Consider the following 56545-nt stretch of genomic DNA (forward strand, 5'->3'; position numbering starts at 1 on the left):
ACTTGCGCGTCAGGTACTCCACCGGCACGCTCCAGATGTGTACCAGACGGGAGAACGGGAACAGCACAAACAGGGTCATGCCCAGCACCAGGTGCATGCGGAAGATAAACGCCACGCCGTCCAGATGCTCGGAAGCCCCGCCGTGGAAGGTCACCACGGACTGCGCCCAGCCAACCAGCTTCATCATTTCGCTGCCGTCCATATGCTGCGCGGAGAACGGAATGGTCAGCAGACCCAGCGCACACTGGATAACCAGTACCGACATCACCAGAATATCTGCTGCGGTTGTGGTGGCGCGAATGCGAGGACTGAACAGGCGGCGTTTGAGCAGCAGCAGGCCGCCAACCAGACACATAAGGCCCGCAGCGCCGCCGCCAAACATTGCCATCTTCTGCTTCACCTCCAGCGGCAGCCACGCTTCATACATCCAATGCGGTGTTAACATCCCGAATGCATGGCCTGCAATCACGCCGACGATCCCGATGTGGAACAGGTTAGACGCCAGGTTCATCCCCTTGCGATCCAGCATCTGGCTGGAGGCAGCGCGCCAGGTGTACTGACCGTAGTCGTAGCGCAGCCAGCTTCCCACCAGGAATACGGTGCCTGCGATATAGGGGTAGATATCAAAGAAGAACATATTCAGGAAGTGCATTATTGCCGTCCTCCGTTAGAGATATTCAAATATTGCGGGGCAACGGCTCCGGCAAAACGACGCTGGTGAGCGGTGATTTCCGACTCGCCGCAGTTCTGGTCAGCAAAGAATTTCACCTGCTCCTCCTCCCAGACCGCATCCAGCGCCTGCGGGGTATCGTCGCGGGCTTCGTCAGCAATTTTCTCCGCCACTTTCTCCCTGTCGATAGCCGCTTCCGCCAGCTTCACCAGCAGGTCGAACAGCACCGCATACGGGCTTTCGCGCTGTTGTAGACGGGCGCCGAGCAGCGCCAGGATCGGGGCGATATCCTGCAGCCCGCCGAGCGCGTCCTCTTTAGGCAGCTGCGCCAGATACTCGAGGTACAGCGGCAGATGATCCGGCAGCTCGCGGCTGTCGAGCTGCAGGCCGTGCTGCTCGTACTGCGCCATCAGGTCGACCATCGCCTGCCCGCGGTCGCGGGATTCACCGTGAACGTGTTCGAACAGCAGCAGCGAGGTTGCGCGACCGCGGTCGAACAGCTGGCTGTAGTCGGCCTGCACGTCGAGAAGATCGCGCGCCAGCAGGTCGCGCAGGAAAACGCCCAGCTTATGGGCATCCTCTTTTTCCAGGTTTTCTGATGACGCGAGTGCATCGAAAAGTTCCTGTTGATGCTGCGCCAGGGCAGCATCCGGGTACTCGAGCAGACGCGAAACAATGACGAGTTCAATCATTGGTGCGGCTCCGTTTTGCTGGTCACATCGAGCGCGTCGATGCGGCGGCTGTTGAACAGGTTGAATTTGCCGTCTGAGCCGTGGCAGCCGTCGCCGAAGGTAAAGCCACAGCCGCTTTTTTCCGGGAAGGCTTCGCGCGCCAGCTCACGATGGCTGCTCGGCACCACGAAGCGATCTTCGTAATTGGCGATCGCCAGATAGCGGTACATCTCCTGCGCCTGGGCTTCGGTCAGGCCGACCTCTTCCAGAGCGCGGGTATCCATCACGCCGTCAACGGTTTCCGCGCGTTTGAAGTGACGCATCGCCAGCATACGCTTCAGCGCCAGCAGCACCGGCTGGGTGTCCCCTGCGGTCAGCAGGTTCGCCAGGTACTGAACCGGGATACGCAGGCTCTCAACGTCAGGCAGAATGCCGTTGCTGCCCAGTTCGCCCGCGTCCGCGGCCGACTGGATTGGTGACAGAGGCGGAACGTACCAGACCATCGGCAGCGTGCGGTATTCCGGGTGCAGCGGCAGGGCCAGCTTCCAGTCCATCGCCATTTTGTACACCGGAGACTGCTGCGCGGCGTCAATGACGCTCTGCGGAATGCCGTCCTTCAGCGCCTGCTCAATCACTTTCGGATCGTTCGGATCGAGGAACACGTCCAGCTGGCGCTGATACAGATCTTTCTCGTGCTCGGTGCTCGCCGCGTTTTCAATCGCGTCCGCGTCATACAGCAGGACGCCGAGATAGCGGATACGGCCTACGCAGCTTTCGGAGCAGACGGTTGGCATCCCGGCTTCGATGCGCGGGTAGCAGAAGATGCACTTCTCGGACTTGCCGCTCTTCCAGTTGAAGTAGATTTTCTTGTACGGGCAGCCGGTGATACACATGCGCCAGCCACGGCACTTGTCCTGGTCGATCAGCACGATGCCGTCTTCTTCACGCTTGTAGATGGCGCCGCTCGGGCAGGTCGCCACGCACGCCGGGTTCAGGCAGTGCTCGCACAGGCGCGGCAGATACATCATGAAGGTGTTTTCGAACTGGCCGTACATCGCCTTCTGCATGTTTTCGAAGTTTTTGTCTTTCGACAGCTTCTCAAACTCGCCGCCCAGATCGTCTTCCCAGTTCGGGCCTTTTTCGATCTTATTCATGCGCTGACCCGTGATCAGCGAACGAGGACGGGCAATCGGCTGGTGCTTACCTTCCGCAGCGTTATGCAGGTTCTGGTAGTCAAAATCAAACGGCTCGTAGTAATCATCGATGCCCGGCAGATGCGGGTTGGCGAAGATTTTACCCAGCAGCATGGCGCGGTTGCCCATGCGCGGCTGGATTTTGCCGTTGATCTTGCGGATCCAGCCGCCCTTGTACTTCTCCTGGTTTTCCCAGTCGGTCGGGAAGCCGGTGCCCGGCTTGGTTTCAACGTTGTTGAACCACGCGTACTCTGTCCCTTCGCGGCTGGTCCAGACGTTTTTACAGGTGACCGAGCAGGTATGACAGCCGATGCATTTATCCAGATTCAGCACCATGCCGACTTGTGAACGAATTTTCATTTTACGCTCTCCTGTACCTGGTCATTACCTTCGCCGTCTAACCAGTTAATGTTCTTCATCTTACGTACCACCACGAACTCATCGCGGTTCGATCCTACTGTGCCGTAGTAGTTAAAGCCGTAGGCCAGCTGCGCGTAGCCGCCGATCATGTGGGTTGGCTTCGGCGTAATACGGGTCACGGAGTTGTGAATACCGCCGCGCTGCTCGGTGATTTCCGATCCCGGAATGTTCACGATACGTTCCTGGGCGTGGTACATCATGGTCATCCCCGCCGGAACGCGCTGGCTCACCACCGCACGGGCGGTTAAGGAACCGTTGCTGTTGAACACTTCGATCCAGTCGTTATCCACAATGCCGAGCTCTTTGGCATCCGCTTCGCTCATCCACACGATCGGGCCGCCGCGACCTAAGGTCAGCATCAGCAGGTTGTCGCTGTAGGTTGAGTGGATACCCCATTTCTGGTGCGGCGTCAGGAAGTTCAGCGCCTTCTCAGGATTGCCGTTAGACTTCTCGCCCATCACCTCTTTCACCGAGCGGGTGTCGATTGGCGGACGGTAAACCAGCAGGCTTTCACCGAAGTCGCGCATCCACTGGTGGTCCTGATACAGGGACTGACGACCGGACAGGGTGCGCCACGGGATCAGCTCGTGAACGTTGGTGTAGCCCGCGTTGTAGGACACGTGCTCATCCTCAAGGCCGGACCAGGTCGGGCTGGAGATGATTTTGCGCGGCTGGGCCTGAATATCGCGGAAGCGGATTTTCTCGTCTTCTTTGTTCAGCGCCAGGTGCGTGTGATCGCGACCGGTAAACTCGCTCAGCGCGGCCCAGGCTTTAACCGCCACCTGACCGTTGGTTTCCGGCGCCAGGGTCAGGATCATCTCTGCCGCATCAATCGCCGTGTTCAGCATCGGCTGGCCTTTGGCCGGGCCTTCCGCTTTGGTGTAATTGAGCTTGCGCAGCAGATCCATTTCGCTCTGGGTATTCCAGGCAATCCCTTTACCGCCGTTGCCGATTTTCTCCATCAGCGGGCCGATAGAGGTAAAGCGTTCGTAGGTCGCCGGGTAGTCGCGTTCAACCGGAATAATGTGCGGCGCGGTCACGCCCGGGATCAGGTCGCATTCGCCCTTTTTCCAGTCCTTCACGTCCAGCGGCTGCGCCAGCTCGGCAGTGGAGTCGTGCTGGATTGGCAGGGTCACCACGTCGGTTTCTTTACCCAGGTGGCCAACGCACACTTCGGAGAATTTCTGCGCGATACCCTTGTAGATATCCCAGTCGCTTTTCGATTCCCACGCCGGATCGACGGCGGCAGACAGCGGATGAATAAACGGATGCATATCCGAGGTATTCATGTCGTCTTTTTCATACCAGGTCGCGGTAGGCAGCACGATGTCGGAGTACAGGCAGGTGCTGGACAGACGGAAGTCCAGGGTCACCACCAGATCCAGCTTGCCGTCCAGACCGTTGTCTTTCCATTCCACTTCTTCCGGCTTGACGCCGCCCTGCTTGCCGAGATCTTTACCCTGAATACCGTTTTCGGTACCGAGCAGGTATTTCAGCATGTACTCGTGGCCTTTACCGGAGGAACCGAGCAGGTTGGAGCGCCAGATAAACAGGTTGCGCGGGTGGTTTTTACCGTTTTCAGGCTGCTCTGCCGCAAAGCGGATAGAGCCGTCTTTCAGGGATTTCACGGTGTAATCCACCGGCGTCATGCCGGCTTTTTTCGCCTCGTCGGCAATGCGCAGCGGGTTAGTGCCGAGCTGCGGGGCAGACGGCAGCCAGCCCATGCGCTCCGCGCGCACGTTGAAGTCGATCAGGTGGCCGGTATAGCGGGATTTATCCGCCATCGGCGACAGAAGCTCCTGCGCGGTGACGGTTTCGTAGCGCCACTGGCTGGAGTGGTTATAGAAGTAGGAGGTGCTGTTCATGTGGCGCGCCGGACGCTGCCAGTCAAGGCCAAACGCCAGCGGCTGCCAGCCGGTCTGCGGACGCAGTTTTTCCTGGCCGACGTAGTGCGCCCAGCCGCCGCCGCTCTGACCGACGCAGCCGCAGAAGATGAGCATGTTGATCAGACCGCGATAGTTCATATCGAGGTGATACCAGTGGTTCAGACCGGCACCGACGATAATCATCGAACGACCGTGGGTTTTGTCGGCGTTCTCCGCGAATTCGCGGGCGATGCGGGCGATCTGCGCGCGCGGCACGCCCGTCACCTGCTCGGCCCAGGCCGGGGTGTAGGCTTTCACGTCGTCGTAGCTGGTTGCGCAGTTTTCATCGTTCAGACCGCGATCCAGGCCGTAGTTCGCCATGGTCAGGTCATAAACGGTGGTCACCAGCACGGTAGAGCCGTCCGCCAGCTGCAGGCGTTTCACCGGCAGCTTGTGCATCAGGACGTTTTCAAGCTCGACCTTCTTGAAGTGTTCGGAACCTTCACCGCCGAAGTACGGGAAGCCGACTTCCGCGATCTCGTCCTGGCTGCCCAGCATGCTCAGGCGCAGCTCGGTCTCTTCGCCCGTGGTGCCGTTGCGCTGCTCAAGGTTCCATTTGCCCTTCTCGCCCCAGCGGAAACCGATAGAGCCGTTAGGCGCCACCAGCTCGCCATCGCTGTTGCAGGCGACGGTTTTCCACTGCGGGTTATTTTCCTGGCCCAGGGCATCCACCAGATCGGCGGCGCGCAGCATACGGCCCGCGGCGTAGTAGCCGTCGCGCTCTTCCAGCATCACCAGCATCGGCATGTCGGTGTAGCGACGCACGTAGTCGGTGAAGTACTGGCTTGGGTTATCGAGGTGGAATTCGCGCAGCATGACGTGGCCCATCGCCAGCGCCATTGCCGCATCGGTACCCTGCTTCGGCGCCAGCCACAGGTCGCACAGCTTGGCGATTTCCGCATAGTCAGGGGTGACCGCAACGGTTTTGGTGCCTTTGTAGCGAACTTCAGTGAAGAAGTGGGCGTCCGGAGTACGGGTCTGCGGAACGTTAGAACCCCAGGCGATGATGTAGCTGGAGTTGTACCAGTCGGCCGATTCAGGCACGTCGGTCTGCTCGCCCCAGGTCTGCGGTGACGCAGGCGGCAGGTCGCAGTACCAGTCGTAGAAGCTCAGGCAGGTACCGCCGATGAGGGACAGATAGCGCGCCCCGGAGGCGTAGGAGACCATCGACATCGCCGGGATCGGCGAGAAGCCCGCCACGCGGTCAGGGCCGTAGGTTTTGACAGTATAAACGTTAGACGCCGCAATCAGCTCGTTGACTTCTTGCCAGGAGGAACGCACAAAGCCGCCGCGACCGCGAGCCTGCTTGAAGCTTTTGGCTTTGTCGGCGTCTTCAATAATGGAAGCCCAGGCATCAACCGGATCGCTGTGCTGCACTTTCGCTTCACGCCACATCTTCATCAGGCGTTTGCGCATCAGCGGATATTTCAGGCGGTTGGCGCTGTACAGATACCAGGAGTAGCTTGCCCCGCGAGGACAGCCGCGCGGTTCATGATTCGGCATATCCGGGCGCGTGCGCGGATAGTCGGTCTGCTGCATTTCCCAGGTCACCAGACCGTTTTTAACGAAAATCTTCCAGCTGCATGAACCGGTGCAGTTTACGCCGTGGGTGGAACGCACGACCTTGTCATGCTGCCAGCGCTGACGGTATCCATCCTCCCAGTCCCGGTTGGTATCCAGAACCTGGCCGTGCCCATCGGCAAAGGTTTCGCCCTTCTGCTTGAAGTAGCGAAACCGGTCCAAAAATTTGCTCATCGGGTATCTCCTGTGTGGAGCCTGTGGCTCTCTAAATCGACATTGCTGATTTGCAGCGAAGGTAACGCTCTGAAAGATGGCGGGAATTGATAACGATCAAGGCGACGAGGGACTTTACGGGATGGTTTTATGAGGAGTACCACCAAAGCGGTAGACTTTTAAATTCAATATGCCATTGAAATATAGAGCTATTTTTATTTTAACCTACAGAAGGCAAGGTAAAATTTAACATCTTAGGTATTAAGGGGTAGAGCACCCTGCAAAGCGATGGGGATCACGGTGTTTCCCGCGACCTCTCCTGGCAGCCCTTTGAGTATGTTGTAACTATTGCAGCCAAAAAAAACGCGGCCCGAAGGCCGCGTAAACGGATAATCAAACTTACTTATTTTTCTTAGTATTACGTCCGTATACCAGCCACGTAATCACGACGCAGGCGATATAGAATACGAGGAATACCTTCATCGCCCCTGCCGGAGAGCCGGTCAGGTCAAGCGAGATACCGAACGCTTTCGGAATGAAGAAGCCGCCAATCGCGCCGATGGCTGAGATAAAGCCCAGCGCTGCTGCGGTGTCCGTTGCCGCCTCACGCATGGCCTGCTCTTCGCTGCCGCCCTGCGCTTTCACGCGATCCATCGTCAGCTTGCGGAAAATAACGGAAATCATCTGGAAGGTAGAGGCGCTACCCAGCCCGGCGGTCAGGAACAGCACCATGAACACGCCGAAGAAGGCGATGAAGTTACCGCCCTCGCCGCCGGCAGGCAGCGTCAGGAACAGCAGCGCGCAGAAGACCGCCATCACCACGAAGTTCACCAGCGTGACGCGAGTCCCGCCCAGGCGGTCAGAGATCATGCCGCCAACGGAACGCGCCAGCGCGCCAATGAACGGGCCGAAGAAGGCGAAATGCAGGATCTGCACGTCCGGGAACTGGGTTTTCGACAGCATCGCAAAGCCCGCGGAGAAGCCGATAAACGAACCGAAGGTAGCCAGATACAGCAGCGCCATCACCCACAGGTGTCCGCGCTTCAGCACCGGCAGCTGCTCGCTCAGAGAAGCCTTAGACGCCGACAGATCGTTCATGAAGAACCAGGCCGCCAGGGTGAAGACTACCAGGAACGGACCCCAGATCCACGCGGCGTTTTGCAGGAACAGAGAAGAACCGTCCGCCTGCTCAACGCCCGTCCCGCCGCCAAACGCGGCAAAGATAGAGACAGAGATCGCCAGCGGCGCGATCAGCTGCATCACGCTCACGCCCATGTTGCCCAGGCCGCCGTTGATGCCCAGCGCACCGCCCTGCTTCGCTTTCGGGAAGAAGAAGCTGATGTTCGCCATGCTCGACGCAAAGTTTGCGCCCGCGAAGCCGCACAGCAGAGAGATGATCACGAATACGCTAAACGGCGTAGAGGTATCCTGCACCGCGAAGCCCAGCCAGACGCAGGGAACGATCATGATCCCGGTGCTGAACGCCGTCCAGCGACGGCCGCCAAAGACTGGCACCATAAACGCGTAAGGAACGCGCAGCAGCGCACCCGACAGCGAAGGCAGCGCGGTCAGCATAAACAGCTGATCGGTGGTAAAGGTAAAACCGACTTTCGGCAGATTCACCGCCACTGCGCTAAACAACATCCATACGCAAAACGCCAGCAGCAGACAAGGAACGGAAATCCACAGATTGCGGCTTGCTACACGGTGACCGCGCTGCTGCCAAAACGCCGGATCTTCCGGACGCCAGTCGGTAATAACGGCACCACTTTCCCTTTCGGGAGCGGATGAGTGACTCATAGACACCTCTGATTCTCGAATGATGGTGCAAACATTAGGGTTTTAGGGCGACGGTAAGTTGATATAAATCAAAGGAAAAGTGGGAGGTTTTGCGGCGAAAAAAAAGTCATTACTCTTAGTGAGTAGGCTTTTCCGGTAAAAAAGATGTGGTTTTTCACGGTGCTGACGATTCCCCGTACCACCATCCTCCCGGACATTACCCACTCGGCAATTTGGAGGTAATCCTTTATTGGTATGGGTATACTCCAGGGTATGCATGAAAATAGCGCCATTCCTGCAAGCAGGCCACGTCAGGAGCCCGGCAACCCTATGTTAAAAAGATGTTTATCTCCGCTGACACTCGTTAACCAGTTAGCATTGATTGTTTTGCTGTCCACCGCTATCGGCGTGACCGGCATGGCGATCTCCGGCTGGCTGGTACAGGGCGTGCAGGGTAATGCCCATGCCATTAACGAGGCAGGCTCGCTACGTATGCAGAGTTACCGCCTGCTGGCCTCGGTTCCCCTCTCCTCGCGCGATGAGCCGCTGATTGACGAGATGGAGCGCACCGCATTTAGCCCGGAGCTGGAAAGAGCCGCCCTGCGTGACGGTCAACAGGCCCAGCTCAAGGCGCTGCAAAACTACTGGCACGCGCAGCTTAAGCCGGGCCTGCTGCAGGCGCGAAGCGGCGATACCGTTTCCCGCGACGTCGCGGGCTTCGTCTCACGCATAGATAACCTGGTTTCCAGCTTCGATCAAACCACCGAGATGCGCATCGACCGCGTGGTGATGGTGCACCGGGCGATGGCGGCGTTTATGGCGCTGCTGCTGATCTTCACCATCGTCTGGCTGCGCGCGCGCCTGCTGAATCCGTGGAAACAGCTGCTGGCGATGGCGCGGGCGGTCACCGCGCGCGACTTTACCCAGCGCACCCACATCAGCGGCCGCAACGAAATGGCGATGCTCGGCCAGGCGCTCAACACCATGTCGGAAGAGCTGTCCGAAAGCTACGCGGTGCTGGAAAAACGCGTGCAGGAGAAAACCGCCGGGCTTGAGCAGAAGAACGAAATTCTGTCGTTCCTGTGGCAGGCCAACCGCCGTCTGCACATGCAGGTTCCGCTGTGCGAGCGCCTTTCCCCGGTGCTCAACGGCCTGCAAAACCTGACGCTGCTGCACGACCTGGAGCTGCGGGTTTACGACGTTGAAGACGAAGAGAATCATCAGGAGTTTACCTGTCAGTCGGACATGTCCTGCGACGACAAGGGCTGCCATCTCTGCCCGCGCGGCCTGCCGCCGCTGGTCGGGAGTGGGACAACCCTCAAATGGCGGCTGACGGATACCCACACGCAGTACGGCATTCTGCTCGCAACGCTGCCCGCCGGGCGGCATCTGAGCCACGACCAGCAGCAGCTGGTGGATACGCTGGTTGAGCAACTCACCGCGACGCTGGCGCTCGACCGCCATCAGGAAAAACAGCAGCAGCTGATCGTGATGGAAGAGCGCGCCACCATCGCCCGGGAGCTTCACGACTCCATCGCCCAGTCGCTCTCCTGTATGAAGATGCAGGTAAGCTGCCTGCAAATGCAGGACGAAGGATTGCCGGAGAGCAGCAAACAGCTGCTGGGTCAGATCCGCAACGAGCTGAACACCTCCTGGGTGCAGCTTCGCGAGCTGCTGACCACCTTCCGCTTGCAGCTGACCGAGCCGGGCCTGCGCCCTGCCCTGGAGTCCAGCTGTCAGGAATTTAGCGCCCGCCTGGGGTTCCCGGTGAAGCTCGACTACCAGCTTCCGCCGCGCTTTGTCCCCTCGCATCAGGCCATACATTTGCTGCAAATCGCCCGCGAAGCCCTGAGCAACGTGCTCAAGCACGCGGGCGCGACGGCAGTAACCGTGACCGTCAGCCACCATAATAATCAGGTGAAACTCACGGTCACGGACAACGGCTGCGGCGTGCCGGAAAATGCCGAGAGAAGTAACCACTATGGTTTAATTATCATGCGAGACCGCGCGCAAAGCCTGCGCGGAGATTGCCAGGTTCGCCGGGGAGAGTCTGGTGGCACTGAAGTAGTGGTCACCTTTATTCCCGAAAAGCCCCTTATAACTGCTCAAGGAGAAAACCATGACTAATCAGGAACCGGCATCCATCCTGTTGATTGACGACCATCCGATGCTGCGCACAGGCGTAAAACAGCTGGTCAGTATGGCACCGGATATCACCGTCGTTGGCGAAGCCAGCAACGGCGAACAGGGTATTGAACTTGCCGAAGCGCTCGATCCTGATTTGATCCTGCTCGATCTCAACATGCCCGGCATGAACGGCCTTGAAACCCTCGACAAGCTGCGCGAGAAGTCCCTTTCTGGCCGCGTGGTGGTCTTTAGCGTGTCCAATCACGAAGAGGACGTGGTAACCGCCCTCAAGCGCGGCGCTGACGGCTATCTGCTGAAGGATATGGAGCCGGAAGATCTGCTCAAGGCGCTGCAGCAGGCCGCAGCGGGCGAGATGGTGCTGAGCGAAGCCTTAACGCCGGTTCTCGCCGCCAGCCTGCGCGCAAACCGCGCCACCTCCGACCGCGATGTGAGCCAGCTGACCCCGCGCGAGCGCGATATCCTCAAGCTGATCGCCCAGGGCCTGCCGAACAAAATGATCGCCCGCCGTCTGGATATCACCGAGAGCACGGTGAAGGTGCACGTGAAGCACATGCTCAAAAAGATGAAATTAAAGTCCCGCGTCGAAGCGGCGGTATGGGTACACCAGGAGCGTATCTTTTAATTTTACTCATCCGGCAGCAGCTTCCACCGCGGATCGTCGTCAGGTAATGCGATAAGCGGTTGCGCCACCGAAAGCGTGATCTCATTGGAAGAGACACGCTGCCCGTCTTCATCTTCTACCACCACCGACAGTTTCCAGCTGTTTCGCGCCCCGTCGCCCTCGTTCCAGGCAGGCATGATCACGCTCCAGCCTTCGCTGCTGTTACTTTTCGCCGGTGACGTCAGGCTCAGCGCCTGGGTATCGCCCTGCCAGTGCAGCTGACGAATGCCGTGGGTGCTGCGGATTTGCAGCTTAAGCATCACGGTTTCGCCGCCCTTCAAATCCCACGGCGGCGTGGCCAGATACACCGACAGATTTTTGCGCTGGCGGAACTCCATCACCGGCAGGCTATCGCGCTCCGGCGAGTCGTAACGGCTGCCGCGCAGGGAACGGGTGGCGGCGACCTCTGCGGACGACAGCTGTTTCGCCAGCGGCACGCCAAACCGGTAGTTGACCTTCAGGCCGAGGTTGTTCTGGCTTTCGCCGCTCTCCCCCTGCTTGTGCGCGGCAGAAAGGGTCAGCAGCGGAACCGGGGTGTAGTTCAGCCCCAGGTTGACCGCCACCGGGTTGTGATACCCGGTGCCGCTGTTGAACAGATCGACGCTGTCACCGAAATACTGCTCAAAGCTGACGCTGGTGTTGAGATGGTGGAACCAGGGCAGCCAGGCCTTCGCCGTGACGTCGTAGCCGCGCGCCATGCGCTGCTCCTGCACGTCGCTGCGGCTGCGCCACCCGGCAAACGGCTGATAATAGTTGGCCGACAGCCGCAGGTTCTCGCCCCAGGCTTCCGCCCCCAGCCCGGCGCGCTGCAGGTTTTCGTCCAGCAGATTGTCATAAAACGTGTTGTAGCCGAGCAGCCAGCTTCCGGCGAGCCAGCGCTGGCCGATGCCCGCATTGCTCACCAGCCCGTCCGTTTGCTGCGTCAGCCCAAGCTGGCTCCAGCTGAGATAGCGGTTGTTGTCCTGCCACGGAATAAACCAGCGCCCGCTGCTGCCGGTGAATTGCCCGTCTTCGTCCACCAGCAGATCCACGCTGGCGTTGCCCCAGGGCGAGAGCCAGGATTCAATCTGCTGGTTCACTTCGCCGCTGACGGCATCCCGCACCTGCCCGAAGGCAAACTGCCGCGCCTGCTCCCCGGTGGTCAGGCCGTTATCCACCATGCTGGCCTCGCCGAAGGCTTTTGCCATCTCCGCGATGTGCTTTTCTCGCTCCGAGGTCGGTTTGGCAAGCCCCAGGTCGGGCAGGCCGTCGCCGTTGTTATCGAAGGGATTTTGCGCCTGATGGATATAGGAATTCTGCGCAGCCTGAACGGCTCCGCCACAGCAGAGAAGAACGTAAAACAACGAAGTAATACGTGAAAAAACAACCATCAACGTTGGGAAAGGTGCCTGCAATTAGTGGAATACGCGTAATACCTTAACGCTATTGGGAAATAATTGCAGCCTTAGGGGAAATTTCAGGAATAACCTGAAAGCCCTCGCCGATGGCGCGACGCCTGTTAAAGGCGTACTCTTCCCGCGTCATGGTTGCAAATAACAGGAGTTAACATGCAGAAGATTGTCATCGTCGCCAACGGGGCGGCCTACGGCAGTGAATCCCTTTTCAACAGCCTGCGCCTGGCGATTGCCCTGCGCGATCGGGATAGCGAGCTGGAGCTTAAGCTCTTTTTGATGTCGGATGCGGTCACCGCCGGGCTGAAAGGGCAAAAGCCCGCCGAGGGCTATAACATCCAGCAGATGCTGGAGATCCTGACCGCGCAGGATGTGCCGGTTAAGCTGTGTAAAACCTGCACCGACGGACGCGGGATCACCGCCCTGCCGCTGATTGACGGCGTGGAGATTGGCACGCTGGTGGAGCTGGCGGAGTGGACGCTGTCCGCCGATAAAGTATTAACTTTTTAATAATAAACCCACAAAAATATTATTTTCTTATGGACGCGGTTTCAGCATCAAGTTTACCTGCAAGGTTGCCGATAGGCATGGAAACAACACAGCAGGTATTTCACTTATGTTCAGATCCATCCGTGCTCGCATCATTGCCGCGACGACAGGCTGTCTGGTCGTCGCCCTTCTTCTTAATACCGTTATTAACTTCCAGGTCACGCGCCAGGATAACCAGCAGTCGCAGCGCGATATTCTGACCAGCACCAGCGCCAGTCACAATATGGCGATTGCCGACTGGGTGAACGGCAAAATGACGGTCATCACCTCCGCGCAGACCGTGGCGTTGAGCGACGACCCGGTTCCGGTCTTCAAACAGCTCGCCCAGGCGGGTGGGTTTACCAACGTCTACGTGGGTTACGCCAGCAAAACGGCGAAATTCTCCGATCCGGCGGGCGTGCCTGCGGATTACGACCCGACCATTCGCCCCTGGTATCAGCAGGTGGTGAGCACCGACGGCCCGGTTGTGACCGCGCCCTACGTTGACGCGGGCACCGGAAAGCTGGTGGTGACCTTCGCCGTGCCGGTGAAAGAAAACGGCACCCTGAAAGCGGTTGTGGCGGGTGACGTGGCGATGGACAGCGTGGTGGCGAACGTGCGCGGCATTCACCCAAGCCCTGCGAGCAGCGGGCTGCTGGTCAACAGCGACGGCAGCGTTATTGCCGCTAACGACCCGGCGCTGACCCTGAAACCCTTCACCGAGGCGATCAAAGGCACCGATTTTGCGGCCCTGAAAAGCGGCAAGCCGGTGGACGGCACCTTTGACGGCGCGGACAAAACCTTCCTGGCGACCGCCGTACCGGGCACCCAGTGGATGCTGATCGTGGCGCTGGACAGCAACGATGCCACCTCCGGCATGCGCTCGCTGCTGAAAGCCTCCGCCCTGTCGCTGATCGTTCTCGCCCTGCTGAGCGGCGCGATTGTCCACCTCCTGATTGCCCGCCTGCTGAAGCGTTTGTCCGATATTCGCGATGCGATGCACAACATCGCTAACGGCACCAACGATTTGTCCCAGCGTCTGCCCGACAGCGGCGATGACGAAGTGGCGCAGATCGCGAAGGCCTTTAACGCCTTTAGCGACAAGCTGTCGGTGGTCATGGCCCAGCTTCGCGACGCCAGCGCGCAGGTGAAAAACGCGGCGCAGGAAATTGCCGCGGGCAACCAGGATCTCTCCGGGCGCACCGAACAGGCCGCGTCGAGCCTGCGCGAAACCGCCAGCGCCGTGGAGGAGATTACCGCGTCGGTCACCCAGTCCAACGAATCTGCCGCCGAAGCCAACGATCAGGCGAGCAAGGCCTCGGCCGCCGCCTCGCGCGGGGGCGAAGTGGTGTCCCAGGCCATCAGCACCATGCAGTCTATCGAGGTGGCCTCGGCAAAAATTGGCGATATCACCAGCGTGATCGATGGCATTGCCTTCCAGACCAACATTCTGGCGCTCAACGCCTCGGTTGAAGCCGCCCGCGCGGGCGAGCAGGGCCGCGGTTTTGCGGTGGTCGCCGGCGAGGTGCGCAACCTGGCAAGCCGCAGCGCGCAGGCGGCGAAGGAGATTAAGTCCCTTATCGACTCCACCACCGACAGCGTGGCAACCGGCTCGCGCTACGTGCATCTGGCGGGAGAAAGCATGAACGAGATCCGCGCCAGCATCGGCAGCGTGTCGGGGATCATGCGTGAAATATCCATCGCCACCAGCGAGCAGATGAAGGGGATCCACGAGATTAACCACGCGGTCACCCACCTCGACCGCATGGTGCAGCAGAACGCCGAGCTGGTGGTGCAGTCCGCCGCAGCAGCCAGCGCCCTGCAAAGCCAGGCGGGCGACCTTGCTGAAACGGCGGGACATTTCCGCATTTAATTTTCTGCTGGCGCGCATTTACCGGGTGAATAGCGCGCCAGCTGAAAGCTTTCAGGCATTTTGTCATTTTTGTTTAATCGTTATGCCATTTTTTGATCAAAATCAGCACCGTCACCCCTCCCCTTTGGTGTTATGCCATGAGTGAATTGTGAACAACATCACGCTCGGAATTGGCCGCAGGGAGCGCATTGTTTAAGACGACGGGGTAAAAAATGGCACTGGTGAAAACAAGTTTGAAGCTGTTTGGCGGGGATACGGTGGTGGTGCGCTGCTCGGAGCGCTGCCGCATTCATCTGATGAGCGCGAAGGCGCAGAAGCATTCGCAGGCGGATATTCTGACCGTACAGGATGATAAAGCCTGGCTGACGGTGCCTTACACCGGCACGTGGGACGTGCTGATTGACAGCCACAGCCAGTCCCTTGAGCACTCGGTAAGCTACATCGCCGCATAAAAAAACGCCCGGTCAGCCGGGCGTTTTCTCAGGCAAATCCCGGACGCAGCGGGTTGTTCAGCCGATTCCCCTCCAGCAGCGCCTTCACCTTCACCACCAGCTCGTTCAGACAATCGTCCTTCATGCCGAGGCGCGTCAGCTCCTGGTCTAAGGAGAAAAGATACTGGGCGTTGGTGCCGAGCGGGCCGCTGGCCGCCGCGATAAGCGGGGCGATGACCTGGGTGCGGGTATCGGCTTCGTACAGGGGATGGCGCGGATCCATGATAAACACCAGCGCGTTTACGGTGCGACCGTCATCCAGCTCGAGCTTGCACCAGCTCGGCATATAGCAGCCGGTGATCATTTCGCGCTTCCACAGCAGCGTCAGCTCCTCTTCAAGGGTGGCGTCCGGCAGCCGATAGGCCACGCCCGTGGTGCGCCCGCCCTCTTTCAGTGCAAGCATACGGCCGGGCTGACACGCGCTGCCGCGTCCGGCGGTCAGGCGCAGACAGAATGCGCGATGCCAGCCGGGGAGCGTGCCCGTTGCTGATTCAACAAATTCAAGCGCCGGGTTCCACATCAGCGAACCGTAGCCAAAGATCCATACCGGGCCATCGTCCGGACGGCAGGCAAGCGTCGCGGCAAGGGACGCCGCACGTTGTTCAGCCGACCAGAGAAGCGATTCCTCAATAGCACCAAATGCCGTCTTACAATCTGCCTTCATTAAGAAATCACGCGTAATCACTATCCACCTCCGCCACTGCGTGCTTCCTTGCGACAACTTTATTTCGCCTTCCCGGCATCAGGTGCTGTTCATTTTAACAGCAGTGGAATAACGATAAGCAATTCATAGGCCAGTTGCAATACAACGAAAGTTCAACCGCCTGAAAAGTCAAAATCAAGGCAGCTAATCATTTCAACGCTATTTCTTTTTGTGCCATTTATCATCGTCCCCTTTCTCGTAGTCATGTTTTACCGCGGCCCACGCCACCTTGTGCGCAGTTTCTTCGCGGCTGGCGTCATCCTTGCGATCCTCTTTATCTTTGTACTGATCCCAGGCGCTGTTGAAGGCCTCTTTGTAGATATCCTGCGCGTGGGCGGGGAGGACGTGCTGAACGCTGTCGGGTAAATCCTGTTTCGTTTTATATGGCATCACTAACCTCTCTTTTTGCTAAATCATAAGTGTGGTTGATGATACGGATTGCTGCCACCCGAGGTTAAATCGTGCCAGATTAACAATTTTAATTCGCTGATATATAAAAGATAATTATACTTTTAAGGCACTTATGCGAACTTCGCGTTGATTTTATTAAAAACCGTAAAATTAAGTAAAAATTCAAGGGTATTTAACAGAGATCTGTTAGTTTAATGACCTCAAAATTCTATCTATAATTACAAGCACCTGCATTTATGGAGAAGCACATGACAACAGCACATGAGGCGGTTAAAACCCGCCACAAGGAGACGTCCCTCATTTTCCCGCTCCTGGCACTGGCGGTGCTGCTTTTATGGGGAAGCAGCCAGTCAATGCCAGTGGTAGTGGGTATCAACATTCTTGCTTTGGTCGGGATTTTAAGCAGCGCATTTAGCGTTGTTCGCCACGCAGATGTCTTAGCGCACCGTCTTGGCGAGCCGTACGGTTCATTAATATTAAGCCTTTCCGTTGTTATTCTCGAAGTTAGCCTGATTTCTGCCCTGATGGCCACCGGGGACGCCGCGCCGACGCTAATGCGCGACACGCTCTATTCCATCATTATGATTGTGACCGGCGGCCTCGTGGGCTTCTCGCTGTTATTAGGCGGGCGTAAATTCGCCACCCAGTATATGAATCTCTTTGGTATTAAGCAGTACCTGATCGCCCTGTTCCCGCTGGCGATTATTGTGCTGGTGTTCCCGATGGCGCTGCCGGGCGCGAACTTTACCACCGGCCAGGCGCTGCTGGTTGCGTTGATTTCCGCCGCCATGTACGGCGTGTTCCTGCTGATTCAGACCAAAACGCACCAGAGCCTGTTCGTGTATGAGCACGAAGACGACGGGGACGACGACGACCCGCATCACGGCAAGCCCTCCGCGCACAGCAGCATGTGGCATACCCTTTGGCTGATCGTGCATCTGATTGCGGTTATAGCCGTCACCAAGATGAACGCCAACCCGCTCGAAACGCTGTTGACCGAGCTGAATGCGCCGGTCGCGTTTACCGGCTTCCTGGTCGCGCTGCTGATCCTGTCGCCGGAAGGCCTGGGCGCGTTGAAAGCGGTGCTGAACAATCAGGTGCAGCGCGCAATGAACCTGTTCTTCGGCTCGGTGCTGGCAACCATCTCACTGACCGTGCCGGTCGTAACCCTGATTGCATTTATGACCGGCAACGAGCTGCAGTTTGCGCTCGGCGCGCCGGAGATGATCGTAATGGTCGCCTCGCTGCTGCTGTGCCAGATCTCCTTCTCCACCGGGCGCACCAACGTGCTGAACGGCGCGGCGCATATGGCGCTGTTTATTGCCTATCTGATGACGATTTTTGCCTGATAACAATCCGCGTGGGGGCAACGGCCCTCACGCATACCCGCCCCCGCCAGTCCGAAATGCTCATCCGATGGCCTCAATACATTCCCCTCATGAATGTGGAAAATATTTCACATGAATTACCGGAATAAACCCGTTAGGTTTACTGGTAACTCAAATGAAGGGAAAACAATGAAAAGACGCTACGCAGTCGCTGATGTTTTTACTGACACCCCCTTTCTCGGCAATCCGGTTGCCGTGGTTTTAGACGCTGAGGGACTGAGCGCCGCGCAAATGCAGCAGATCGCCGCGGAGTTTGGCTACAGCGAAACGACGTTTGTCCTCCCGCCGGAGTATGCCCGCAATACGGCCAGAGTGCGGATTTTTACCCCGACGCGGGAAATCCCTTTTGCCGGACATCCTAACGTCGGCACCGCCTACGTACTCGCGCATTTAGCCGAAGCTCACGGGCAGGAGCTTGGGCAGGAGCTACGGTTTGAAGAGATTGCCGGACTGGTGCCCATCCGCCTGATCCGGGAGAACGGCGCGGTGGCCGGCGCCGAGCTGCTGGTGCCGGAAGCCTTATCCTGCCGCTCGCAGGTCAGCCCTGAAAAGGTCGCCGCCTGCCTGTCGCTGCAGGCTGACGATATCCGCACCGAGACCCATGCCCCCGTGGTGGCATCCGTGGGTTTGCCGTTTCTGGTGGTAGAGCTGGCTTCCCGCGACGCGCTGCGCCGCTGCGTGCCGAACCTGCAGGGGTTCCAGGCCATTTTGCCGCTGGACGGCGCGGTCTCCATTTACGCGTGGGTTCCGGAAACGGATCCTGCGCTGCCGTTCGACCTGCATTCGCGCATGTTTACGCCACGAATGACGGAGGATCCGGCAACGGGCAGCGCTACCGCCGCCGTGACGGCGCTGCTGGCACAGCGTCGCCAGCGCGCTTCGCTGTCTCTGCGCGTCAGCCAGGGCGTGGATATGGGGCGCGCAAGCGTGCTGCTTGCACACTATGATGAGACGTCGGGCACGCCGACGGTGCGGGTGGCAGGTAAAAGCGTGATTACGATGGAAGGAACATTTACGCTTTAGCGCCCATAAAAAAACCCGCCGAAGCGGGTTTTTTATGAGCTTAATCAGTTGCTGGTATCCAGCTCGTCGAAGCTTTTCACCAGATCGTCGATCGCTTTGATCTGTTTCAGGAACGGCTCCAGCTTGTCCAGCGGAAGCGCGGACGGGCCGTCGCATTTCGCGTTGGCCGGATCCGGGTGGGCTTCAATGAACAGGCCCGCCAGGCCGGTCGCCATACCCGCACGCGCCAGCTCGGTTACCTGCGCACGACGGCCGCCGGAGGCTGCGCCAAACGGGTCGCGGCACTGCAGCGCGTGGGTCACGTCGAAGATTACCGGAGACTGGTTAGACACGTTCTTCATCACGCTGAAGCCCAGCATGTCCACCACCAGGTTGTCATAGCCGAAGTTTGCACCACGGTCGCAGAGGATAACTTTGTCGTTACCGCCTTCGATAAATTTGTCGACGATGTTACCCATCTGGCCTGGGCTGACGAACTGCGGTTTTTTCACGTTGATAACGGCACCGGTTTTCGCCATCGCAGCCACCAGGTCGGTCTGGCGAGCGAGGAAGGCCGGAAGCTGAATCACGTCAACCACGTCCGCCACGGGCTGCGCCTGAGAAGCTTCGTGTACGTCGGTGATCACTTTCACGCCAAAGGTCTGCTTCAGCTCCTGGAAAATCTTCATCCCCTCTTCCAGGCCCGGGCCACGGTAAGAGTTGATTGAGGAGCGGTTGGCTTTGTCAAAAGAGGCTTTAAACACGTACGGGATGCCCAGCTTCTGGGTCACGGTCACGTAGTGTTCGCAGATGCGCATAGCGAGATCGCGGGATTCCAGCACGTTCATACCGCCAAACAGCACGAACGGCAGGTCGTTTGCCACGTTGATATCACCAATGCTAACCACTTTTTGTTTCATAGGATCGCCTTATTCAGGTGTGAATCGGAATTAAGATTAATGCAGTGTAATTTGTTTATGCGAGATCGCGTTGATTTGCGCGCGGATCATTTCGCTAATCGGATCTTCCGGGCACTGCTCAACGAAATAGCTCAGATCGTTCAGCGCCACGTGCTCGCAGTCCAGCTGTGCATAGATGAGGCCGCGGTCGCGAATTTCATAGGGATCTTCCGGATTAAACTGCAGCAGCACTTCGCTGGCCCGCAGCGCCAGCTCCATCTGCCGCTCTTCCATCAGCGCCGCCTTCAGCGTATCCAGCAGCTTGCGGATAACCTCTGCGTTATCGGCTTCGTCCAGATCTTCATTGAACAGCTCGGCCACCGGGCTGATGTTGCCCTTCAGCCACACGTCCAGCGTATGCTCGTCCAGCGTGTCGCCGTTGAACGGGTTGATTAACCACATCTCGCCGTCCAGCCACTCCGCGCGCAGGATCATCTGCGTCGGGAAAATGACCGGCACCAGCGGAATATCCAGACGGTGCGCGACCCACAGCAAAATCGCCCCCAGCGCCACCGCGCTGCCCTGACGATTTTTTAAAACCTGATCCAGCCAAAGTGCATCAGAAAGGCGGTACACGCCGCGCGTATCGCAAAAACCCCATTCGCCGTAGAAAAGCTCAACCAGCTTTTCCAGCTGCCAGTCCTGAGGGCGCGCCTGGTTTATCTCTTCTCGCGCCAGGCTGACCAGACTTTCCAGCTCATCGTAGACGTACTGCGACGTAAAATCGTCGCGGATCATCTCCGAAATCAGGATCATGCCGTCGCAAAGCGGCACTTTATTAAATTCGAAATCGGCCAAGGACCTCATGACTTACCCCAGTAACGGTATTCTAGTGGTGGCGAGTTTAATGATGATGTACAGCACCACCAGACCCAGCAGAAAGGCGATAAACCCTGTCTGCTGGCTGCGCGGACGACGACGCCCAAGCGCGATAAAACCCAAAACGATGTAGATGATAACGCCAAACAGCTTTTCAGTCAGCCATGCGCCTTTATCAGTAAATGGCAGATAGCCCGTCTTCCACATTAACCCCGCCCCGGAAAGGAACAGCAGCGTATCAATGCAGTGCGGCGCAACGCGCACCCAGCGGGCGTCAATCAGCGGATTACTGCTGTAGCGCCACCAGTAGCGAACGATGAAAAAGCCGATCGTCAGCGCAACGCTGACGAGATGAACGGTAAGCAGGACGCTAAACAGGCTCATTGCCATCGGCCCAGGGTTAAGCGTTCGTTGCCACCGTAGTCGCGGCAGGTTTCCACCGCGCCGTAGCCCGCGGCGCTAAACAGCCCGCGAACCGCCTCGCCCTGCGTCCAGCCGTGCTCCACCAGCAGCCAGCCGCCCGGCAGTAGATGCAGACGTGACGTTGTAATGATGTGCTCGAGATCGGCAAGACCTTCGTTGGCGGCAACCAGGGCGGTGAGCGGCTCAAAGCGCACGTCGCCCTGTGCGAGGTGCGGATCGCGCTCGTCGATATACGGCGGGTTGCTGACAATCATGGCGAAGGTCTGCTGCTCAAGCGTCGAAAACCAGCTGCTTTGCTGCACGGTCACGTTGTTCAGCCCTAGACGCTCGACGTTGCGCCGGGCGAGCTGCACGGCGTCGGGCATCAGATCCACCGCCGTCACCCGGCAGTCCGGGCGCTCGCTCGCCAGCGCCAGCGCAATCGCGCCGGTGCCGGTGCCTAAATCAAGAATGTGGCAGCCGTTTTGCGGTAAACGCGCCAGCGCCTGCTCCACCAGACACTCGGTGTCCGGACGCGGAATAAGCGTGGCGGGCGACACGTACAGCGGCAGCGACCAGAATTCGCGCTCGCCCACCAGGTGCGCGACCGGTTCGCCCGCTTTACGCCGGGCAAGCAAAACCGTGAGCTGCGCTTCCTGCTCCGGGCTTAACGGCGTTTCGCCGAACGCCAGCAGAAAGGTGCGGGTTTTGCCCGTCACATACTCCAGCAGGATTTCGGCGTCGCGCTTAGGGCTTTCGCCTCCACACAGCGCAGCGGTGGCATTACGTAGCCAGTGCTGAAAATCCATTATTCCTGCTCGGAAAGCGCCGCCAGCTGGTCGGCCTGGTATTCCTGCACGATAGGCTCAATCAGCATGTCGAGCTTGCCTTCCATCACTTCGTCCAGACGGTACAGCGTCAGGTTGATGCGGTGGTCGGTCACGCGGCCCTGCGGGAAGTTATAGGTACGGTTACGGTCGCTGCGATCGCCGCTGCCGAGCAGGTTGCGACGGGTTGAGGCTTCGGCCTGCTGGCGCTTCGCCACCTCGGCGGCGCGAATACGCGCGCCGAGAACGGACAAGGCCTTGGCTTTGTTTTTGTGCTGCGAACGTTCGTCCTGGCACTCCACCACGATGCCGGTCGGCAGGTGGGTAATACGGATTGCGGAGTCGGTGGTGTTAACGTGCTGACCGCCCGCCCCGGAGGAGCGGAAGGTGTCGATGCGCAGATCCGCCGGGTTAATGTCCGGCAGCTCGGCTTCCGGCAGCTCGGGCATTACCGCAACGGTACAGGCGGAGGTGTGGATACGCCCCTGGGATTCGGTGGCCGGTACGCGCTGCACGCGATGGCCGCCGGACTCAAACTTCAGGCGCCCGTAAACGCCGTCGCCGCTGATTTTGGCGATCACTTCCTTAAAGCCGCCGTGCTCGCCTTCGTTGGCGCTCATGATCTCCACGCGCCAGCGGCGGGATTCCGCGTAGCGGCTGTACATGCGGAACAGATCGCCTGCGAACAGCGCGGCTTCGTCGCCGCCCGTCCCGGCGCGCACTTCCACGAAGGCGTTGCGTTCGTCGTCCGGATCTTTCGGCAGCAGCAGCACCTGAAGCTGCTGCTCCATCTCTTCGGCGCGCGCTTTGGCGTCCTGCAACTCTTCCTGCGCCATTTCGCGCATTTCAGGATCGTCGAGCATCATCTGCGCGGTTTCGATATCTTCCTGAACCTGACGCCAGTCGGTAAAGCATTTAGAGACATCACTTAGCTGCGCATATTCACGCGACAGCGCGCGAAAACGTTCCTGGTCTGCAATAGTCCCGGCATCGCCGAGCAGCGCCTGTACTTCTTCATGGCGCTCGTGCAGAGCTTCCAGTTTGGCGACGATAGAAGGCTTCATAGGCGTAAGTGCACCTTGTAATAGAAAATGGGTGTAGGGCGCTATTCCAGCCCGAGGCTGTTGCGCAGAATAGTCAGGCGTTCATCATCCCCGTCCCGGGCTGCCTGCTGAAGAGATTTGGTTGGTGCATGGATCAGGCGGTTGGTCAGTTTCCAGGCCAGATCCTGCATTATTGCCTGTGCGTCGCCACCCTGTTCAAGGGCAGCCAGCGCTTTGGCAGTCAGGTCGTCACGCACCTGCTCCGCCTGTCCGCGGTATTCGCGGATGGTCTCGCTGACGCTTTGCGCGCGCAGCCAGGCCATAAACTCGCTGGTTTCCTGCTCGACAATCGTTTCTGCCTGAACCGCCGCCGCTTTGCGCTGGGCGAGGTTGTGCGAAATGATGCTTTGCAGATCGTCCACGCTGTAAAGATAGGCGTTTGCCAGCTTGCCCACTTCCGGCTCGACATCGCGCGGGACGGCGATATCCACCAGCAGCATCGGCTGATTACGGCGGGATTTTAAGGCGCGCTCCACCATCCCTTTCCCGATGATCGGCAGCGGGCTGGCGGTGGAGCTGATAATGATATCCGCCTCTTTCAGGCGTTCATCGATGTCGCTCAGGGCAATAACTTCAGCCCCGACTTCGTCTGCCAGCACCTGCGCACGCTCGCGGGTACGGTTGGCGATAATCATCTTTTTCACTTTGTGTTCGCGCAGATGGCGAGCCACAAGCTCGATGGTTTCACCCGCCCCGACCAGCAGCACCGTGACGGTTGCCAGGGATTCGAAGATTTGACGCGCAAGGGTACAGGCCGCGAACGCAACGGAAACCGCACTGGCACCAATGTCGGTTTCGGTTCGCACACGCTTTGCCACGGAGAAGGATTTCTGGAACATGCGCTCCAGCTCGCTGGCCTTGAGATGGCCTTTATGGGAGTCCGCGAAGGCTTTTTTTACCTGGCCGAGAATTTGCGGCTCGCCCAGCACCAGCGAATCGAGGCCGCTGGCCACGCGCATAAGGTGGCTGACCGCATCGTTGTCCTGATGCCAGTACAGGCTTTTACGCAGCTCTTCTTCGTTGAGGTTGTGGTAGTCGCACAGCCAGCGGATAAGCGCCTCGTGCAGGTTGTCCTGCTCTTCCACGCTCAGGTAAAGCTCGGTACGGTTGCACGTCGACAGCACCACGCCGCCTTGCACCATCGGCTGTGCAAGCAGGCTATCCAGCGCCAGGTCGAGCTTATCCGGCGAAAACGTAACGCGTTCTCGCAGCGAAACCGGGGCCGTTTTGTGGTTAATACCGAGTGCTAAAAGGGTCATGTGAGCGGGAGTAGTACCAGCGTTAATAAGGTTAGCAGGACGCATCATACAGGATGCGCGAGATCAATAAAAGAGACTGCACCCTTTCGGAGTAATAGGTTACGAAGCGCTTTGAGATAATTTGAACGTAGACGGTAGCACCCGTGGACGCTAGCATTAACAGTTATAACTGCAACGTATCTCAAGGATTTGTCATCATTATGACCCGACTGATTCGCCTGCTGCCTCTGGCGGCGCTGGTTCTGACCGCGTGTTCTATTACTCCACCGAAAGGCCCGGGCAAAAGCCCTGACTCCCCACAGTGGCGTCAGCACCAGCAGGATGTGCGTAACCTGAGCCAATATCAGACGCGCGGCGCGTTTGCCTATCTCTCTGACGAGCAAAAAGTGTACGCGCGCTTCTTCTGGCAACAAACGGGTCAGGATAACTACCGCCTGCTGCTGCTGAACCCGCTGGGCAGCACCGAGCTTGAGCTGATCGCCAAACCGGGTGAAGCGCAGATCACCGACAACAAAGGCAAACACTACACCGCCACGGATGCCGAAGAGATGATCGGCAAACTGACCGGGATGCCTATTCCGCTGAACAGCCTGCGCCAGTGGATCCTCGGCCTGCCGGGCGACGCGACCGATTACAGCCTCGACGACCAGTATCGCCTGAGCCAGGTGAACTACAGCCAGAACGGCAAAAGCTGGAAAGTGGTGTACAACAGCTACGACAGCAACATCAAACCGTCGCTGCCATCCAACATGGAGCTGACGCAGGGCAGCCAGCGTATCAAGCTGAAAATGGATAACTGGATTGTTAAATGATGACCCACTGGCCTTCCCCGGCAAAACTGAACCTGTTTCTCTACATCACCGGGCAGCGCGCCGACGGGTATCACACTCTGCAAACGCTGTTTCAGTTTGTCGACTATGGCGACACCATCGCCATTGAGCCTCGTCAGGACGGTCAACTTCGCCTGCTTACGCCCGTTGAAGGCGTGGAAAACGAAGACAACCTGATCGTGCGCGCCGCGCGGCTGCTGATGAAGGCAGCGGCGGATACCGGACGGTTGCCTGCCGGAAGCGGTGCGGACATCAGCGTTGAAAAACGCCTGCCGATGGGCGGCGGCCTGGGTGGCGGCTCGTCCAACGCCGCCACCGTGCTGGTGGCGCTGAACCACCTGTGGGGCTGCGGGCTGACGGAAGACGAGCTGGCGGCGCTGGGGCTGACGCTCGGGGCCGACGTTCCGGTGTTTGTGCGCGGTCGTGCGGCGTTCGCCGAGGGCGTTGGGGAGATCCTTTCCCCGGTGGAACCGCCGGAAAAATGGTATCTGGTTGCCCATCCCGGGGTCAGCATTCCGACTCCCGTCATCTTCAAAGATCCTGACCTGCCACGTAATACCCCGGTGCGGTCAATAGAAACGTTATTAAATTGTGAATTCAGCAACGATTGCGAGGTTATCGCAAGAAAACGTTTTCGCGAGGTTGATGAAGCGCTTTCCTGGCTGTTAGAATACGCGCCGTCGCGCCTGACTGGCACAGGAGCCTGTGTTTTTGCTGAATTTGACACAGAATCTTCTGCACGTCAGGTGCTCGAGCTGGCTCCAGAGTGGCTGCATGGTTTTGTAGCGCGTGGTATGAACATCTCCCCGCTACGGCAAGCCATTCTGGCGCAATCTGAGTTTCGGTGACAACGTCACCCTGTTCCAGACGTTGCATCGCGCTCTTTAATACACGCCTGGATAGCCTTCGCCTGGCCCGCACAGTTTACGGCGAAACTATCCACCACTGGACGCATGCCTGAGGTTCTTCTCGTGCCTGATATGAAGCTTTTTGCTGGTAACGCCACCCCGGAACTAGCACAACGTATTGCCAACCGCCTGTACACTTCTCTCGGCGACGCCGCCGTAGGTCGCTTTAGCGATGGCGAAGTCAGCGTACAAATCAACGAAAATGTACGCGGTGGTGATATTTTCATCATCCAGTCCACCTGTGCTCCAACGAACGACAACCTGATGGAATTGGTTGTTATGGTCGATGCTCTGCGTCGTGCTTCCGCAGGCCGTATCACCGCTGTAATCCCTTACTTTGGCTATGCCCGTCAGGACCGTCGCGTTCGTTCTGCGCGTGTGCCAATCACCGCTAAAGTTGTTGCCGATTTCCTGTCAAGCGTGGGTGTTGACCGCGTTCTGACCGTTGACCTGCACGCCGAGCAGATCCAGGGCTTCTTCGATGTCCCGGTTGATAACGTATTCGGCAGCCCTATCCTGCTGGAAGACATGCTGCAGCTGAACCTGGACAACCCAATTGTGGTTTCTCCGGACATCGGCGGCGTGGTACGTGCTCGTGCTATCGCAAAACTGCTGAACGATACCGACATGGCTATCATCGACAAGCGTCGTCCGCGCGCTAACGTTTCTCAGGTGATGCACATCATCGGTGACGTTGCTGGCCGCGACTGCGTGCTGGTTGATGACATGATCGATACCGGCGGTACGCTGTGTAAAGCTGCTGAAGCGCTGAAAGAGCGTGGTGCCAAGCGCGTGTTCGCCTACGCGACTCACCCGATCTTCTCCGGTAACGCGGTGAATAATCTTCGCAACTCCGTTATTGATGAAGTTGTGGTTTGCGATACCATCCCACTGAGTGACGAAATCAAAGCGCTGCCAAACGTGCGTACTTTGACCCTGTCCGGGATGCTGGCCGAAGCGATTCGTCGTATCAGCAACGAAGAATCGATCTCTGCAATGTTCGAGCATTAATCGAACACGGCCAAAAAACCCGCTGCGGCGGGTTTTTTTGTTTCTGATATTTATTTGTATGATCAATGCAACAATCACCTGCCATTTCTATGACAGATGATGCGCACATGGATGATAGATTATTGTGAAAAACGTAAACGCCTCACAAGTTCTGCCCTTTCGCGCCCTCATCGACGCTTGCTGGAAAGAGAAATACACCTCGTCGCGCTTCCTGCGTGACGTTATCGCCGGGATCACCGTCGGTATCATTGCCATACCGCTGGCAATGGCGCTGGCTATCGGTAGCGGCGTCGCGCCGCAGTACGGCCTTTACACCTCGGCGGTCGCCGGGATTGTGATTGCGCTGACGGGCGGCTCGCGCTTTAGCGTATCCGGCCCTACCGCGGCGTTTGTGGTGATCCTCTATCCGGTTTCTCAGCAATTTGGCCTGGCAGGGCTGCTGGTTGCCACCCTGATGTCCGGCGTCTTTTTAATTCTGTTCGGGCTGGCCCGTTTTGGCCGGCTTATCGAATACATTCCCCTTTCCGTGACGCTGGGGTTCACTTCCGGGATTGGTATCACCATCGGGACGATGCAGATTAAAGATTTTCTCGGCCTGCAGTTAACGCACGTTCCTGAACACTATCTGCAAAAGGTCGGCGCGCTGTTTATGGCGCTGCCTACCGCCAACCTGGGCGATGCCGCCATCGGCGTGGTGACGCTCGGAACGCTTATTGTCTGGCCGCGCCTGGGGATTCGCCTGCCGGGGCATCTGCCTGCGCTGCTGCTGGGCTGCGCGGTCATGGCTATCGTTAACCTGGCGGGCGGGCACGTGGCGACCATCGGCTCGCAGTTCCACTACGTTCTGGCTGACGGCTCACAGGGCAGCGGCATTCCGCAGCTGCTGCCGCAGCTGGTGCTGCCGTGGGACATGCCGGGCTCCAGCTTCACGCTGAGCTGGGATTCGCTGCAGGCGCTGCTGCCTGCGGCGTTCTCGATGGCGATGCTGGGCGCCATTGAGTCTCTGCTGTGCGCGGTGGTGCTGGACGGCATGACCGGCACCAAGCATAAGGCCAACAGTGAGCTGGTCGGTCAGGGTCTGGGCAACCTCGTTGCGCCATTCTTTGGCGGGATTACCGCGACGGCGGCCATTGCCCGCTCGGCGGCCAACGTGCGTGCCGGTGCCACCTCTCCGGTCTCCGCCATTATTCACTCCCTGCTGGTGATTCTGGCGTTGCTGATCCTCGCCCCGCTGCTCTCCTGGCTGCCGCTTTCCGCGATGGCCGCCCTGCTGCTGATGGTGGCGTGGAACATGAGCGAAGCGCACAAGGTGGTGTACCTGCTGCGTAAAGCGCCGAAGGACGACATCATCGTCATGCTGATCTGCATGTCGCTGACGGTGCTGTTCGATATGGTGATCGCCATCAGCGTGGGCATTGTGCTCGCGTCGCTGCTGTTTATGCGCCGCATTGCGCGCATGACGCGCCTCTCCCCGGTTAACGTCGAAACGCCTGATGACGTGCTGGTGCTGCGCGTGATTGGCCCGCTGTTCTTTGCCGCCGCAGAGGGCCTGTTCAGCGATCTGGAGTCGCGCATTGCGGGTAAACGTATCGTGGTGCTGAAGTGGGATGCGGTTCCGGTGCTGGACGCGGGCGGTCTGGACGCCTTCCAGCGCTTTGTGAAGCGCCTGCCGGAAGGCTGCGAGCTGCGGGTGAGCAATCTTGAGTTTCAGCCGCTGCGCACCATGGCTCGCGCCGGCGTGCAGCCTATCCCCGGTCGCCTCGCCTTCTATCCCAACCGCGAAGCGGCGTTAGCCGACCTTTAACCCATAAAAAAAACGGCTCTGTCACAGAGCCGTTTTCATAAATCTTATCGCTTCCTAGCTATGCTTATGCTGGTCGCGGCGACAGCGTTTGTCGTAGTGACGCACCCACCAGTATCTGTCACTGACCTGCTCGTGACCGCTGACGCGGGCACCTGCCAGCCACAAAACCGCGCCGAGGAAGATGCTCAGCACCGCACCGTGTGCGAAGTATTGCGGGAGGTCAAGCTGTGGCAACTGGTTTAAAATGGAATAGCCTACACCGCCCACCATCACGAACAGTCCCAACCCCATTAGCACGTTACCGAGTATCGAAGCGTTTTTGCGTTTCATATGTCACCTCCGGAACTTTGGGTTGCAGGGGAAAAGCCCCTAATCCTTGTGTGTAAAGTATAGACAACGCCGCTTTTATGAGTTGCGTTAAGGATCACAATAATGGTGAGCGCCCGTACAAAAGTTTACAAATAAGCAACTGAACAGCTTGAAATTCTAATGGTTCACGCCCGTAATTATTCCCATTTCGCTGTTGTTGTCGCAGAATTTTGTCAACCGGCGCGTCAGACAGTAAACTACGCGCCGAATCTGGAACCCTTTAGGAATGAAAACGTGACGATTAAACTGATTGTCGGTCTCGCCAACCCGGGCGCTGAATACGCAGCGACTCGCCATAATGCGGGCGCCTGGTATGTCGATCTGCTGGCCGAGCGGTTACGTGCCCCACTGCGTGAAGAACCGAAATTCTACGGCTATACCTCACGTATCAATCTGGCCGGAGCGGATGTTCGCCTGCTGGTGCCCACCACGTTTATGAACCTGAGCGGCAAAGCGGTTGCAGCCATGGCGACGTTCTACCGTATCAATCCTGACGAAATCCTCGTGGCCCACGATGAGCTCGATCTGCCGCCGGGCGTGGCAAAATTCAAACTTGGCGGGGGCCATGGCGGCCACAACGGCCTGAAAGACATCATCAGCAAGCTTGGCAATAACCCGAATTTCCACCGTTTGCGCGTGGGAATTGGCCATCCGGGCGATAAAAACAAAGTTGTGGGATTCGTGCTGGGTAAGCCTCCGGTTTCTGAGCAAAAATTGATAGACGAGGCGGTAGACGAAGCGGCGCGTTGTACCGAAATCTGGCTGAAAGACGGGTTAACGAAAGCGACAAATCGCTTACACGCTTTCAAAGCGCAATAATCGGTACTTTACGGCTTTTTTGCCGCGCAGCATCAGGGTTACGTGTATAATAGGCGTAGTTATTTACTTTTCTTCAATCGGTTAACGCTAACGGATTGATTATCAAGATATTAAGGTGATTTAGAAATGGGATTCAAATGCGGTATCGTTGGTCTGCCTAACGTTGGCAAATCCACCCTGTTTAACGCGCTGACCAAAGCGGGCATCGAAGCAGCGAACTTCCCGTTCTGTACCATCGAGCCAAACACCGGTGTGGTACCGATGCCCGATCCTCGTCTGGACAAGCTGGCTGAAATCGTTAAGCCGCAGCGCATCCTGCCGACCACGATGGAGTTCGTGGACATCGCGGGTCTGGTAAAAGGCGCCTCCAAAGGCGAAGGCCTGGGTAACCAGTTCCTGACCAACATCCGTGAAACCGAAGCCATCGGCCACGTTGTGCGTTGCTTTGAAAACGACAACATCATCCACGTTAACAACAAAGTGGATCCGGCTGACGACATCGACGTCATCAACACCGAGCTGGCCCTGTCTGACCTCGACACCTGCGAGCGCGCCATTCACCGCGTGCAGAAGAAAGCCAAAGGCGGCGATAAAGACGCGAAAGCCGAGCTGGCCGCGCTGGAAAAATGCCTGCCGCAGCTGGAAAACGCAGGCATGCTGCGTGCGCTGAAAAACCTGACCGAAGAAGACAAGGCAGCGATCAAATACCTGAGCTTCCTGACGCTGAAACCAACCATGTACATCGCGAACGTCAACGAAGACGGTTTCGAGAACAACCCGTACCTGGACAAAGTGCGTGAAATCGCCGCTGCGGAAGGCTCCGTGGTAGTCGCGGTTTGTGCGGCAGTTGAGTCTGACATCGCCGAGCTGGACGATGCCGACCGTGAAGAGTTCATGGCCGAGCTGGGTCTGGAAGAGCCGGGCCTGAACCGCGTGATCCGCGCCGGTTACGAGCTGCTGAACCTGCAAACCTACTTCACCGCTGGCGTGAAAGAGGTGCGTGCATGGACTATCCCTGTGGGTGCTACCGCGCCTCAGGCGGCGGGTAAAATCCACACCGACTTTGAGAAAGGCTTTATCCGCGCCCAGACCATCGCCTTTGAAGACTTCATCACCTACAAGGGTGAACAAGGCGCGAAAGAAGCGGGCAAGATGCGTGCAGAAGGTAAAGATTACGTTGTGAAAGACGGCGACGTGATGAACTTCCTGTTTAACGTCTAATTATATCCAACGTATTATGGGGTTCCCTGAATCCCATAAGCTAAAAATCCACGCCTCTGCGTGGATTTTTTTTATAACGTAAAATGTCTCCAGGTGCGCTATGCGCAATACAGCGCAATCACACACATGTCCGCTATTTAGTCCTGACAGCGATAAACCGTTCCGCTTAAGGTGACGTTGGTCTGCTGGCTCGAACCTGAGCCAAAGTAAGCGCTCCCTGTTTGACCGGCGCGCTGCGTAATAATTACGATGCGGTTTCCGCCCATTTTCAGCGCCTGATTTTTGAGATCGTTTCGCGCGCCCGTTTCCAGACTTGAGTTTGACGTCCACCCGCCGGTGAAGAAATTCCCCTGGCTGCCGGTCACTTCCCCCAGAAATACACAATTATTACCAGGCTCGGTATGCGTAATACGTACCTGCTCTGCGCCTGAATTTAATGATTTTGCAGAGCATGCGGTTAATAATATACAGAAAGAGACTAATGCTACGCGTTTCATAATACCCTTTTAACTTATTAAAAATTGATTAGAGATTGCTACTCACTCAATACTCATAACAGGGAAAATAGCATTCGCCTGACGATGACATTTACCCAGTACCGTATTCAATAAAATACCCGGTTTAATTGTGGCAATTAACGCCTATGGATGAAGCATAATCCTTTATCCAGCGCCAACAAATCATACTTTTCGGTAACAGCTGTAGGAAAATCCCCACAGCAGGCTCGGTGTTACGTATCAAGCGACAGGCGCAGGTCGATATTGCTGAGGCGCCGATAGCCAAAAATAATATTTTAATTTATGATGGGTTAAGATAATCCCTACACAATAAAGGCAATCATGAAAAGCGCACTCATTGTTGATGACCACCCGTCGGTACGAATGGCGTTAAAGTTCATACTGGAGAAATTAGGTTTCACCGCAATTGACGAATGCGATAATGGCGTGAGCGCTATCCAGCTTATTAAGAATAACCACTATCATATTGTTGTTCTCGATATCGGGATACCCGGCATGGACGGTATGACGGTGATCGGCTCGGTGCGCAAGGCAGAAAATAATACCCGAATCCTGGTGTTCACTTCTCAGACGCAGGATCTCTACGCGTCCCGATGCATGGCCGCCGGCGCCTCTGGCTTTGTTTCCAAGAACGATGATATGGAAAATGTTGCCTCTGCGGTCAAAGCCATCGAGTCCGGGTACTCCTTTTTCCCCCATATCTACGCCAGCACCGACAGTAATAAATCGCTGGTTAACCGCCTCACTAACCGGGAGCTGGACGTGCTGCGTAAATTAGCCCGCGGGATGACCAACAATGAGATTGCCGCCGACATGTGCCTCAGCAATAAAACCATTAGCACCTATAAAATGAGAATAATGGAGAAGCTGGGGATTAATACTCTGGTTGAACTTATCAGCATCGCTCAGAAAGAAGATTTAGCCTAATGCTCCCGGGTATAAATTACTGCGTAAAGACAGGGCGATAAATTTAAACGAGCAGCATTCAGCGCGTGTCGGAAAATTCCTACCTTCACCCCGGCTAATTCCGATGCCCCCTCAGCATAAAATTGCGTATTCTTCCCTGCTTACGGCACCAGGCGTCGGAAATAAAGGTGCCTTCCGCCCACATTTAAAGGATTTTTATGCGCAACGTAATGTTATTCGCCATCCCTCTCCTGAGTGCATGCAGCTTCAGTTTTATGCAGTATGACGATCTTCCCGTTGTACAAGCAACCTACAATGACAATGCAACGAAAACGTCCGTTATGGCTGCCGGCGGCAAGCCCGACAGTCAGCTTAGCCTTCCTGGAAACGGCTCCTGCCTGAACTACACCCTGCGCAACGGCAGCGAGTCTATGCCGTTCTACGTGGCTTTTGATGCGTCTGGCAAGCGTAACCATTACGGGTATATCACCTGCCAGGCGGCGCAGAGCAAAGGCATTTTTGAATAACAAAAAGCCTCTTCAGATGAAGAGGCTTTTTTATTACCGCCCTGTCGTTTCCTTAATAGCCAGCGGCTTTGTTTGCCGCTTTTATTCTTTTATTTCTCGCCTCTTTTTCATATTTATCTTTCCCCTGCATAATACCTCCGGCGGCGTTTATCCAGCTTGATGCCGTGCAGCCGGTCAACGTTAAGATCAAAACCATAGAAACAACACACTTCATACCGATACTTCCTGTTTTTATGCGCCAGAGACGCTTATTGGGATCAGGGGCCAGTGTGCATTGTTATGTGGGAAAAATAGACAGGGAATGGCCGATAACCGGGTAGGAAATTTCCCACGCTTTGGTCCGGAACGGATCGCGAGCGCTATTAGCGCCCGCACACCTCTCAGTTAAAGCAAATCCGGGGAGAAGCGATCGTTCATCCCCTCCTCCAGCTGAAGATTCAACCGCAGGCATTCATCGACGGCGCAGGCGTTAGCCGCCGCTTCCAGCCGATCGCAGAGCTCGGTCAGGGCATCGTCCCTGATCAGCACAAACCCGCCCCTGATACGGTGAGCGAGCGCCGCAATCTTTTCACAATTCTGCCGCTGAATTTCGTCATGAATATCACTGATACCCTCCAGCGAGTGTTCATACAGCGTTTTCATAAAGTCCGGCGTGCTGAGGAAGTCAGCTTCGCGAGCCTGGACGCTGCTGTCGGTAATATTCTCTGATCGCAGATGGCGGTTAAGGGCGGTAGAGAGAATGTCCAGCGTCGCGGGCTTAAAGATACAGTCATTCATGCCTGCACTGAGGCAGGCCTCGAGCTGCTCGTCCCTGGCGTCAGCGGTTAATCCTAAAATCACCGTCCCGGTGTCGCGTTTCCTGATGCGCGTTGCCAAATCCGTCCCGCTGATGCCGGGCATATTGCAGTCGGTAAACACCACGTGCGGTTTAGCCGTTTCCCACACGTCGAACGCGTTGAGCGGGTCATCGCACACGATAACCTGATACCCCAGCCAGGACAGCTGTTTTTCCAGCACCAGCAGGTTGGGATAATAATCGTCAACGATTAGCACTCTGATATTGCTCGAAACAGGGGGAACGCTCTTTGCAGGCGCCGCCGTGCGCCTATTTTCTGCCGTTTCAGCATTCACGCTTAGCAGCACCTTCACCGTTGTACCGCTGCCCGGCCTGCTGCTCAGTGAAATATGTCCCCCCATCGCTTCGCACAGACTCCGGGTGATGGCCAGCCCCAGCCCGGTTCCCATCTGGCGCTGCGCCGCGTCTTCGGAAAACTGCGAGAAAGGCTTAAACAGCTGAGACAGGCCGGATTCCGGGATCCCGCATCCGGTATCTTTAATCTCGATCAGCAGCTGCGTTTCACTGTCGTCCTGCGGTTTAGTCAGGGAGACGGAAATACTGACGTGGCCTTGCCGGGTAAATTTAATGGCGTTGCTTAAGATATTGCTGACGATCTGGCGCAGACGAAGCTCATCCGTCCTGATAACGCTCGTGGCGGCGGCGTCGTCAAAGCTAAGGTTAAGCGTAAGCCCCTTGCTGGCCGCATTACCGTTAAACAGCACAACGCACTGCTCAATTAACGCTTTCAGATCCACGTTTGAATAATGCAGAACCAGGCTATGGGATTCAATTTTAGTAAGATCCAAAATATTGCCGATAAGCTCCTGCAATACCAGCGAAGACCGCTGCGCGACGTCAAATGCGGTGCCGTCGATAATGCCCTGCTTTAACTTATCGTTGCCCAGCTCAAGCATGCCGATAATGGCGTTCAGCGGCGTTCTAATCTCATGACTCATGGTCGCGAGAAAGGTTGTCTTAGCCACGCTAGCCTGCTCAGCGGCAATTTGGGCCTGGCGCAAACGCGCTTCCATTTTTTTACGATCGGTAATATCGACCCAGCCGCCGACAATTCCCTGCACCGCTCCGGACTCATCGCCGTAGGGTGTCATCCAGTGATAGATTTCTTTAGCCGGTCGGTGGTCAATAAAATTCAGCGTCCGATCTTTTACGATCGGCGTATTGTCGCTTAAAATTTTCGCGAAATCTCTGCGATAGTCTGCCTCAGCGTCCGCGGCGATATATTTGATCGTATCCGCATCGGCCTCGCCATTATTCTCTTCCGTGACGTCCAGCGCAGTGTGATAGGCCGCGTTGTTTGCGACCAGTTCGAAATCCTTGTTGCGGATATATAACGGGTTTGGCGTGCCGTTAATCAGCGCTTTATTTAGCATTAGCTGGTCGGCGAGATCCCGGCGGATCCGCTCGTTAATTTTGATGTGTTTTCGTAGCGTATGCACCCACAGCGACAGCAGCGCGGACAGAAAAATAATCCCCAGAACGGTGAAGATTAAGGCATTGCGGTTTTTTTCAATAAAAGACGGATGCCGGGGAGGTTCAGACCAGCGGCTCGCGATACGGGTTCGCTCCGCATCAGAGACATAATCCAGCGTTTTATTCAGAATACCGTACAGCCGCTCATTATCAGCAGGGATCGCGAAGGAAAGTTTGACTATGTCATTCTGAACCGGCCTGTCTATCCTTATGGTGCCCGGGTAAAGCAAGGATTGAAACCGCGCCGACGTGAACGTATCCACAACGGCATCCACTTTGTTTTCAGCCAGCAGTTTATAGGCGTCGGAATGGGTTTTGGCCGGGACAAGCGTAGCGTTTTCAGGCAATCCCCCCCGAATGCCCTTCACATTCAACGACGTTGCTATTTTTTAACTGCGCTCTTTTTTTGCGCGCTGGCGCCCGACACCAACACCAGGGTCGAATGTGCGTAGCTGCGGGTATAGTTAAAATCCGCTGCCGGCGAGTATATAGGGCTTGCGTAGCCCAGCATTTCAGGCTGAGAGTGATTATCGGCCTGCGCTTTGAAGGTAAAACGTATGCCCAGCATGCTGCCTAAATACGACAGCAGGTCCGGCGTTAGCCCGGTAAAACGCCCATTTTCATGGATAACAAACGGCGGCACTGACTCCGGGAGTGGAACGGCGATCTCTTTATGTTGGGATAGCCACCGTTTTTCTTCATCATTGAGGAACTCGGGCTCTCCCGGCGTAATGAAATCCCCGGACTTGTCCCACGACCTGATAATCCTGTAAATATTTGATTCCGGGATGCTGTTTAAGCCAGAAGCGATAATTTTCCGGGTATTCGCATCGCCTTTACGCACGGTGAAAAACACTTTCCCTGCCGGGATAGTGCTCAGCTGACCCATAACCTGAAGCTGGGTATAAACAGGATTATCGGAGTAATATCCGCTGGTGATGGCATCGCCAATATAGGCGTCATTTTGATTCAGCGAAACGGAAACCAGCGCCTCGAGCACCGTGCTATAGCGAGTAATGTCAGCCAGAGGGTATATTTTTTTAACCGAACTCTCAGAGACAAAATCGTTTACAACAGCAATTTTCGCGCTTCCCGTCGCCGGTGGATTATCCGTTCTGCGAGTGATGCTGATTAACTGATTCTGGTTAATAAACGGAATATACTCAAACAGATTGCTGTTAGCCGGGATAATATCCCCGTAGGACGGAATAAGGTCAATTTCGTTATTGAGCAACGCCGCATGAAGATCGCGCGCGGTATTATAGCGCAGAACGGTAAATGCCTTTCCCTCAATGACGCTGATTATTCTTAATACATCCGCATTAATGCCGTCGTATTCGCTATCGTTAACTGAAATATCAAAAGGGGGATAGTCGGGCGTGGAAATCCCGACCCTGATGACGCTGTTAGCCTTCTCAATACGGGTGGCTTTGTCCGCATCAACAACTCTGAGCGCGTGAGCGGCAGCGCTAAACCGTTCAGCACTGGCGTAATAGCTGAAAGAAAATAGCATCAGAATAGCCAGCAGCTGTTTCACAAATTATCCTTAACGTTATTCATTACATGTCCTGGCGCGTCTTACGCCTGAGTTGCCCCGGACCGGGACGATAGGTAAATCCCTATTATTCGTGGGTAAATATCAATGAAGCACGATAATGAAATTCCCCGAAGCCGAAATAAAACAGCGTAATAATAGGCTTAATTTAAGCTACAGCGATTAATTTTCTTATTATCCGCCGCTTAAGACTCTATAATATCACATCGCTGGGATCCTCCTGATAAACTCTATTTCCTGACGTCTTACGCATAATCCCGCTCACCCCCTGAAAAGCGCCTTTGGCGAGATAAAACGATGCAATTTTGTTGTCATTTTGTTAACTGAAATCCTGTAAAATCACTCCCCGTCACCCCACGTGCAGGAGCAAAGATGAACAGCAAAAAACGCGCCGTCCCCGGAATCAGACACTACGACGGCCCTGCCGGCGGCTGGGGTGCGCTTAAGGCCACCGCCATCGCCGTGCGCACGCAGATGGATGCCCTGGACGCCCCCGCCACCCTGCTGCGCACCAACCAGCCCGACGGCTTTGACTGCCCGGGCTGCGCGTGGCCGGACAAAGAGCACAAGTCTACCTTCCAGTTTTGCGAGAACGGCGCGAAGGCGGTGACGTGGGAAGCCACCAGCAAGCGCGTCACGCCCGCGTTTCTGGCGGAAAACACCGTCACCGACCTGCTGGCGAAATCGGATTTCGAGCTGGAGGGCTATGGCCGTCTGACCCACCCTTTACGCTACGACCGCGAGAGCGACACCTTCCGCCCCGTCGAATGGGGCGAGGCGTTTGCCCGTATCGGCGAGATCCTGCGCGGACTCGAGCCTGATCAGGTGGAGTTTTACACCTCCGGCAGAGCCTCCAACGAGGCGGCGTATCTGTTCCAGCTGTTTGCCCGCGAGTACGGCACCAATAACTTCCCCGACTGTTCCAACATGTGCCACGAGGCCACCAGCACCGGCCTGCCGCGCTCGATTGGCATCGGCAAGGGTACCGTGTCGCTGGACGATTTCGACAAAACCGAGCTGGTCATCTCCATCGGGCACAACCCCGGCACCAACCACCCGCGCATGATGGGCACCCTGCACGAACTGGCGCGTCGCGGCGTGCCAATCATTGTCTTTAACCCGCTGCGGGAAAGAGCGCTGGAGCGTTTTGCCGATCCGCAAAGCGTGATTGAGATGGCCACCTACGGTTCAACCGATATCGCCTCGACCTACTATCAGGTTAAGGCGGGCGGCGATGCGGCGGCGCTGAAGGGGATAGCTAAATATCTGCTGGAGATGGACAACGCGCTCGATAGCGACTTTATCGCCGAACATACCCAGGGCTTCGAGGCCTTTGCTGCGGACATCACGCAAACCGCCTGGGAGGCCATCGAGAGTGGCTCCGGCTTGACGCGCGCGGCGCTGAAAAGCGTGGCGGAAGCCTATGCGAAATCCAGCGCCACCATCATTACCTACGGCATGGGCATTACCCAGCACAACAAGGGCACCGCCAACGTGCGCCTGATTGCCGACCTGCTGCTCCTGCGCGGCAACATCGGCAAGCCCGGCGCGGGCATTTGCCCATTGCGCGGGCACTCCAACGTGCAGGGCAATCGCACCGTGGGGATCACCGAGAAGCCGACCGCCGCGTTCTTAAGCCGGATTAAAGACGTGTTTGGCTTTACGCCTCCGGCGAAGCACGGGCACGACGCGGTGCAGGCGACCCAGGCGATGATCGACGGCAGCGCGAAGGCCCTTCTGGCACTCGGCGGAAACTTTGCGGTGGCGATGCCCGATCACGAGAACGGCTTCCCGGCGATGCGGAAGCTGGATCTGAGCGTTCACGTCGGCACCAAGCTGAACCGCACGCACCTGCTGGTTGGCAAAGAGACCTATATTCTGCCGTGCCTGGGGCGCACCGAGCTCGACATGCAGCGGACCGGGCGTCAGTCCATCACCGTGGAGGATTCCATGTCGATGGTTCACGCCTCCTCCGGCAAGCTCAAGCCCGCCTCGCCGCTTATCCGCTCTGAGCCGGCGATTGTCGCGGGCATGGCAAAGGCCGCGCTGCCCCACAGCAGCGTGCCCTGGATGACGCTGATTGAGGACTACGATGCGATCCGCGATCTTATCGAACAAACCCTGCCCGGCTTTGAGGACTACAACGCGCGGATCCGCATTCCCGGCGGGTTCAGAATGCCGCTGCCGCCAACCGAGCGCGTCTGGCCGACCGCTACCGGCAAAGCGATGTTCTCGGTGTTCGACGGCGTGGAGGAGAACGCCCGGGGCGAAGGGGATAACGTTCTGCGGCTGATCACCCTGCGCAGCCACGACCAGTACAACACCACCATCTACGCGCTGGACGACCGCTATCGCGGCGTGTTCGGTCGTCGCGACGTGCTGTTTATGAACGAAGGCGATATGGCGGCCCTCGGCCTGGAGCACGGCGACCGAGTGGATATCGAAACCGCCCTGCCGGGAAGCCGCCAGCGGCTGGACGATATCACCGTGGTGGCCTACAGCATCGCGCCGGGCTCGGTCGGGGCCTATTACCCGGAAGCGAACGTGCTGGTGCCCCTCGACTACCTCGACAAGGAGAGCGGCACGCCGTCCTACAAGTCGGTGCCTATTCGGGTGACGCTGCGCTCGAAGGAGATCCGGGCGCTGTAGAATGCCCATTGCATCCTGCCCTTTTCATTGATATTTCTGTTAATTCTTTAAATTATTTTTCAGCGATGTAGATGACGGGGCAAGTGGATGTTGATGAATACAAAGACCTCACGCGGGAATGAGGCAAACGCGGAGTTTCGCGCTGGGGTGATGGCGTGCCTGCCGACCATCCCCGGATACTGGAGCATTGGTTTTGCCGCAGGCGCAATCGGCACCCTTGCCGGGTTTACCACCCTGCAAACCGCGCTGCTGGCGAGCGTGCTCTATACCGGCTCGGCGCAGTTTCTGTTTTATTCCCTCTGGGCGGCGGGGGCCGAAGTGGCCTCGGTGGTGTTTAGCGTGTTCCTGGTAAATCTGCGCTATCTGCTGATGAGCTCCGCCATGAGCGTCTTCTTTCGCGAGCAGAGCACCGCGCAAAAGCTGATTAGCGGCCTGCTGCTGACTGACGAAACCTTCGGCGTTGCCGTCCAGCGCGGCAGCCAGCACGGCCATGTTCCCTACTCCTGGATGCTGGGGCTAAACGTGGCCGCCTGGCTGAACTGGATCCTCGCCTGCGTGGTTGGCGCGTGGCTCGCCTCCGCCCTGCCGCCGTCGCTGATGGAAGGCCTGAGCTTTAGCCTGGTGTCGATGTTTATCGGCCTGGTGCTGATGATCTGGTTCGCCAGCCGCCGCAAAGCGCTTGAAACCTTCAGCATCGCTACCGCCGTTGCGATCACGCTTGCCACCGCGGGCCAGATGGACATCAGTCTTGTCGTCATCATCGCCGCGTCGGTTTCCGCCACCCTCGCCACGCTGGGATTGCGCCTGTTCGGTAAAGGAGAGAAATAAGATGGAAAGAAACATTCTGCTGGCGATTTTCATCTCCGCCGGGGTCACGGCCCTGATGCGCACCGTTCCGATCCTGCTGCTGTCGCGCTTTCGCCTCGCGCCTTCCCTGCAGCAGTGGCTGAGCTTTATTCCCGCCGCGATCATGGCGGCAATTATCACCGCCGAGCTGCTGGGCAAACCGGCGCTGACGCCCTCCGGGATCAGCATTTCGCTGCTGGCGGCGGCTGTTGCGGCGCTGGCGGGGATTGTCACCCGCAGCCTGTTTGCCACGGTGATTGCCGGCATGGTGGCCTTCTCCGGGCTGGGCTATTTCCTGATGTGAAAAACGCTCAGGCGAGCAGCCCGGCATACGCCTGACGCGTTACCGCGCTAAACCCTCGTATTAACGACGCCTCGCACACCGCCCGATACTCAGGCGCAGTCACCAGCGCGCTTAGCGCTTCGCGGATCGTCCGCAGCGCCTCGGGCGGCGTTTCGCGGGCGGTGATGAGCGGCAATCCCGGCGTCAGGGGGGTGCGGTCAATGACCGTCAGCCCGCGCGCAAGCGTCGGCTCATGGCGCTGCAGCAGCGCCCAGGTTACGCAGTCGATTGCGGCGATATCCGCCTCGCCGCGCGTGATGTTCACCAGCGACTGCCGGTGGCTGCCGCTGAAGGTCACCTGCGCGAAGTAGTCTCTCAGCTCGACGGGCGCGAGCAGCCTGCGCAGCGCGTTGTAGCCGGACTGGGAATCCGGGGAGTTACACACCGCCCGCCTTGCGCGAAAATCCGCCAGCGTCAGGTGTTTATCCGCCTCGCGCGTCACCAGAACGCTGCGGTAGTGAATCCCTTCACAGCCCGGTGCGGCATAGTGAAAACAGCCCACCACCTGCACGTCCGGCAGCTGCGTTACCAGCGGGTAGCCGCAGGTCTGGCTCAGGAGCAAATCAGGCTGCTGCCAGTGGGCCAGCAGCGCGGTTTCGGGCACGCCGGGGGCGTCGTTCACCGCCAGGCCGCGCGCCGCCAGCAGGTGCTGCACCGCCCGGCGCAGGGCGTCCGCGTCGGCGTGATTAACGGCGTACATCGGAAATGCCAGCTGATGGCCCATACTCCTCCCCTTGCTTCACGCCTGGATGCGCGGTGACGTCCACCGGTTGACGCCAGAACTGGCGCAGCCACTCTCCGTATCCTCTGACCACAAATCCCCGGTTGCGCTGCTGATACGCCTCCCGGCTGTGCAGATAGATCGCCTTCAGGCCGTACCAGGGCACGCCGGGCAGATCGTGATGTACTGAATGGTAGTTGAGATTTAAAAACAGCACCCGCCAGACGATCCCGGCCTCGTTGATCACCGAGCGCGCCAGCGGATCGTCAGCCGCGCGGTGCTCATAGAACGAGCGCACTTTGGTCAGCGCCAGCGCGGGATAGCTCACCGCCAGCACGAACCAGACCGGAGAGAACCCCAGGCGCGCCATCCAGACAAACAGCGCCGCCAGCAGCGCGACGTGGATCAGCCACATCGCCATCCCCCGGCGGTCGGCGTGGCGAAACGCCAGTGCGGCACCGTGCAGCGTGTGCAGGATATCCAGCAGCGGCGCCAGCAGCAGCCGCCCGATAAAGGTATTGCGCAGGTGGATGACGCGCTTCTGCCACGGACGGAACCGCGCCCAGGTGTCCTGGGTAAAATAGTAGGATTCAGGATCGTCCTGCGGCACCGTCAGATGGTCGTTGCGGTGGTGCGCCAGGTGCGAGTCGCGGTAGACGCCATAGGGATACCAGACCGCCAGCGGGAGCGTGCCGAAGAGCTGGTTGAGCCAGGGGTAGCGCGTTGGATGGCCGTGGATCAGCTCATGCTGGAGCGACATATACCAGGCGGTGAACCAGATAAGCAGCAGCGTGGACGCCAGCAGGCCGAGCGTCTGCCAGTACAGCAGCGCGGCAAACCAGCCGCCGTAAACCGCCGCGATCAGCAGCCAGGTGGGCAGCTCGCTGCGCCAGATAAAGCGCGCGGCAAGGGTGTGAATATGGTCGCGCTGCTGCGGGTGTAGATATTTACCCATTCCTTCAGACGCCGTTTCGTCAGTGGCTCAATGCCCAGACAATCCGCGATTACGCCTGAAATAACAAAGAACTTAAATTGCATAGGTTTGCCAAAAAAGTGGGCAACGGTTTCCCGCTGCCCTTGCCGCTTATTCCTTCACGCGGGCGCGTTTCCCGCGGGCTTCTTCGTCGCTCCCGGCGGCGGTCACCAGCGCGAAGTTAAAGCTCACCTCGGTGTGCGGCCCGTTGATATCCCGCGCGCGGGCCAGGTCGCCGTCGGTGATTTTCACCGGGTCGGCGATCAGCTCCTCGCGGGTGGCGAAGGCAAAGTCGTCCCACAGGTAGCGATCGCCGCTGAGGTTGATCTGGGTCGTCAGGTGCTTAAAGCCCGGCGCGGAGACGAAGAAGTGAACGTGCGCCGGACGATTGCCGTGTCGCCCCAGCCCCGTGAGCAGCTTTTGCGTCGGGCCATCCGGCGGGCAGCCGTAGCCGCACGGCACGATGCTGCGCGCCGCGTAGGTGCCGTCGGCCCCGGTTTTGATTCGGCGGCGCAGGTTGTACTCGCTTTGCGACGGGTCGAAGAACGAATAGCCGCCGTGGGTATTGGCGTGCCAGATATCCACCACCGCCCCCGCCACCGGGTTGCCGTCCAGATCGGTGACTTTGCCGTGCAGCCACATGGTTTCTGCGTTTTCGCTGCCGTCGTCCATCCGCGCAAAGCTGTCGCTCAAAGGCGCGTTAGCCACGTACAGCGGCCCTTCGATGGTGCGCGGGGTGCCAACGTCGTGACCCGCCGCGGCCTCTTTTTCATCGGCGCGCATGTCGAGGTAATGCTCCAGCCCCAGGCCCGCCGCCAGCAGCGCCGCCTCTTTACGCTCGCCCAGCTCGTTGAGGTAGTTCACCGCGACCCAAAACTCTTCGTCGGTGATATCGAACTTTTTGATGGTCTGACACAGGTCGCTCAGCACCTGATGCATGATTTGCTTGAAGCGGTCGCCGCCGCCGTCCGCGTTTAAACCGCTGCTGATTGCCAGCAAGGTTTCCAGTTCTGACTGATGTGCCGGATTCTTGGACATTGCGTGTTCCTCATTATTGTAGGGTACGGTTTTCTATTTGTTCTCAATCGACGACGGGTGCGCGCAGAGCGGCTGCACGCTAATCTCCATGTAGGGATAGAGCGGCAGCCCGGTCAGCAGGGTGTGCAGCTCCTGGTTATCTGCCACGTCGAAGATGCTGACGTTGGCGTACTGCCCGACCACCCGCCAGATATGCAGCCACTTACCTTCGCGCTGCAGCTGACGGGAATAGGCTTTCTCTTTGGCCTTGATGTCATCCGCCTGCGCCTGGGGCAGCGAGGCGGGGATGTTGACCGTCATTTCCACTTTAAACAGCATCAGAACTCCTTATTGGCGCGCGTAATGGCGCAGCTTGTCTTCGTCAATCTCAACGCCCAGGCCCGGCCCCTGCGGGACGCTTACCTGCCCGTCGCTGAAGTCCAGCGGGCGCACCACGACATCGTCTTTCAGCAGCAGCGGGCCAAACATCTCGGTGCCCCACTGCATCCTCACCGTTGACCACGCGTGCAGCGAGGCCACCGTGCCGAGGGTGCCTTCCAGCATGGTGCCGCCGTACAGCGCGACGCCTGCCGCCTGCGCCACGTGCGCCAGCTTCAGCGCCTGCGCTGGGCCGCCCGCTTTGGCTATCTTCAGGGCGTAGGCGCCGGTAAAGCCGCCGGATGCCAGCGCGTAGCCGTCGTGGCCGGTGGCGACCGCCTCGTCCGCCAGAATCGGCACCTCAAAACGCTGGCTCAGGGCGATCAGCCCCTGCCTGTCCCACAGGGGGATGGGCTGCTCCACCAGGTCGATGCCGCCGTCCTGGAGCTGGCGCATCCCTTTTATCGCGGTCGTCAGATCCCAGGCCTGGTTGACGTCCACCCGAATGCTGATTTCGTCCCCGAGGGCCTCTTTGATCGCCAGCGCGTGGCGCACGTCGCGGGCCAGCTCGCCGGCGCCGATCTTGAGCTTAAAGGCGCGGTGCCGCCCTTCCGCCAGCAGCCGCTTGCCCTCTTCGATGTCTTTTTCGGTGCTGCCGCTCGCCAGCGTCCAGAGCACCGGCAGCCGCGCGCACAGCGCCCCGCCGAGCAGCGCGCTGACGGGCACTCCCAGCGCTTTGCCCTGCGCATCGAGAAACGCGGTTTCGAGCGCCGATTTCGCAAAGGTGTTGCCCTTCACGCTGGCGTTCATGGTTTCGGCAAGCGCCGCCGGGCCGCTGAAGGTGTTGCCGCACAGCAGCGGCGCAAGGTAGGTTTCAATGGCGGACCGGATCGCCTCCGGGCTTTCGGCACCGTAGCTCAGGCCGCCGATGGTGGTGGCTTCGCCCCAGCCCGTCACGCCCCCGGCGCAGGTCATGCGCACGAGGGTCAACGTCTGGCAGCCCATCGTCGCCATCGACAGCTTGTGGGGGCGAATGGTCGGGATATCCACCAGCCAACAGGCGATGGACTCAATCGTGATGCTCATGGTCGGCTCCGGCAGTAAAGAAAGAGATAAGGTGCTGATTAAACGCCTCGGCGCAGGCGATGTTCGACAGGTGCGACGCGGGCAGCGCCAGGTAGCGCGCGTGCGGGGCCCCTGCCGCCAGCGCTTCGCCGTCGCGCGGGGTGGTCACCGGATCCTCTTCGCCGGCAATGACCAGCATCGGGCGCGGCATCGCCGGAACCTCATCGCGAAGGTCGGCGCGCGCCAGCGCTTCGCAGCAGGCGGCATAGCCCTCTGCGGGGGTTTGCGCCAGCCCGCTCACCAGCGAATCCACCACCCCGGGATGCGCGCGCTGAAACGCGGGCGTGAACCAGCGGTCGGCGGCGGTGGCGGCAACCGTTGCCATCCCCCCGGCGCGCACCGCGTCGGCACGCTGAAGCCACCCGGCGGTTTCGCCAATTCTGGCGGCGGTATTCGCCACCGCCAGACGATGAAAGCGCCGCGGCGCGTAGCGGTTAAGCCACAGCCCGGTCATTCCCCCCAGGGAGATCCCGCAGAAGTACGCCCGCTCGGCGCCAAGATTGTCGAGCAGCGAAATCACGTCCCGCCCCAGCGACGCCAGGCTTATCGGGTGAGCCGGCAGCGGGGAGCGCCCGTGCCCGCGCGTGTTGTAGCGCAGCACGCGAAAATGCCGCGTCAGCGCCGGAATTTGCCGCTCCCACATTTCCCAGGTGGTGCCCAGCGAGTTCGAGAGCACCAGCAGCGGCGCGTCTTTTGCGCCGTCCAGTCGGTATTCCAGATCCATGTATTCTCCTCAGGCCGTGGCGTCTTCAGGGTGCAGCGCGAAGGTCAGCGCGACGGGGGTGACGGACTGCAGATACGCCGGGGTGATATCCCCGAACAGCTCGCGCACCACCACGCCCTCGGGGGTGATATCCATCACCGCCATGTCGGTATAGACGCGGTCGATGCAGGCTATCCCGGTGAGCGGATAGGTGCAGGTTTTGACGATTTTGCAGGCGCCGCTTTTGGTCAGGTGTTCGGTCATCACAAAGACCTTTTTGGCGCCAATCGCCAGATCCATCGCCCCGCCCACGGCGGGAATCGAGGACGGCTCGCCGGTGCTCCAGTTCGCCAGGTCGCCGCGCTCGGAAACCTGATACGCCCCCAGCACGCAGATATCCAGATGACCGCCGCGCATCATGGTGAACGAGTCGCCGTGGTGGAAATAGCAGCCGCCGTCGAGCAGCGTGACGGGCTGTTTTCCGGCGTTAATCAGCTCAGGATCTTCTTCCCCCGGCGCCGGGGCGGGCCCCATGCCGAGAATGCCGTTTTCGCTGTGCAGGAAAATCTCGCGGTCGGCGGGCAGATAGTTGGCGATGTGGGTCGGCATCCCGATGCCGAGATTGACGTAAGCCCCTTCCGGGATATCCCGCGCGATGCGCTGGGCCAGCTGTTGATGGGTTAATTTATTCACGCGGACTCCTTAAGCGCGGCGGCAGCCTGCACCACGCGCTGCACAAAAATACCCGGCGTGACCACCGCCTCCGGATCCAGCGCCCCCAGCGCCACGGTTTCGCTGACCTGGGCGATGGTGCAGGCCGCCGCGGTCGCCATAATCGGGCCAAAGTTGCGCCCGGTTTTATCGAAAATCAGGTTGCCCCAGCGGTCGCCCTTGAGGGCTTTGATCAGCGCAAAGTCGGCCTTCAGGGGCGTTTCAAAGACGTAATCTTTGCCGTCGATGCGGCGCGTCTCTTTCCCCTGCGCCAGCTCGGTGCCGAACCCGGTCGGGGTGAATATTCCCCCCAGCCCCGCGCCGCCCGCCTGAATGCGCGCCGCGAGGTTCCCCTGCGGCACCAGCTCAAGCTCCACGTCGCCCCGGCGGTAGAGTTCATCGAACACCCACGAATCCACCTGGCGCGGGAAAGAGCAGACCACCTTTTTGACGCACCCGGCTTTCAGCAGCGCCGCCAGGCCGTACTCCCCGTTCCCGGCGTTATTGCTGATAATCGTCAGCCCGCGCGGCCGGCGGCGGATCAGCGCGTCCAGCAGCGCCGAGGGCTGGCCCGCCGGGCCGAAGCCGCCCACCATCACCACCGCGCCGTCGAAGATGTCCTCTACCGCCTCGTCCGTCCCTGAAAAAATCTTGTTAATCATGGTGTCACCTCTTTTTTAGACGGCAGGCTGCGCAGCGCAATCCACGCCAGAAGCGCATAGCCCACCAGCAGCAGCGACACCGGCCAGGAGGCGTTAAACTCCATCAGCAGCGCCACCGCCAGCATCGGGCCAAGCCCGCCTGAGAATATCGATCCCACCTCGTGCCCGAGCGCCAGCCCGGAGTAGCGCACCCGCACCGGGAAAAGGTCGCTCATGATGCAGGGTTGGGTGCCAATCATCGCCCCGTGGCAGAACGGCAGGCCGAGAAGCATGGCGAGCATGATCCAGCCGTAGCTGCCGGTGGCGAGCAGCCAGAAGAACGGAAAGGCCATCACCAGCAGGCCAATAACGCCGATGTAATAGACGGGCTTCAGGCCGATGCGATCGGACAGCGCGCCCCAGAACAGAATCGAGAAGAACTCCACCAGCATCGCCAGCGACACGGCGCTGATAATGTCCCCGGTGCTGATGCCGATGTGCTTCGCATAGACCACCGAGAAGGTGAAGAAGATGTAGGACGCCCCGTTCTCCGGCAGGCGCAGGGCAATCGCCTGCATCAGCGCCTTCGGGTGTTCGCGCACCAGGATCAGCAGCGGGATTTTTTCGTGTTTCGCCTCCGGCTTCGCCTGGGTGAAGGCCCTGCTTTCGCGGATGTTCTTGCGGATGTAGACGCCCACTAAGAAGATGACGATGCTCAGTAAAAACGGCACCCGCCAGCCCCAGCGCATAAAGTCGGGCTCCGGCAGCTTCTGCACCAGGTAAAAGGCAAACGCCGAGAGCACAAACCCGCCGGATACCCCCATCTGGCTCCAGGCGGTGTAGTAGCCGCGCCGGGACGCCGGGGCGTTTTCGCTCAGCATCAGCACCCCGCCGCCCCACTCGCCGCCGGAGGCCACGCCCTGTAAAAAGCGCAGAATAATCAGGGTAAGCGGCGCCCAGAGGCCAATCTGGCCATAGGTGGGCAGCAGGCCGATGACGAACGTGGTGGCACCCATCAGGGTCAAGGTCATGATCAGGGTCATTTTGCGGCTGTAGCGATCCCCGAGATGCCCGAAGACGATCCCCCCGAGAGGGCGCGCCAGAAAGCCGACCGCAAAGCCCGAGAACGCCAGCAGGGTGCCCTGCAGCGGGTCGCCCCCTACCGGGAAGAACAGCGGCCCGAAGACCAGCGCCGCGGCGGTGCCGTAGAGGAAAAAGTCATACCATTCGAGCGCATTCCCCAGCACCGAGGCGATCACCAGCTTGCGCATCTGGCGCGCATCCTGACTCGCCCCGGCGGCGATGTTGTTATCTGTGACGACGTTGCTCATTACGCACACCCCTGTATTCAGGAAAAACGATCAGGCTTCAGCGTCATGCCCGATGGCATGGTAACGGCGGTTGAAATAGACCAGCCCGCGCGGCTGCTCGCTGATGCGAATGGCCTGCACCTGGCAGTAAAAGACCGAGTGACTGCCCACTTCGTGACAGTCGGCAATCTGGCAGTCGAAGCTCGCCACGGAAGAGCTGAGCACCGGTGCGCCGCTGCTCAGCACCTGCCAGCTGTCGTGAAGGAACCGCTGCTCCGAGCGCAGGCTGGCGTTGGCAAAAATGCCGGACAGCTCCTGATGGTTGCTGGCGAGAACGTTGACGCACAGCACCCCGTTGCGGCGAAAGTGCTCGTGGGCGTAGGAGTTGCGGTTCATGCAGACCAGCAGGGTGGGCGGCTGGTCGGTCACGCTGCAGACGGCGGACGCGGTAAAGCCAAATTTTCCCGCCGGGCCGTCGGTGGTGATCACCGACACCGCGCTGCCAAGCTGCGCCATCGCATTACGAAATTCAGTTTGCAGAGTCATAAAATCCCCTTACAGATCGATAACTAAACGCCCGCCCTTCGCGCGGGAACAGCACAGCAGGATTTGATCGCCGTCGGCCTTCTCTTCGTCGGTGAGATAGCAGTCGCGATGATCCACCTCGCCCTCCAGCACGTCGGTTAAGCAGCTTCCGCAGATCCCCTGCCTGCAGGAGACGTTGACCTTCAGCCCCGCCTGCCCGAGCGCCTCCACGATGGTCTGGTTTTCCAGCACCGTGACGGCGATGCCGCTGGCGGCGGCGACCACCTCAAACGCGCCGCCCGCGGTGTGCAGCTCGGCGCTAAAGCACTCCTGGTGGATTTGCTGCGGGGCATAGCCGTGGCGCAGCGCCTGCTCGCTCACCGCCTCCATCAGGCGCGCGGGGCCGCAGACGTAAACGTGGGTATCGGGCGGTACGTCGCACAGCACCGCCTCCAGGTTAAGGCGCTGCTCGTCGCTGAAGTGCAGGTGCGCCGCATAGTCCGCCGCGTCCAGATGCGGGGCAAAGGCCGCATGAGCGCGGGAGCGCGCGCAGTAGTGCAGCGCGAACGAGCGCCCGGCGGCGTGCAGCTCTGCGGCCATCGCCAGCATCGGCGTGACGCCAATCCCGCCGCCGATCAGCAGGGTGTGCGCCGCGCTATCGTCCAGCGCAAACAGGTTGCGCGGCTCGCTGACGGCGATCGCATCCCCTTCGCGCAGGGCGTGTACCGCCAGAGAGCCGCCCTTCGAGCTTCCTTCCTTAAGGATGCCCAGCTGATAGTGCCGGCGATCCTGCGGGTCGCCGCACAGGGAGTACGGACGCACCAGGTCAGCGCCCAGGTGCAGGTCGATATGCGCCCCCGCGCGAAAGGCGGGCAGCGCGATGCCATCGGGGTGCGCCAGGGTGAGCAGCACCACGTCGCCGCGCAGCTCGCGGCGGATAACCTGTAAAGTCAGCATGTGGGCTCCTTAGCGCATAAACAGGCCGCCGTTGATGTCCCAGGTTGCCCCGGTGACAAACGACGCCTGAGGAGAGGCAAGCAGGGCCACGGTTTGGGCGACAAACGCCGCGTCGCCGAGCGCGCCCACCGGGATCGTCTGGAGCAGACCCGCCATTTTCTCTTCCGGCACCAGCGCGTGAACCATGGGCAAATCCATCGGGCCGGGGGCAATGGCGTTCACCGTCACCCCGGATTTGCTCAGCTCCCGGGCGAAGATTTTGGTCAGGGTCAAAATGCCGCCCTTCGAGGCCGCATAGTGCGCCCCGGAGGCGGTGCCGCCGTTTTGCCCGGCAAGGGACGCGAGGTTGATGATTCGCCCGTAGCCGCGTTCGGCAAAGTAGCGCCCCATCGTCTGACAGCCGACAAAGGTGCCGCGCAGGTTGGTGGAGAGCACCAGATCGAACTCGTCGACGCCTATCTCCATCAGCGGCGTTGCCAGGGTCAGCGCGGCGTTGTTCACCAGCACCTCAAGGCTGCCGAAGCGCGCAACGGTGGCCTCCAGCGCGCGGGTAAAATCCTGCGGCTGGCGAATGTCTAAGCCGAGCGCCAGCACCCTGCCGTTGTCCAGCTGGTCTGCCGCCTGCCGGGCGCGCGCCGCGTCGACGTCGGTGAGAACCACCTGAAAGCCCTGCTCCAGCAGGCTGGCGGCGATGACGTTGCCAAGCCCTGCTGCCGCGCCGGTGATTAGTACGGTGTGTGCCATAGGGTGCTCCTCAGAGGATGTAGCCGATGCTGTGCAGCACATCGTCGCTGTTGACCAGGCGGATCACCTTCTGCTGGATAAGCCAGCGCCCGTCCTGCTGCTGTAAATGCCAGGTGATGTCCGCCGCGTAGTGGCGGCTGTGGCCCTTGCGGTGCTCCCATAAAGACTGCGCCCCGCGCACCACGATCCGCGCGTCCGTGGACTCCAGCACGCGTAAGCGCGACAGGGTGCGCAGCGTGCGGGCCCGGGGCGTGGTGGAGATGGATTCGCCGCTGTAAAGGCGCTGCACGCGCTTCTCCCGCATGTGACGATCGTCGCAGGCGTAGTTGAGGGTGTTCCTGAAATCCGTTGCCGCCGGGTCAATCGGCACCACGTACAGGCCGTCAGGCTGCCAGAGCTCGAGCCACGCGTTGAACTCGCCCTGGTCAAGCAGATCGCCCTCAAGGTTGACCACCGTCATGGCGGTAAAGAGCGCGGGATCCGGTGTCATCATTGTTCTGTCTCCGTCATTAATTTTTTCCACTGCTGGTAGGCGGCGCGCATCCCGGTCTCGGCGCTCACGTCGCTGCGCAGACCGTCGTCGGTGCGGTACTCCCCCGCCAGCCCGCGGTTGAGCATGATCCACAGGTCCTCTCCGGCGGTGGCGCCGCGCTGGACGCGCTCCCAGGCTTCGGAGTCATCCGGCGTGCCAAAGCCCATCGGCCCCTGGAAGTGTTCGTGAAGCCGCAGCCGCGCCTGGTTGGCGATCTCCGGCCCGCCGTCCATGGTGATGACCGCGTGGTGAATTTCGGTTTCATTGACCGACACCGGCTGGAGCACGCGGAAGAACGCCATGGAACAGGCGATGTTGGGGAAGATGTTGAGGTTAAAGCCCGAGCCGCCGACGGCGCGCACGATGCGGCGCACCTGCGCTTCGTCGTAATCGGCGCGCAGGGCGTCCGCCAGTTCGGTGAAGCGCTCCGGGATGGGCGCGTCGAGGTTGGCCTCCAGATCCACCAGCTCGGGGATCATCACCATCACGCTGTGACCGTTGCCCAAATCCTCGACGTAGCCGCTGCCGTCCACGAAGTTGAGCATCTCTTCGGTCTGCTTATCCACCGAGCTCAGGAACGAGCGGTGAACCACCGGGAAGTGATAGCCGTCGGTGGTGTTTTCGAGCTGGATTTTCCAGTTGCCGGGGAAGCGGAAGCGGTGCGCTGGCCCGGTCCTGATCGGATACCCCGCCCCCTGCTTCATAAACAGATCCATCCACTTTTTCGCCGCGCCGAGGAAATCCTCCAGCGGCTCAATCTGCTCGTTGAAGGTGGCGAAGATCATCCCCGCGTACTGCTCGGTGCGCAGGGACACCAGCCCCAGCTCGCCTTTCTCCAGCTGGTCGGCATAGCTTTCCGGGTGCGGCACGCCGCGCAGGCTGCCGTCCAGCGCATAGCCCCAGCCGTGGTACGGGCAGACGAAGCTGTTGGTTTTGCCGCTGCGGTGCTCGCACACCGTCGCCGCGCGGTGGCGGCAGCGGTTCAGCAGGGTGTGAACGGTGCCTTTCCGGTCGCGCACCACGATCACCGGCTGGGTGCCGACCGCCGTCGTTTTAAAGCTGCCCGCGTCCGGGATTTCGCTGGCGTGCGCGACCCAGACCCAGGTTTTGCTGTAGATGCGCTCCAGCTCCAGGCGGAACAGCGCGTCAGAGGTGTACAGCGAGGTGTGTACCCGGTCGGGCTGCACCAGCGCCGCGATCTCTGCCGCCGTCGGCGCGGCGGGTGCGCCGGTGTCGATATTCGTTACGTTAATGCGTTCGCATTGCATAGCCAGTCTCCTGCGGGTCTTATTCGTTATCCGGTACGGGGAGCGCGTCCGCCGCGTGCCAGTGGTCTACCGGCCTGCTGAACAGATTGCGGGTGGTGAAGTGGCGGATAGCCACTCCCCGCTCGCCGCGCTCAAAGGTGACGCCGATCTCTGCGGCATTCAGGTGCGCGCCGCCGGCGCTAAACGCCGAGGTTTGCAGCATCATCCAGCGCCCGTGAAGCACGCCGTCCGGCGCGTGCCACAGCGCTTCGGAGCAGAGAAAGTGCGCGTTCATGGCGAAATGCGCCGGGGTGCGCACGTAGCGCCCCATCATGCTGACGATCGCCTCCCGCCCGAGATGCCGCCCGAGGCGCGTGGCGTAAGGTTCACCGACGCCCTCCCAGCAGGCGTCGGCGGTGAACAGCGCCCCGATGGCCTGCACGGTGTCGGGGGAATCGATGCTGTCGCACAGGTGCATGTAGTGGCTCATGCAGACGCGGGCGGCCTGGCACTCTTCAAGCTGCTGTAAGCGCAGCGCATCCTGGACGTTCATCGCGGCTCCGCTAGCTCTGGATAATCAGTTCGCGCCCCACGCGGGCTTCGATTTTGCAGTACTTCCACAGCCTGCTGCCGCCATCGCCCACCGGGGTGGTGCGGAACAGGTTGCAGACGGCGGCGACGTTCTCCAGGCGCTCGGCGTCCGCCAGCACGTAGGTGGTCCAGGGCGCGGTGGTGGACGGGCCGACCATCAGCTGGTCGTCATCCATGTTGCCGATCACCCGGATCCCCGGCGTCTCTTCGATGCCCTTCATCATCACGCCGAACGCGGCCCAGACCTGTTTGGCCTCCTGCGCGCTGGCGTCGAAAAAGTTCTGATTCACGCCGATGCAAAACAGCACGCGTAGGGTTGTTGTCTGGCTCATGTGTTGCTCCTGTTGTTGACGTTAGAGGTAGCCCGGCAGCGGTTTGCCGCCGAAAAAGACCGTCCCGGCATTGAGGTACGAGAGGTCGCCCATAAAGGCATGTTGGGTAATCACCATCGTGTCGCGCACGTAGCGCTGCAGCGGGCTGGCCAGCGTGACGCCGCCCATGCCGTTGAGCGCCAGCGCGTGACGCGCCACGTCGGCGGCCACGCGGGTGACGTGGGTAGAAGAGAGCCGCAGGGCGTTGATTTGCTCGCAGCTCGGGTCGTTGCCCGCCAGCAGGCACTGCCAGACGTCGTCAATCGCGTCATAGAACCAGGCGCGCGCCGAGCGCAGCTCCGCTTCGCAGCGGGCAATCTGCATCTGCGCCTGCGGCCTGTCCGCAAGGCACGGCGCGCCCGTAACAGACTGCTGACGATGGGCGATGGCGTAGATTTCATTGAGCGCCGCCCGCGCCACGCCGAGCGCCACCACCGACAGCACCTGGGTGGCGAGGGACAGCACCGGATAGCGGTACAGCGGGCCGTCGAGATTCAGCGCCCCGCCGCGCACAAACGTCCATTCGTGGGGGACAAACGCATCGTCGACCAGCAGATCGTGGCTGCCCGTACCCGCCAGCCCGACCGTGTCCCAGACCGGATCGATCTGCACCCGTTCGCGAGGCAGCACCGCCATGCGCGGGAGCGGCGCATCGCCGTCCGGCAAAATGCCCACGCCGAGCACCGAGGCCCCCATGCTGCCGCTGGCAAAGCTCCAGCGCCCGCTGACGCGGTAGCCGCCGTCAACCCGTATCGCCTTTTGCGTCGGGAATATCCCCCCGGCAAACACCACGTCCGGCCCGTCCTGATAGAGCGTTTTCAGGGTATCGGGCGGCAGCGCGCCGAGGTAAAACGGGCTCATGCCGAAGCTGGCAACCCAGCCCGCAGAGCCGTCGGCCACGGAAATTTGCTCGATCAGCTCGCAAAACTGCGCAGGGGTTCGCTCGTCGCCGCCGTACATTTTCGGCACCAGGGCGCGGTAGACCCCCACCTCTTTGAAACGGGCAATCACGTCGTCAGAAATATGGCGCTGGTGCTCAAAATCCCGGCTGCGCGCGGCAACGTCACTCAGCAGCGAAACCAGCTCTTCACGAACCTGTACAGCAGACATAGCGTCCTCCGAATAGTTATCCGCGGCTGTCGCGAGGGCGAGCGGGGCCGCAATGAGTCAAGCTCACTGAGTCAGTCAGTAGCGGGAATCAGGGTGGGTTAATGGCGTCGTCGCGCCGTGAGCCACTCGACGGCCTGCACCAGCAGCCCGTCGTGCCCTTTGCGTGCGATAAGCTGCAGCGCCACCGGGCGACCGTCGATTTCCCCTGCGGGGAGCGTCAGCGCCGGATGGCCGCTCAGGTTGAACGGGCGCACCAGCCGCGTCAGGTTGACGACGCTCAGCGGATCGCTGGCCTCCTCCAGCGTTGGCGGCAGCTCGGGCAGGGTCGCCATCGCCAGCAGCGGCGTGCGTTCAAGCAGGGCGTCCACCTGTTCGGTAAACGCGGCCCGCACCCGCTCGGCGTTGGCCAGCGCATCCCGGCTCACGTCGGCGCCGGCGCGAATGCGGGAGGCCACGTCGGCGGAAACCGCGTCACTTGCCAGCAGCGGGCCCAGCGCCAGCCAGTTTTCGTGGCTTATCAGGGTCAGCCCGGCGCGGTGCGCGTCTTCAAGCAGCGGCAGATCGGCCTGCCGGGGAGAGAGATTCAAATCAGACAGGAAGCGTTGAACGCAGGCGTCTATCTCCTGCGCGGCAGCCGGAACGTAGGCCATCGCCGGAAGCGCCGCCAGCGGTTCGCCAACCGTTACCCCCAGGCGCGTCATCGCCTTGCGCAGAACGTCGGCTTCCCGGGCGAAGACGCCCACGCAGTCGAGAGAGCTGTCGGCAGGCATCACCCCTTCCCGACTCAATACGCCGTAGCCCGGCTTAAGGCCAATCACGCCGCAGCAGGCGGCAGGCATTCTTACCGACCCGCCGGTGTCCGTGCCGAGGGCAAAATCCACCTCGCCGGAGGCGACCACCGCCGCCGAGCCGCTGGAGGAGCCGCCGGGGATCAGCGCCGGATAGCGCGGATTAACAGGGGTTCCGCAGCGCGGGTTGATGCCGGTAACGCCAAACGCCAGCTCGTGCAGCGTGGTTTTTCCGGTCAGGACGCAGCGCTGTTCAAGCAGCGCTGATACCACCGCCGCGTGGGAACGGGGTGCGGGGGATGCATCCAGCGCCGGACAGCCCGCCCGGGTGCGGTATCCGGCGATATCCAGCGTGTCTTTTACGGCGAAGCGCAGGTCGCCGTCGCCGAGGGTGAACTGCTCGATATAACCATTGCTCTCTAAAACTGGCTTCATGATTGACACCTTAACCAGAAATGATGAATCACATTCAGGCCGACGGTCGACGCCGTCTTTTGTCCTGACTAACGTTAGGTCAATCATGGAAGAATTAGATGAAAATTCAAGTAATGTTTCACGTTAATTTTACGCGGCGATAACAATTTATTAACCACATAATGAATGTAACTACTTGGGCATGGTGATGAAAATTAAAACAAAAAAGAGGAAATCGGCGGGGAAAGCCGCGGCAATCAGTCGCCGCGGCCTGCATGAAAAAGACGATGAATTACATAGAGTTATAAGAAATATCTACGCGGGTCACAAATTTGTCATTCGGCTTTTTTGGCTTAAAGCTCGTTGAGATTATCCAGCACTTTCGCCAGGGAGAGATTCATCCGTGAGACCTGACTGGCGGTCATTCCCTTGAAGCCTTTGTCGAAAACTTTGCTCGCCTGCGCCATCGCTTCTTCCACTTTTTGCCGTCCGGTGTCGGTGAGCATGACTTCGGTCACGCGGGCGTCATTTGCGCAGCTGGCGGTGGTGACCAGACCATCCTCGCGCAGCCGACCGACGATTTTGGTGACGGTGGGCATTTTCGCCATCGCGTATTCAGAGATCTGCGAAATGCTCGCCTTGCCGTACTGGTGCGTCACCATCAGCACCCGGAAGCCGGAGACATCGAGCTGGGC

56 protein-coding genes (2 of these 56 only partly in view) are annotated in these 56545 nt (G+C 59.2%); 18 read left to right on the plus strand and 38 right to left on the minus strand.

Annotation, left to right across the window (positions count from 1 at the left end; genetic code table 11):
* The 5 genes from narI to AB6V08_RS07355 form a co-directional block, all read right to left on the minus strand.
* On the minus strand, positions 1-652 hold the 5' portion of the coding sequence (narI, locus tag AB6V08_RS07335; RefSeq protein ID WP_368542066.1) for a respiratory nitrate reductase subunit gamma. Its footprint begins 26 nt before the window's first position; 652 of the gene's 678 nt are visible here — the first part of the coding sequence; it begins with the start codon at positions 650-652; its stop codon lies off the left edge, out of view.
* Positions 652-1362 (minus strand): nitrate reductase molybdenum cofactor assembly chaperone, encoded by a 711-nt coding sequence (narJ, locus tag AB6V08_RS07340; RefSeq protein ID WP_368542067.1) that lies wholly within the window; start codon positions 1360-1362, stop codon positions 652-654. The genes narI and narJ overlap by 1 nt, the downstream gene beginning before the upstream one ends.
* On the minus strand, positions 1359-2894 hold the full coding sequence (narH, locus tag AB6V08_RS07345; RefSeq protein ID WP_368542068.1) for a nitrate reductase subunit beta: 1536 nt from the start codon (positions 2892-2894) through the stop codon (positions 1359-1361). Before narH ends, narJ begins: the two co-directional genes overlap by 4 nt.
* Entirely contained in the window at positions 2891-6634 is a 3744-nt protein-coding gene (locus AB6V08_RS07350; protein WP_368542069.1) for a nitrate reductase subunit alpha, read from the minus strand. Before AB6V08_RS07350 ends, narH begins: the two co-directional genes overlap by 4 nt.
* 378 nt (positions 6635-7012) lie before the next feature.
* A complete protein-coding gene (locus AB6V08_RS07355; RefSeq protein WP_368542070.1) occupies positions 7013-8413 on the minus strand; it encodes a NarK family nitrate/nitrite MFS transporter in 1401 nt (466 codons plus the stop codon).
* Positions 8414-8722: 309 nt separating this feature from the next.
* Between AB6V08_RS07355 and narX the strand changes: the two genes are divergently transcribed.
* Both narX and narL read left to right on the plus strand, forming a co-directional pair.
* Positions 8723-10519, plus strand: coding sequence for a nitrate/nitrite two-component system sensor histidine kinase NarX (narX, locus tag AB6V08_RS07360; RefSeq protein WP_368542071.1), 1797 nt, complete (start codon positions 8723-8725; stop codon positions 10517-10519).
* Complete coding sequence (narL, locus tag AB6V08_RS07365) at positions 10512-11162, plus strand: two-component system response regulator NarL (RefSeq protein WP_028018756.1); 651 nt, start codon at positions 10512-10514, stop codon at positions 11160-11162. Before narX ends, narL begins: the two co-directional genes overlap by 8 nt.
* A gap of 2 nt (positions 11163-11164) precedes the next feature.
* On the opposite strand, the gene AB6V08_RS07370 is transcribed toward narL, so the two are convergent.
* Positions 11165-12571 carry a YchO/YchP family invasin gene (locus tag AB6V08_RS07370; protein ID WP_368542125.1) on the minus strand — a complete coding sequence of 469 codons (1407 nt, stop codon included), beginning with the start codon at positions 12569-12571 and terminating at the stop codon, positions 11165-11167.
* A 177-nt stretch (positions 12572-12748) separates the two neighbouring features.
* On the opposite strand from AB6V08_RS07370, the gene AB6V08_RS07375 reads away from it, so the two are divergent.
* The 3 genes from AB6V08_RS07375 (at position 12749) to AB6V08_RS07385 (ending at position 15445) form a co-directional block, all read left to right on the plus strand.
* The gene (locus tag AB6V08_RS07375) at positions 12749-13102 is read left to right on the plus strand and encodes a DsrE/DsrF/TusD sulfur relay family protein (RefSeq protein ID WP_368542072.1); all 354 of its coding nucleotides are present in this window, start codon (positions 12749-12751) and stop codon (positions 13100-13102) included.
* A gap of 106 nt (positions 13103-13208) precedes the next feature.
* Entirely contained in the window at positions 13209-14993 is a 1785-nt protein-coding gene (locus AB6V08_RS07380; protein ID WP_368542073.1) for a methyl-accepting chemotaxis protein, read from the plus strand.
* A gap of 212 nt (positions 14994-15205) precedes the next feature.
* Positions 15206-15445: a hypothetical protein gene (locus AB6V08_RS07385; RefSeq protein WP_368542074.1), complete on the plus strand. Its 240-nt coding sequence runs from the start codon at positions 15206-15208 to the stop codon at positions 15443-15445.
* A gap of 28 nt (positions 15446-15473) precedes the next feature.
* On the opposite strand, the gene AB6V08_RS07390 is transcribed toward AB6V08_RS07385, so the two are convergent.
* Both AB6V08_RS07390 and chaB read right to left on the minus strand, forming a co-directional pair.
* The gene (locus tag AB6V08_RS07390) at positions 15474-16169 is read right to left on the minus strand and encodes a gamma-glutamylcyclotransferase (protein ID WP_368542075.1); all 696 of its coding nucleotides are present in this window, start codon (positions 16167-16169) and stop codon (positions 15474-15476) included.
* A 177-nt stretch (positions 16170-16346) separates the two neighbouring features.
* On the minus strand, positions 16347-16577 hold the full coding sequence (gene chaB, locus AB6V08_RS07395) for a putative cation transport regulator ChaB (RefSeq protein WP_368542076.1): 231 nt from the start codon (positions 16575-16577) through the stop codon (positions 16347-16349).
* A gap of 269 nt (positions 16578-16846) precedes the next feature.
* Between chaB and chaA the strand changes: the two genes are divergently transcribed.
* Positions 16847-17947, plus strand: a complete 1101-nt coding sequence (gene chaA, locus AB6V08_RS07400; RefSeq protein ID WP_368542077.1) for a sodium-potassium/proton antiporter ChaA — start codon at positions 16847-16849, stop codon at positions 17945-17947.
* A gap of 168 nt (positions 17948-18115) precedes the next feature.
* Positions 18116-19009 carry a PhzF family phenazine biosynthesis protein gene (locus tag AB6V08_RS07405; protein ID WP_368542078.1) on the plus strand — a complete coding sequence of 298 codons (894 nt, stop codon included), beginning with the start codon at positions 18116-18118 and terminating at the stop codon, positions 19007-19009.
* 44 nt (positions 19010-19053) lie between these two features.
* On the opposite strand, the gene kdsA is transcribed toward AB6V08_RS07405, so the two are convergent.
* The 6 genes from kdsA to hemA are packed head-to-tail and all read right to left on the minus strand — an operon-like array spanning position 19054 to position 24357.
* The gene (gene kdsA, locus AB6V08_RS07410) at positions 19054-19908 is read right to left on the minus strand and encodes a 3-deoxy-8-phosphooctulonate synthase (RefSeq protein ID WP_006175888.1); all 855 of its coding nucleotides are present in this window, start codon (positions 19906-19908) and stop codon (positions 19054-19056) included.
* A 36-nt stretch (positions 19909-19944) separates the two neighbouring features.
* A complete protein-coding gene (sirB1, locus tag AB6V08_RS07415) occupies positions 19945-20754 on the minus strand; it encodes an invasion regulator SirB1 (RefSeq protein WP_368542079.1) in 810 nt (269 codons plus the stop codon).
* 3 nt (positions 20755-20757) lie between these two features.
* Positions 20758-21150 carry an invasion regulator SirB2 gene (gene sirB2, locus AB6V08_RS07420; RefSeq protein ID WP_368542080.1) on the minus strand — a complete coding sequence of 131 codons (393 nt, stop codon included), beginning with the start codon at positions 21148-21150 and terminating at the stop codon, positions 20758-20760.
* The gene (prmC, locus tag AB6V08_RS07425) at positions 21147-21977 is read right to left on the minus strand and encodes a peptide chain release factor N(5)-glutamine methyltransferase (protein ID WP_368542081.1); all 831 of its coding nucleotides are present in this window, start codon (positions 21975-21977) and stop codon (positions 21147-21149) included. Before prmC ends, sirB2 begins: the two co-directional genes overlap by 4 nt.
* On the minus strand, positions 21977-23059 hold the full coding sequence (prfA, locus tag AB6V08_RS07430) for a peptide chain release factor 1 (protein ID WP_368542082.1): 1083 nt from the start codon (positions 23057-23059) through the stop codon (positions 21977-21979). The genes prmC and prfA overlap by 1 nt, the downstream gene beginning before the upstream one ends.
* A gap of 41 nt (positions 23060-23100) precedes the next feature.
* Positions 23101-24357, minus strand: a complete 1257-nt coding sequence (hemA, locus tag AB6V08_RS07435; protein WP_368542083.1) for a glutamyl-tRNA reductase — start codon at positions 24355-24357, stop codon at positions 23101-23103.
* 200 nt (positions 24358-24557) lie between these two features.
* On the opposite strand from hemA, the gene lolB reads away from it, so the two are divergent.
* From lolB to dauA, 4 genes are all read left to right on the plus strand, one after another.
* Positions 24558-25169, plus strand: coding sequence for a lipoprotein insertase outer membrane protein LolB (lolB, locus tag AB6V08_RS07440; RefSeq protein WP_368542084.1), 612 nt, complete (start codon positions 24558-24560; stop codon positions 25167-25169).
* The gene (gene ispE / locus AB6V08_RS07445; RefSeq protein ID WP_368542085.1) at positions 25166-26035 is read left to right on the plus strand and encodes a 4-(cytidine 5'-diphospho)-2-C-methyl-D-erythritol kinase; all 870 of its coding nucleotides are present in this window, start codon (positions 25166-25168) and stop codon (positions 26033-26035) included. Before lolB ends, ispE begins: the two co-directional genes overlap by 4 nt.
* Before the next feature lie 123 nt (positions 26036-26158).
* Complete coding sequence (gene prs / locus AB6V08_RS07450; RefSeq protein WP_003856663.1) at positions 26159-27106, plus strand: ribose-phosphate diphosphokinase; 948 nt, start codon at positions 26159-26161, stop codon at positions 27104-27106.
* Between the two features lie 124 nt (positions 27107-27230).
* Positions 27231-28910: a C4-dicarboxylic acid transporter DauA gene (gene dauA, locus AB6V08_RS07455; protein WP_368542086.1), complete on the plus strand. Its 1680-nt coding sequence runs from the start codon at positions 27231-27233 to the stop codon at positions 28908-28910.
* A gap of 54 nt (positions 28911-28964) precedes the next feature.
* Here the strand turns inward: dauA and ychH are convergent, their stop codons facing one another.
* Positions 28965-29240, minus strand: coding sequence for a stress-induced protein YchH (gene ychH / locus AB6V08_RS07460; RefSeq protein ID WP_112011604.1), 276 nt, complete (start codon positions 29238-29240; stop codon positions 28965-28967).
* 273 nt (positions 29241-29513) lie between these two features.
* Here ychH and pth point away from each other — a divergent pair, with 273 nt between their 5' ends.
* Both pth and ychF read left to right on the plus strand, forming a co-directional pair.
* Positions 29514-30098, plus strand: coding sequence for an aminoacyl-tRNA hydrolase (gene pth / locus AB6V08_RS07465; protein WP_013096226.1), 585 nt, complete (start codon positions 29514-29516; stop codon positions 30096-30098).
* Between the two features lie 126 nt (positions 30099-30224).
* Entirely contained in the window at positions 30225-31319 is a 1095-nt protein-coding gene (gene ychF, locus AB6V08_RS07470) for a redox-regulated ATPase YchF (RefSeq protein ID WP_368542087.1), read from the plus strand.
* Positions 31320-31456: 137 nt separating this feature from the next.
* On the opposite strand, the gene AB6V08_RS07475 is transcribed toward ychF, so the two are convergent.
* Positions 31457-31816: a DUF4156 domain-containing protein gene (locus AB6V08_RS07475; RefSeq protein ID WP_368542088.1), complete on the minus strand. Its 360-nt coding sequence runs from the start codon at positions 31814-31816 to the stop codon at positions 31457-31459.
* A 342-nt stretch (positions 31817-32158) separates the two neighbouring features.
* Here AB6V08_RS07475 and AB6V08_RS07480 point away from each other — a divergent pair, with 342 nt between their 5' ends.
* Complete coding sequence (locus AB6V08_RS07480) at positions 32159-32764, plus strand: response regulator (RefSeq protein ID WP_368542089.1); 606 nt, start codon at positions 32159-32161, stop codon at positions 32762-32764.
* A 197-nt stretch (positions 32765-32961) separates the two neighbouring features.
* On the plus strand, positions 32962-33270 hold the full coding sequence (locus AB6V08_RS07485) for a hypothetical protein (RefSeq protein WP_368542090.1): 309 nt from the start codon (positions 32962-32964) through the stop codon (positions 33268-33270).
* A 52-nt stretch (positions 33271-33322) separates the two neighbouring features.
* Here the strand turns inward: AB6V08_RS07485 and AB6V08_RS07490 are convergent, their stop codons facing one another.
* From AB6V08_RS07490 to AB6V08_RS07500, 3 genes are all read right to left on the minus strand, one after another.
* Entirely contained in the window at positions 33323-33484 is a 162-nt protein-coding gene (locus AB6V08_RS07490; protein WP_368542091.1) for a hypothetical protein, read from the minus strand.
* 170 nt (positions 33485-33654) lie between these two features.
* Complete coding sequence (locus AB6V08_RS07495) at positions 33655-35946, minus strand: ATP-binding protein (protein ID WP_368542092.1); 2292 nt, start codon at positions 35944-35946, stop codon at positions 33655-33657.
* A gap of 35 nt (positions 35947-35981) precedes the next feature.
* Positions 35982-37136: a transporter substrate-binding domain-containing protein gene (locus AB6V08_RS07500; protein WP_368542093.1), complete on the minus strand. Its 1155-nt coding sequence runs from the start codon at positions 37134-37136 to the stop codon at positions 35982-35984.
* Positions 37137-37526: 390 nt separating this feature from the next.
* Here AB6V08_RS07500 and AB6V08_RS07505 point away from each other — a divergent pair, with 390 nt between their 5' ends.
* The 3 genes from AB6V08_RS07505 (at position 37527) to AB6V08_RS07515 (ending at position 40953) form a co-directional block, all read left to right on the plus strand.
* Entirely contained in the window at positions 37527-39803 is a 2277-nt protein-coding gene (locus AB6V08_RS07505; RefSeq protein ID WP_368542094.1) for an FdhF/YdeP family oxidoreductase, read from the plus strand.
* A gap of 87 nt (positions 39804-39890) precedes the next feature.
* The gene (locus AB6V08_RS07510) at positions 39891-40631 is read left to right on the plus strand and encodes an AzlC family ABC transporter permease (protein ID WP_368542095.1); all 741 of its coding nucleotides are present in this window, start codon (positions 39891-39893) and stop codon (positions 40629-40631) included.
* Position 40632: 1 nt separating this feature from the next.
* Positions 40633-40953 carry an AzlD domain-containing protein gene (locus AB6V08_RS07515; protein ID WP_368542096.1) on the plus strand — a complete coding sequence of 107 codons (321 nt, stop codon included), beginning with the start codon at positions 40633-40635 and terminating at the stop codon, positions 40951-40953.
* Positions 40954-40960: 7 nt separating this feature from the next.
* Here the strand turns inward: AB6V08_RS07515 and AB6V08_RS07520 are convergent, their stop codons facing one another.
* From AB6V08_RS07520 to AB6V08_RS07610, 19 genes are all read right to left on the minus strand, one after another.
* The gene (locus tag AB6V08_RS07520) at positions 40961-41716 is read right to left on the minus strand and encodes a phosphate/phosphite/phosphonate ABC transporter substrate-binding protein (RefSeq protein WP_368542097.1); all 756 of its coding nucleotides are present in this window, start codon (positions 41714-41716) and stop codon (positions 40961-40963) included.
* Positions 41679-42668 carry a fatty acid desaturase gene (locus AB6V08_RS07525; protein ID WP_368542098.1) on the minus strand — a complete coding sequence of 330 codons (990 nt, stop codon included), beginning with the start codon at positions 42666-42668 and terminating at the stop codon, positions 41679-41681. Before AB6V08_RS07525 ends, AB6V08_RS07520 begins: the two co-directional genes overlap by 38 nt.
* Positions 42669-42797: 129 nt before the next feature.
* Complete coding sequence (catA, locus tag AB6V08_RS07530; protein ID WP_368542099.1) at positions 42798-43724, minus strand: catechol 1,2-dioxygenase; 927 nt, start codon at positions 43722-43724, stop codon at positions 42798-42800.
* Between the two features lie 33 nt (positions 43725-43757).
* Positions 43758-44042, minus strand: coding sequence for a muconolactone Delta-isomerase (gene catC / locus AB6V08_RS07535; protein WP_368542100.1), 285 nt, complete (start codon positions 44040-44042; stop codon positions 43758-43760).
* A 9-nt stretch (positions 44043-44051) separates the two neighbouring features.
* Positions 44052-45167: a muconate cycloisomerase family protein gene (locus AB6V08_RS07540; protein ID WP_368542101.1), complete on the minus strand. Its 1116-nt coding sequence runs from the start codon at positions 45165-45167 to the stop codon at positions 44052-44054.
* Positions 45151-45930, minus strand: coding sequence for a 3-oxoadipate enol-lactonase (gene pcaD / locus AB6V08_RS07545; RefSeq protein WP_368542102.1), 780 nt, complete (start codon positions 45928-45930; stop codon positions 45151-45153). Before pcaD ends, AB6V08_RS07540 begins: the two co-directional genes overlap by 17 nt.
* A gap of 9 nt (positions 45931-45939) precedes the next feature.
* Positions 45940-46602 carry a 3-oxoacid CoA-transferase subunit B gene (locus AB6V08_RS07550; protein ID WP_368542103.1) on the minus strand — a complete coding sequence of 221 codons (663 nt, stop codon included), beginning with the start codon at positions 46600-46602 and terminating at the stop codon, positions 45940-45942.
* A complete protein-coding gene (locus AB6V08_RS07555; RefSeq protein ID WP_368542104.1) occupies positions 46599-47282 on the minus strand; it encodes a 3-oxoacid CoA-transferase subunit A in 684 nt (227 codons plus the stop codon). Before AB6V08_RS07555 ends, AB6V08_RS07550 begins: the two co-directional genes overlap by 4 nt.
* A complete protein-coding gene (locus AB6V08_RS07560; protein WP_368542105.1) occupies positions 47279-48592 on the minus strand; it encodes an MFS transporter in 1314 nt (437 codons plus the stop codon). Before AB6V08_RS07560 ends, AB6V08_RS07555 begins: the two co-directional genes overlap by 4 nt.
* A 30-nt stretch (positions 48593-48622) precedes the next feature.
* Positions 48623-49117 (minus strand): flavin reductase, encoded by a 495-nt coding sequence (locus tag AB6V08_RS07565; RefSeq protein ID WP_368542106.1) that lies wholly within the window; start codon positions 49115-49117, stop codon positions 48623-48625.
* Positions 49118-49126: 9 nt separating this feature from the next.
* Positions 49127-50053, minus strand: coding sequence for a PDR/VanB family oxidoreductase (locus AB6V08_RS07570; RefSeq protein ID WP_368542107.1), 927 nt, complete (start codon positions 50051-50053; stop codon positions 49127-49129).
* 9 nt (positions 50054-50062) lie between these two features.
* Positions 50063-50797 carry an SDR family NAD(P)-dependent oxidoreductase gene (locus AB6V08_RS07575; protein ID WP_368542108.1) on the minus strand — a complete coding sequence of 245 codons (735 nt, stop codon included), beginning with the start codon at positions 50795-50797 and terminating at the stop codon, positions 50063-50065.
* 10 nt (positions 50798-50807) lie between these two features.
* The gene (locus tag AB6V08_RS07580; RefSeq protein ID WP_368542126.1) at positions 50808-51287 is read right to left on the minus strand and encodes an aromatic-ring-hydroxylating dioxygenase subunit beta; all 480 of its coding nucleotides are present in this window, start codon (positions 51285-51287) and stop codon (positions 50808-50810) included.
* Entirely contained in the window at positions 51287-52597 is a 1311-nt protein-coding gene (locus AB6V08_RS07585) for an aromatic ring-hydroxylating oxygenase subunit alpha (RefSeq protein ID WP_368542109.1), read from the minus strand. The genes AB6V08_RS07580 and AB6V08_RS07585 overlap by 1 nt, the downstream gene beginning before the upstream one ends.
* Positions 52598-52616: 19 nt before the next feature.
* Positions 52617-53129 (minus strand): nuclear transport factor 2 family protein, encoded by a 513-nt coding sequence (locus tag AB6V08_RS07590; RefSeq protein ID WP_368542110.1) that lies wholly within the window; start codon positions 53127-53129, stop codon positions 52617-52619.
* 10 nt (positions 53130-53139) lie between these two features.
* Positions 53140-53499 (minus strand): IacB protein, encoded by a 360-nt coding sequence (locus AB6V08_RS07595; RefSeq protein ID WP_368542111.1) that lies wholly within the window; start codon positions 53497-53499, stop codon positions 53140-53142.
* A gap of 21 nt (positions 53500-53520) precedes the next feature.
* Positions 53521-54648 carry an acyl-CoA dehydrogenase family protein gene (locus AB6V08_RS07600; RefSeq protein ID WP_368542112.1) on the minus strand — a complete coding sequence of 376 codons (1128 nt, stop codon included), beginning with the start codon at positions 54646-54648 and terminating at the stop codon, positions 53521-53523.
* 98 nt (positions 54649-54746) lie between these two features.
* On the minus strand, positions 54747-55871 hold the full coding sequence (locus AB6V08_RS07605; RefSeq protein ID WP_368542113.1) for an amidase: 1125 nt from the start codon (positions 55869-55871) through the stop codon (positions 54747-54749).
* 332 nt (positions 55872-56203) lie between these two features.
* Positions 56204-56545 carry the 3' portion of a MarR family winged helix-turn-helix transcriptional regulator gene (locus AB6V08_RS07610; RefSeq protein WP_368542114.1) on the minus strand. It continues 132 nt past the right edge of the window, so the window shows 342 of its 474 coding nt (coding positions 133-474); its start codon lies off the right edge, out of view — the gene reads right to left on this strand; it ends in the stop codon at positions 56204-56206.

Source organism: Enterobacter soli (assembly GCF_964208575.1).
GTDB classification, from domain to species: domain Bacteria; phylum Pseudomonadota; class Gammaproteobacteria; order Enterobacterales; family Enterobacteriaceae; genus Enterobacter; species Enterobacter soli_A.

Coding starts and splice junctions, on each gene's coding strand:
- AB6V08_RS07480 (WP_368542089.1), top strand. CDS start 32,159: ATGAAAAGCGCACTCATTGTTGATGACCACCCGTCGGTACGAATGGCG.
- AB6V08_RS07405 (WP_368542078.1), top strand. CDS start 18,116: ATGAAAAGACGCTACGCAGTCGCTGATGTTTTTACTGACACCCCCTTT.
- AB6V08_RS07570 (WP_368542107.1), bottom strand. CDS start 50,053: ATGCTGACTTTACAGGTTATCCGCCGCGAGCTGCGCGGCGACGTGGTG.
- AB6V08_RS07565 (WP_368542106.1), bottom strand. CDS start 49,117: ATGACTCTGCAAACTGAATTTCGTAATGCGATGGCGCAGCTTGGCAGC.
- prfA (WP_368542082.1), bottom strand. CDS start 23,059: ATGAAGCCTTCTATCGTCGCCAAACTGGAAGCTCTGCACGAGCGCCAT.
- lolB (WP_368542084.1), top strand. CDS start 24,558: ATGACCCGACTGATTCGCCTGCTGCCTCTGGCGGCGCTGGTTCTGACC.
- AB6V08_RS07585 (WP_368542109.1), bottom strand. CDS start 52,597: ATGCAATGCGAACGCATTAACGTAACGAATATCGACACCGGCGCACCC.
- sirB1 (WP_368542079.1), bottom strand. CDS start 20,754: ATGAGGTCCTTGGCCGATTTCGAATTTAATAAAGTGCCGCTTTGCGAC.
- prmC (WP_368542081.1), bottom strand. CDS start 21,977: ATGGATTTTCAGCACTGGCTACGTAATGCCACCGCTGCGCTGTGTGGA.
- AB6V08_RS07560 (WP_368542105.1), bottom strand. CDS start 48,592: ATGAGCAACGTCGTCACAGATAACAACATCGCCGCCGGGGCGAGTCAG.
- AB6V08_RS07600 (WP_368542112.1), bottom strand. CDS start 54,648: ATGTCTGCTGTACAGGTTCGTGAAGAGCTGGTTTCGCTGCTGAGTGAC.
- hemA (WP_368542083.1), bottom strand. CDS start 24,357: ATGACCCTTTTAGCACTCGGTATTAACCACAAAACGGCCCCGGTTTCG.
- ispE (WP_368542085.1), top strand. CDS start 25,166: ATGATGACCCACTGGCCTTCCCCGGCAAAACTGAACCTGTTTCTCTAC.
- AB6V08_RS07380 (WP_368542073.1), top strand. CDS start 13,209: ATGTTCAGATCCATCCGTGCTCGCATCATTGCCGCGACGACAGGCTGT.
- AB6V08_RS07350 (WP_368542069.1), bottom strand. CDS start 6,634: ATGAGCAAATTTTTGGACCGGTTTCGCTACTTCAAGCAGAAGGGCGAA.
- sirB2 (WP_368542080.1), bottom strand. CDS start 21,150: ATGAGCCTGTTTAGCGTCCTGCTTACCGTTCATCTCGTCAGCGTTGCG.
- AB6V08_RS07370 (WP_368542125.1), bottom strand. CDS start 12,571: ATGGTTGTTTTTTCACGTATTACTTCGTTGTTTTACGTTCTTCTCTGC.
- AB6V08_RS07385 (WP_368542074.1), top strand. CDS start 15,206: ATGGCACTGGTGAAAACAAGTTTGAAGCTGTTTGGCGGGGATACGGTG.
- AB6V08_RS07520 (WP_368542097.1), bottom strand. CDS start 41,716: ATGGGCCATCAGCTGGCATTTCCGATGTACGCCGTTAATCACGCCGAC.
- kdsA (WP_006175888.1), bottom strand. CDS start 19,908: ATGAAACAAAAAGTGGTTAGCATTGGTGATATCAACGTGGCAAACGAC.
- ychH (WP_112011604.1), bottom strand. CDS start 29,240: ATGAAACGCAAAAACGCTTCGATACTCGGTAACGTGCTAATGGGGTTG.
- ychF (WP_368542087.1), top strand. CDS start 30,225: ATGGGATTCAAATGCGGTATCGTTGGTCTGCCTAACGTTGGCAAATCC.
- AB6V08_RS07525 (WP_368542098.1), bottom strand. CDS start 42,668: ATGGGTAAATATCTACACCCGCAGCAGCGCGACCATATTCACACCCTT.
- AB6V08_RS07510 (WP_368542095.1), top strand. CDS start 39,891: ATGTTGATGAATACAAAGACCTCACGCGGGAATGAGGCAAACGCGGAG.
- narL (WP_028018756.1), top strand. CDS start 10,512: ATGACTAATCAGGAACCGGCATCCATCCTGTTGATTGACGACCATCCG.
- AB6V08_RS07490 (WP_368542091.1), bottom strand. CDS start 33,484: ATGAAGTGTGTTGTTTCTATGGTTTTGATCTTAACGTTGACCGGCTGC.
- AB6V08_RS07555 (WP_368542104.1), bottom strand. CDS start 47,282: ATGATTAACAAGATTTTTTCAGGGACGGACGAGGCGGTAGAGGACATC.
- AB6V08_RS07595 (WP_368542111.1), bottom strand. CDS start 53,499: ATGAGCCAGACAACAACCCTACGCGTGCTGTTTTGCATCGGCGTGAAT.
- pcaD (WP_368542102.1), bottom strand. CDS start 45,930: ATGGATCTGGAATACCGACTGGACGGCGCAAAAGACGCGCCGCTGCTG.
- catC (WP_368542100.1), bottom strand. CDS start 44,042: ATGCTGTTTAAAGTGGAAATGACGGTCAACATCCCCGCCTCGCTGCCC.
- catA (WP_368542099.1), bottom strand. CDS start 43,724: ATGTCCAAGAATCCGGCACATCAGTCAGAACTGGAAACCTTGCTGGCA.
- AB6V08_RS07605 (WP_368542113.1), bottom strand. CDS start 55,871: ATGAAGCCAGTTTTAGAGAGCAATGGTTATATCGAGCAGTTCACCCTC.
- chaB (WP_368542076.1), bottom strand. CDS start 16,577: ATGCCATATAAAACGAAACAGGATTTACCCGACAGCGTTCAGCACGTC.
- narH (WP_368542068.1), bottom strand. CDS start 2,894: ATGAAAATTCGTTCACAAGTCGGCATGGTGCTGAATCTGGATAAATGC.
- narX (WP_368542071.1), top strand. CDS start 8,723: ATGTTAAAAAGATGTTTATCTCCGCTGACACTCGTTAACCAGTTAGCA.
- AB6V08_RS07355 (WP_368542070.1), bottom strand. CDS start 8,413: ATGAGTCACTCATCCGCTCCCGAAAGGGAAAGTGGTGCCGTTATTACC.
- AB6V08_RS07540 (WP_368542101.1), bottom strand. CDS start 45,167: ATGAGCATCACGATTGAGTCCATCGCCTGTTGGCTGGTGGATATCCCG.
- AB6V08_RS07590 (WP_368542110.1), bottom strand. CDS start 53,129: ATGAACGTCCAGGATGCGCTGCGCTTACAGCAGCTTGAAGAGTGCCAG.
- AB6V08_RS07475 (WP_368542088.1), bottom strand. CDS start 31,816: ATGAAACGCGTAGCATTAGTCTCTTTCTGTATATTATTAACCGCATGC.
- AB6V08_RS07485 (WP_368542090.1), top strand. CDS start 32,962: ATGCGCAACGTAATGTTATTCGCCATCCCTCTCCTGAGTGCATGCAGC.
- AB6V08_RS07375 (WP_368542072.1), top strand. CDS start 12,749: ATGCAGAAGATTGTCATCGTCGCCAACGGGGCGGCCTACGGCAGTGAA.
- AB6V08_RS07575 (WP_368542108.1), bottom strand. CDS start 50,797: ATGGCACACACCGTACTAATCACCGGCGCGGCAGCAGGGCTTGGCAAC.
- AB6V08_RS07515 (WP_368542096.1), top strand. CDS start 40,633: ATGGAAAGAAACATTCTGCTGGCGATTTTCATCTCCGCCGGGGTCACG.
- AB6V08_RS07505 (WP_368542094.1), top strand. CDS start 37,527: ATGAACAGCAAAAAACGCGCCGTCCCCGGAATCAGACACTACGACGGC.
- chaA (WP_368542077.1), top strand. CDS start 16,847: ATGACAACAGCACATGAGGCGGTTAAAACCCGCCACAAGGAGACGTCC.
- narJ (WP_368542067.1), bottom strand. CDS start 1,362: ATGATTGAACTCGTCATTGTTTCGCGTCTGCTCGAGTACCCGGATGCT.
- AB6V08_RS07580 (WP_368542126.1), bottom strand. CDS start 51,287: ATGACACCGGATCCCGCGCTCTTTACCGCCATGACGGTGGTCAACCTT.